At 36.8% G+C, this 57,671-nt stretch carries 51 protein-coding genes (1 of these 51 cut by a window edge); 41 read left to right on the top strand and 10 right to left on the bottom strand.

Features of this window, described 5'->3' with window-relative positions; translation table 11 throughout:
* From ACIP9G_RS18540 to ACIP9G_RS18590, 11 genes are all read left to right on the top strand, one after another.
* Positions 1-532 carry the 3' portion of a FecCD family ABC transporter permease gene (locus ACIP9G_RS18540; RefSeq protein ID WP_401021277.1) on the top strand. It extends 434 nt beyond the left edge of the window, so only the last 532 of its 966 coding nucleotides appear in the window; its start codon lies off the left edge, out of view; it ends in the stop codon at positions 530-532.
* Positions 533-537: 5 nt separating this feature from the next.
* A complete protein-coding gene (locus tag ACIP9G_RS18545) occupies positions 538-1,308 on the top strand; it encodes an ABC transporter ATP-binding protein (protein ID WP_340826215.1) in 771 nt (256 codons plus the stop codon).
* A 12-nt stretch (positions 1,309-1,320) separates the two neighbouring features.
* Positions 1,321-2,097, top strand: coding sequence for a class B sortase (gene srtB, locus ACIP9G_RS18550; RefSeq protein ID WP_401021279.1), 777 nt, complete (start codon positions 1,321-1,323; stop codon positions 2,095-2,097).
* Between the two features lie 415 nt (positions 2,098-2,512).
* Positions 2,513-3,040 carry a YceI family protein gene (locus ACIP9G_RS18555; RefSeq protein ID WP_401021281.1) on the top strand — a complete coding sequence of 176 codons (528 nt, stop codon included), beginning with the start codon at positions 2,513-2,515 and terminating at the stop codon, positions 3,038-3,040.
* A 282-nt stretch (positions 3,041-3,322) separates the two neighbouring features.
* Positions 3,323-4,249, top strand: coding sequence for an NAD-dependent epimerase/dehydratase family protein (locus tag ACIP9G_RS18560; RefSeq protein ID WP_401021283.1), 927 nt, complete (start codon positions 3,323-3,325; stop codon positions 4,247-4,249).
* A gap of 234 nt (positions 4,250-4,483) precedes the next feature.
* Positions 4,484-4,912 (top strand): MarR family winged helix-turn-helix transcriptional regulator, encoded by a 429-nt coding sequence (locus tag ACIP9G_RS18565; RefSeq protein WP_173478048.1) that lies wholly within the window; start codon positions 4,484-4,486, stop codon positions 4,910-4,912.
* 76 nt (positions 4,913-4,988) lie between these two features.
* A complete protein-coding gene (locus ACIP9G_RS18570) occupies positions 4,989-5,285 on the top strand; it encodes a putative quinol monooxygenase (protein ID WP_401021287.1) in 297 nt (98 codons plus the stop codon).
* Positions 5,286-5,512: 227 nt separating this feature from the next.
* Positions 5,513-6,088, top strand: coding sequence for an RloB family protein (locus ACIP9G_RS18575; RefSeq protein WP_173478046.1), 576 nt, complete (start codon positions 5,513-5,515; stop codon positions 6,086-6,088).
* A gap of 244 nt (positions 6,089-6,332) precedes the next feature.
* Positions 6,333-7,103 carry an ABC transporter ATP-binding protein gene (locus ACIP9G_RS18580; RefSeq protein WP_401021450.1) on the top strand — a complete coding sequence of 257 codons (771 nt, stop codon included), beginning with the start codon at positions 6,333-6,335 and terminating at the stop codon, positions 7,101-7,103.
* Between the two features lie 15 nt (positions 7,104-7,118).
* A complete protein-coding gene (locus ACIP9G_RS18585) occupies positions 7,119-8,072 on the top strand; it encodes an ABC transporter substrate-binding protein (RefSeq protein WP_401021290.1) in 954 nt (317 codons plus the stop codon).
* Positions 8,073-8,086: 14 nt separating this feature from the next.
* Positions 8,087-8,842, top strand: coding sequence for an ABC transporter permease (locus ACIP9G_RS18590; RefSeq protein WP_401021293.1), 756 nt, complete (start codon positions 8,087-8,089; stop codon positions 8,840-8,842).
* Positions 8,843-8,871: 29 nt separating this feature from the next.
* On the opposite strand, the gene ACIP9G_RS18595 is transcribed toward ACIP9G_RS18590, so the two are convergent.
* Positions 8,872-9,312, bottom strand: a complete 441-nt coding sequence (locus ACIP9G_RS18595; protein ID WP_401021296.1) for a winged helix-turn-helix transcriptional regulator — start codon at positions 9,310-9,312, stop codon at positions 8,872-8,874.
* 126 nt (positions 9,313-9,438) lie between these two features.
* Between ACIP9G_RS18595 and ACIP9G_RS18600 the strand changes: the two genes are divergently transcribed.
* The 6 genes from ACIP9G_RS18600 to ssuE all read left to right on the top strand — a co-directional run bounded on the left by ACIP9G_RS18600 (position 9,439) and on the right by ssuE (position 17,374).
* Entirely contained in the window at positions 9,439-9,957 is a 519-nt protein-coding gene (locus tag ACIP9G_RS18600; protein WP_340826199.1) for a DUF4242 domain-containing protein, read from the top strand.
* 18 nt (positions 9,958-9,975) lie between these two features.
* Positions 9,976-11,031 (top strand): acyl-CoA dehydrogenase family protein, encoded by a 1,056-nt coding sequence (locus tag ACIP9G_RS18605; RefSeq protein ID WP_401021299.1) that lies wholly within the window; start codon positions 9,976-9,978, stop codon positions 11,029-11,031.
* Between the two features lie 133 nt (positions 11,032-11,164).
* A complete protein-coding gene (locus ACIP9G_RS18610) occupies positions 11,165-13,231 on the top strand; it encodes a catalase (RefSeq protein ID WP_401021301.1) in 2,067 nt (688 codons plus the stop codon).
* Positions 13,232-13,456: 225 nt separating this feature from the next.
* Complete coding sequence (locus tag ACIP9G_RS18615; RefSeq protein ID WP_401021303.1) at positions 13,457-14,653, top strand: polysaccharide deacetylase family protein; 1,197 nt, start codon at positions 13,457-13,459, stop codon at positions 14,651-14,653.
* A gap of 491 nt (positions 14,654-15,144) precedes the next feature.
* Positions 15,145-16,482 carry a dihydrolipoyl dehydrogenase gene (gene lpdA, locus ACIP9G_RS18620; protein ID WP_401021305.1) on the top strand — a complete coding sequence of 446 codons (1,338 nt, stop codon included), beginning with the start codon at positions 15,145-15,147 and terminating at the stop codon, positions 16,480-16,482.
* Positions 16,483-16,840: 358 nt separating this feature from the next.
* Positions 16,841-17,374: an NADPH-dependent FMN reductase gene (gene ssuE / locus ACIP9G_RS18625; protein WP_401021308.1), complete on the top strand. Its 534-nt coding sequence runs from the start codon at positions 16,841-16,843 to the stop codon at positions 17,372-17,374.
* 46 nt (positions 17,375-17,420) lie between these two features.
* Here the strand turns inward: ssuE and ACIP9G_RS18630 are convergent, their stop codons facing one another.
* Complete coding sequence (locus ACIP9G_RS18630) at positions 17,421-17,585, bottom strand: hypothetical protein (protein ID WP_340826189.1); 165 nt, start codon at positions 17,583-17,585, stop codon at positions 17,421-17,423.
* A gap of 219 nt (positions 17,586-17,804) precedes the next feature.
* Between ACIP9G_RS18630 and ACIP9G_RS18635 the strand changes: the two genes are divergently transcribed.
* A complete protein-coding gene (locus tag ACIP9G_RS18635; RefSeq protein ID WP_401021311.1) occupies positions 17,805-19,193 on the top strand; it encodes an aldehyde dehydrogenase in 1,389 nt (462 codons plus the stop codon).
* Positions 19,194-19,217: 24 nt separating this feature from the next.
* On the opposite strand, the gene ACIP9G_RS18640 is transcribed toward ACIP9G_RS18635, so the two are convergent.
* The gene (locus tag ACIP9G_RS18640; RefSeq protein WP_401021312.1) at positions 19,218-20,822 is read right to left on the bottom strand and encodes a two-component system sensor histidine kinase NtrB; all 1,605 of its coding nucleotides are present in this window, start codon (positions 20,820-20,822) and stop codon (positions 19,218-19,220) included.
* Positions 20,823-21,093: 271 nt separating this feature from the next.
* Between ACIP9G_RS18640 and ACIP9G_RS18645 the strand changes: the two genes are divergently transcribed.
* The 7 genes from ACIP9G_RS18645 to ACIP9G_RS18675 all read left to right on the top strand — a co-directional run bounded on the left by ACIP9G_RS18645 (position 21,094) and on the right by ACIP9G_RS18675 (position 32,289).
* The gene (locus ACIP9G_RS18645) at positions 21,094-22,560 is read left to right on the top strand and encodes a UDP-N-acetylmuramoyl-L-alanyl-D-glutamate--2,6-diaminopimelate ligase (protein WP_401021315.1); all 1,467 of its coding nucleotides are present in this window, start codon (positions 21,094-21,096) and stop codon (positions 22,558-22,560) included.
* Positions 22,561-22,849: 289 nt separating this feature from the next.
* Positions 22,850-24,427: a peptide chain release factor 3 gene (locus ACIP9G_RS18650; RefSeq protein WP_340826184.1), complete on the top strand. Its 1,578-nt coding sequence runs from the start codon at positions 22,850-22,852 to the stop codon at positions 24,425-24,427.
* A 367-nt stretch (positions 24,428-24,794) separates the two neighbouring features.
* A complete protein-coding gene (locus ACIP9G_RS18655) occupies positions 24,795-27,848 on the top strand; it encodes an efflux RND transporter permease subunit (RefSeq protein ID WP_401021317.1) in 3,054 nt (1,017 codons plus the stop codon).
* 20 nt (positions 27,849-27,868) lie between these two features.
* A complete protein-coding gene (locus ACIP9G_RS18660; protein WP_401021319.1) occupies positions 27,869-28,954 on the top strand; it encodes an SDR family oxidoreductase in 1,086 nt (361 codons plus the stop codon).
* 333 nt (positions 28,955-29,287) lie between these two features.
* Positions 29,288-30,052 (top strand): TerC family protein, encoded by a 765-nt coding sequence (locus tag ACIP9G_RS18665; protein ID WP_401021322.1) that lies wholly within the window; start codon positions 29,288-29,290, stop codon positions 30,050-30,052.
* A gap of 270 nt (positions 30,053-30,322) precedes the next feature.
* On the top strand, positions 30,323-31,678 hold the full coding sequence (locus tag ACIP9G_RS18670; RefSeq protein ID WP_340826180.1) for a TrkH family potassium uptake protein: 1,356 nt from the start codon (positions 30,323-30,325) through the stop codon (positions 31,676-31,678).
* A gap of 452 nt (positions 31,679-32,130) precedes the next feature.
* On the top strand, positions 32,131-32,289 hold the full coding sequence (locus tag ACIP9G_RS18675) for a hypothetical protein (RefSeq protein WP_340826179.1): 159 nt from the start codon (positions 32,131-32,133) through the stop codon (positions 32,287-32,289).
* A 658-nt stretch (positions 32,290-32,947) separates the two neighbouring features.
* Here ACIP9G_RS18675 and ACIP9G_RS18680 read toward each other — a convergent pair.
* Positions 32,948-34,687: a B12-binding domain-containing radical SAM protein gene (locus tag ACIP9G_RS18680; RefSeq protein WP_340826178.1), complete on the bottom strand. Its 1,740-nt coding sequence runs from the start codon at positions 34,685-34,687 to the stop codon at positions 32,948-32,950.
* Positions 34,688-34,946: 259 nt separating this feature from the next.
* On the opposite strand from ACIP9G_RS18680, the gene ACIP9G_RS18685 reads away from it, so the two are divergent.
* On the top strand, positions 34,947-36,365 hold the full coding sequence (locus ACIP9G_RS18685) for a PAS domain-containing sensor histidine kinase (protein WP_401021327.1): 1,419 nt from the start codon (positions 34,947-34,949) through the stop codon (positions 36,363-36,365).
* A 109-nt stretch (positions 36,366-36,474) separates the two neighbouring features.
* Positions 36,475-36,924, top strand: a complete 450-nt coding sequence (locus ACIP9G_RS18690) for a MarR family winged helix-turn-helix transcriptional regulator (protein WP_340826176.1) — start codon at positions 36,475-36,477, stop codon at positions 36,922-36,924.
* A 224-nt stretch (positions 36,925-37,148) separates the two neighbouring features.
* On the opposite strand, the gene ACIP9G_RS18695 is transcribed toward ACIP9G_RS18690, so the two are convergent.
* The 3 genes from ACIP9G_RS18695 to ACIP9G_RS18705 form a co-directional block, all read right to left on the bottom strand.
* Complete coding sequence (locus ACIP9G_RS18695; protein WP_401021330.1) at positions 37,149-37,820, bottom strand: hypothetical protein; 672 nt, start codon at positions 37,818-37,820, stop codon at positions 37,149-37,151.
* A gap of 62 nt (positions 37,821-37,882) precedes the next feature.
* The gene (locus tag ACIP9G_RS18700; RefSeq protein ID WP_401021332.1) at positions 37,883-38,500 is read right to left on the bottom strand and encodes a CPBP family intramembrane glutamic endopeptidase; all 618 of its coding nucleotides are present in this window, start codon (positions 38,498-38,500) and stop codon (positions 37,883-37,885) included.
* A gap of 80 nt (positions 38,501-38,580) precedes the next feature.
* Complete coding sequence (locus ACIP9G_RS18705) at positions 38,581-38,769, bottom strand: YkvS family protein (RefSeq protein ID WP_024362262.1); 189 nt, start codon at positions 38,767-38,769, stop codon at positions 38,581-38,583.
* Between the two features lie 126 nt (positions 38,770-38,895).
* Between ACIP9G_RS18705 and ACIP9G_RS18710 the strand changes: the two genes are divergently transcribed.
* From ACIP9G_RS18710 to ACIP9G_RS18720, 3 genes are all read left to right on the top strand, one after another.
* A complete protein-coding gene (locus tag ACIP9G_RS18710) occupies positions 38,896-39,084 on the top strand; it encodes a hypothetical protein (protein ID WP_340826169.1) in 189 nt (62 codons plus the stop codon).
* 94 nt (positions 39,085-39,178) lie between these two features.
* Positions 39,179-39,373, top strand: coding sequence for a Spo0E family sporulation regulatory protein-aspartic acid phosphatase (locus tag ACIP9G_RS18715; protein ID WP_340826168.1), 195 nt, complete (start codon positions 39,179-39,181; stop codon positions 39,371-39,373).
* A 442-nt stretch (positions 39,374-39,815) separates the two neighbouring features.
* Positions 39,816-40,682, top strand: a complete 867-nt coding sequence (locus tag ACIP9G_RS18720) for an NAD(P)-dependent oxidoreductase (RefSeq protein WP_401021336.1) — start codon at positions 39,816-39,818, stop codon at positions 40,680-40,682.
* 56 nt (positions 40,683-40,738) lie between these two features.
* On the opposite strand, the gene ACIP9G_RS18725 is transcribed toward ACIP9G_RS18720, so the two are convergent.
* Positions 40,739-41,026 (bottom strand): hypothetical protein, encoded by a 288-nt coding sequence (locus ACIP9G_RS18725; protein ID WP_401021338.1) that lies wholly within the window; start codon positions 41,024-41,026, stop codon positions 40,739-40,741.
* A gap of 20 nt (positions 41,027-41,046) precedes the next feature.
* A complete protein-coding gene (locus ACIP9G_RS18730; protein WP_401021341.1) occupies positions 41,047-41,439 on the bottom strand; it encodes a DoxX family protein in 393 nt (130 codons plus the stop codon).
* A 153-nt stretch (positions 41,440-41,592) separates the two neighbouring features.
* On the opposite strand from ACIP9G_RS18730, the gene ACIP9G_RS18735 reads away from it, so the two are divergent.
* From ACIP9G_RS18735 to ACIP9G_RS18760, 6 genes are all read left to right on the top strand, one after another.
* Entirely contained in the window at positions 41,593-41,913 is a 321-nt protein-coding gene (locus ACIP9G_RS18735) for a winged helix-turn-helix transcriptional regulator (protein WP_340826163.1), read from the top strand.
* Between the two features lie 200 nt (positions 41,914-42,113).
* Positions 42,114-43,436: an MFS transporter gene (locus tag ACIP9G_RS18740; RefSeq protein WP_401021344.1), complete on the top strand. Its 1,323-nt coding sequence runs from the start codon at positions 42,114-42,116 to the stop codon at positions 43,434-43,436.
* Between the two features lie 69 nt (positions 43,437-43,505).
* The gene (locus ACIP9G_RS18745; RefSeq protein ID WP_340826160.1) at positions 43,506-44,408 is read left to right on the top strand and encodes a chemotaxis protein; all 903 of its coding nucleotides are present in this window, start codon (positions 43,506-43,508) and stop codon (positions 44,406-44,408) included.
* Positions 44,409-44,572: 164 nt separating this feature from the next.
* A complete protein-coding gene (locus ACIP9G_RS18750; RefSeq protein WP_401021347.1) occupies positions 44,573-46,150 on the top strand; it encodes a Ppx/GppA phosphatase family protein in 1,578 nt (525 codons plus the stop codon).
* Positions 46,116-48,272: an RNA degradosome polyphosphate kinase gene (locus ACIP9G_RS18755; protein WP_340826158.1), complete on the top strand. Its 2,157-nt coding sequence runs from the start codon at positions 46,116-46,118 to the stop codon at positions 48,270-48,272. Before ACIP9G_RS18750 ends, ACIP9G_RS18755 begins: the two co-directional genes overlap by 35 nt.
* A 54-nt stretch (positions 48,273-48,326) precedes the next feature.
* Positions 48,327-50,339 (top strand): EAL domain-containing protein, encoded by a 2,013-nt coding sequence (locus ACIP9G_RS18760; RefSeq protein WP_401021350.1) that lies wholly within the window; start codon positions 48,327-48,329, stop codon positions 50,337-50,339.
* 241 nt (positions 50,340-50,580) lie between these two features.
* Here the strand turns inward: ACIP9G_RS18760 and ACIP9G_RS18765 are convergent, their stop codons facing one another.
* Complete coding sequence (locus tag ACIP9G_RS18765) at positions 50,581-51,198, bottom strand: TetR/AcrR family transcriptional regulator (protein ID WP_401021353.1); 618 nt, start codon at positions 51,196-51,198, stop codon at positions 50,581-50,583.
* Between the two features lie 233 nt (positions 51,199-51,431).
* Between ACIP9G_RS18765 and ACIP9G_RS18770 the strand changes: the two genes are divergently transcribed.
* From ACIP9G_RS18770 to ACIP9G_RS18790, 5 genes are all read left to right on the top strand, one after another.
* Positions 51,432-52,325: an NAD(P)-dependent oxidoreductase gene (locus ACIP9G_RS18770; protein ID WP_401021355.1), complete on the top strand. Its 894-nt coding sequence runs from the start codon at positions 51,432-51,434 to the stop codon at positions 52,323-52,325.
* Positions 52,326-52,340: 15 nt separating this feature from the next.
* A complete protein-coding gene (locus ACIP9G_RS18775) occupies positions 52,341-53,861 on the top strand; it encodes a CoA-acylating methylmalonate-semialdehyde dehydrogenase (protein ID WP_401021357.1) in 1,521 nt (506 codons plus the stop codon).
* A 248-nt stretch (positions 53,862-54,109) separates the two neighbouring features.
* The gene (locus tag ACIP9G_RS18780; RefSeq protein WP_401021360.1) at positions 54,110-55,426 is read left to right on the top strand and encodes a GntP family permease; all 1,317 of its coding nucleotides are present in this window, start codon (positions 54,110-54,112) and stop codon (positions 55,424-55,426) included.
* Positions 55,427-55,441: 15 nt separating this feature from the next.
* Positions 55,442-56,203 carry a 3-hydroxybutyrate dehydrogenase gene (locus ACIP9G_RS18785; protein ID WP_340826532.1) on the top strand — a complete coding sequence of 254 codons (762 nt, stop codon included), beginning with the start codon at positions 55,442-55,444 and terminating at the stop codon, positions 56,201-56,203.
* A 17-nt stretch (positions 56,204-56,220) separates the two neighbouring features.
* The gene (locus tag ACIP9G_RS18790; RefSeq protein ID WP_401021361.1) at positions 56,221-57,405 is read left to right on the top strand and encodes an iron-containing alcohol dehydrogenase; all 1,185 of its coding nucleotides are present in this window, start codon (positions 56,221-56,223) and stop codon (positions 57,403-57,405) included.
* The last annotated feature ends 266 nt before the right edge of the window (positions 57,406-57,671 follow it).

Genomic DNA, 57,671 nt, shown 5'->3' on the forward strand with positions numbered 1-57,671 from the left:
AGGGATTGCGATTAATGCGATGTTTACTGGTCTAACGGAAGCATTTTTAAGTTTAGGTGGCTCATTAAATACAGCTGCTTCTAGTGTCGTCGGATCAAATTTAACGATGCGTACATGGAAAGATGTTTCGACCATTGCAACGTATGGAACGATAGGCTTGGTTGCAGCATTTGCGTTATATAGCTGGTGTAATCTTCTCGTTCTACAAGATAAAACGGCAAAGAGTCTCGGTTTTAACGTAGCACGTGCTCGTTTAATTATTGCAGCTGTAGCTGTATTATTATCAGCTGTGTCAGTTGTTGTAGCTGGCGTTATTTCATTTGTCGGCTTATTAGTCCCACATATTGCCCGACGTTTAGTTGGACACGATCATCGAGTACTAATACCGTTTACGGCATTAGCAGGAGCCTTATTAATTTTAGTGGCAGATACAATTGGTAGAACGGTCGTTTCACCAATTGAAATTCCTGCTTCAACTATTATGGCAATCATCGGTGGTCCGTTCTTAATATTCCTTTTACGAAAAGAGTGAAGAAAATGGAAATGCACGACATTATCGTCTCTCATGATAATACACGTAATCATTTAGATGGTGTCTCAACGAGAATACGAAAGGGCAAAATCACAACGATAATTGGACCAAATGGCTGTGGAAAATCGACATTACTAAGTGTGATGTCTCGAAATAATATGCCGAAATCAGGTAATGTTTCTTTGGAAAACAAAGACTTAGTTCATTATAAGCAAAAAGAGTTTGCTAAAAAGCTAGCAATTGTTTATCAACAAAATGAAGTGCCAAAAGATTTAACGATTGAAAAGTTAGTAAGTTTTGGACGTCTTCCGCATAATACAATGTTAAAACGTAATCATGAGGAAGATGAAAAAGCGATTGATTGGGCATTAGCATGTACAAACTTATTAGAAAAGCGAAAAAATGATTTAGAAGCGCTATCAGGCGGTGAACGACAACGAGTATGGATAGCGATGGCATTAGCACAGCAATCTGAGATTTTATGCTTAGACGAGCCGACTACGTACTTAGATATTTATTATCAAATGGAGTTATTGGAGCTTGTAAAATCTTTGAATGAAGAACATGGCTTAACAATTGTTATGGTACTCCATGATATTAACCAAGCCATTCGTTACAGTGATCATATTATTTTGATGAAAGAAGGACAAATAATAGCTGAGGGCGCGCCACGTGACGTCATCACAAAGGAAGTTATTAAAGAAGTATATGGTGTTGAAGCAATCTTCAACGAAGATGAACAGCTCGGTCTTTATATGGTGCCTCTTGGTATTTAAGTTGGTGAAACGATGAAAAAATGGAAAACTAATCTATTAACAGTTTTATATTTGGCTATATTTTTATATGCTGGCTTTGCACTTGTAAAGTACGTCTACACGTACTATGAGTCATCAAAATCATTAAAAGAAGTACAAACGATTTATGCTGAAACATTGGCAACGATTCAAAAAGAAGTAGTTGATGAAGAAATATCGGATGCTGAAATAAAATCAAAATATACGATAAGACCTCAATTTCATGATTTACTAGCTGTAAATGATCGCATTGTTGGTTGGATTTCTGTAGATAATACAAAGCTCAACAATCCAATTTTACACGCGGATAATAATGAATTTTATTTGAACCATAATTATAAAGATCGGGAAAGTCGTGCAGGCAGTGTTTTTATGGATTATCGTAATGACACGCTCGATATAAGTCGAAATACCATTTTGTACGGTCATGCCATGAAAGATGGGACGATGTTTGGTAGTTTGAAAAATTACTTGAATCAGGATTATGCCAATGCACATCCTACAATTTATTTGGATACATTATATGAAGGTTATGATGTTGAAGTATTTGCAGCTTATGAAACAACTATTGATTTTTATTATATTGAAACAGAATTTAAAACGGATGAGGAATTTATTCAGTTTATTGGAGAAGTTCAAAAGCGTTCTACAATTGATATGAATGTAGATGTCGGACCAGATGATAAAATTATTACACTTTCTACGTGCAAAGATTCCGTAATAAGTGATGACCATCGATTTGTTGTTCAAGGGAAATTAGTAAAGCGATAACAGATAGAAGCTCGTGAATCGCCGATAAGAGTCCGCCTATCGCCGATAAGAGTCCGCCTATCGCCGGTAAGACATGAGAAATCGCCGATAAGAGTCGATATATCGCCGGAAAACCTTTGGAAAACGTCCGCTGTAGCCTTGTCTATGGTGATAAATATTCATAGAAATTAGTAGGAGTTAAGTCGATAAATAATTTTAAATAAATTACTTGACGTAAATTAATTATTAATATATAGTAAGTTACATAAAGTAATTGATTACTTTTAGTAACGGAAAATTAAAAAAGAAGCTCTCGAAGTAACTACATATGTTTAGTCCATTTATTTTTGGGTAACATAATTAGTGTAGTTACTTCATATTTTAACATATATCTCGAATTCGAGATATAAAACAATTCAAATTGGAGGAATTTAAAATGGCAAAATGGAATATCGATTTAGGACACTCAGCAATTAACTTTCAAGTAAAACACATGATGGTATCAAAAGTAAAAGGTGTGTTTGATTCTTATTCAGCTGATATTGAAGCAGCAGATCTTGCAGATTTAACTACAGCAAACATTAGCATTACAATCGATGCAGCAAGCATTAATACACGTAGCGAAGATCGCGATAATCACTTAAAAGCAGGTGATTTCTTTGATGCAGAAAATTACCCAAATATTACTTTTAAATCAACTAGCATTACAAAAAAATCAGGCGATGAATATGCATTAACTGGTGATTTAACAATTAAAGATGTTACGAAATCAGTTACATTTAATACTGAATTTAACGGTAAAGGTACTAACCCATGGGGTCAGGAAGTATATGGCTTCGAGGCAGAAACGACAATTAACCGTGAAGACTTCGGTTTAACTTGGAATGCAGCTTTAGAAACTGGTGGAGTACTTGTAGGTAAAGATATTAAAATTTCAGTTGAACTAGAAGTAAACCCTGCTTAATATTGCTATCCAGTGTTGTAAAAAAATAAATAATAATTTGTTAAAATCCGCTCGTCTTTCGTGGCAACGTCTGAGTTGGGTCGCTAGTTACCGCTTGCGATTCACTCGTCCGCTTGCTTGAAAGTTTGAGTGGATTTTTATTATTATTTAATTAAAAATAGAATGTTTACTTCGATTTTACCTTTCGTTGATAGTCTGTTAAAATAATCCAATAATAAGTTCCTTGCATATTTTTAGCAATTAATGCATATAAAACATCATATTGTTTTTGGGGGCGATGGGATGAATGTATTAGTGACAGGTGGCTATGGATTTATTGGCAGTGCAGTGGCGAGGCGATTTTTCGAGGAAGGCGCCAATATTTATATAATTGATAATTTAAGTACAGGACATCTCCGAAATATTGATTTTGAGCATAAATCTTACTTATTAAATGTTGAAGATGAGGTTTGTGAGCATTTCTTTAATGAAGTGGCTTTTGATGTAGTAATTCATTGTGCAGCGCAAACGAGTGTTCAACTTTCGATACAGGAGCCAATGAAGGATATATTGACAAATATTGTAGGGCTAAGCCAAATGCTCTTTTATTCATCAAAATACAAGGTGAAACATTTTGTTTTCGCCTCTTCTGCTGCGGTGTATGGTAATAGCCACTATCCACCGCTTGAGGAAACAGATGTTAGTGAGCCTGTTTCGATGTATGGACTAAATAAAAGCATTGGTGAAACTTATTGTGAAAAGTGGCAACGTGATTATCATTTGCCGACGCTAATTTACCGTTTTGCGAATGTTTTCGGTCCGAGACAGCGTATGCAAGGGGAGGCAGCTGTCATCCCTAGTATGTTGAAAAGTAGTCTTGAAGGTAGACCTTTTACTATTTATGGCGACGGTGAACAGACGCGTGATTTCATCTACGTAGATGATATTGCAGATGCCATTTATGCTGGAGTAGAAGCTAGACTTCAAGGTATATACAATGTTTCAACAAATGAAGCATGGTCACTGCACCAAGTTATATTATTATTACAACATTTAAATCATCCACTAGAGATTCAATATGCCCCTGCAAGAGAAGGGGATATTGAGCATTCATTTTTAAATAATGAAAAGCTTGCCAATGCGATTGGATGGAAGCCGAAGAATTCTTTTGCAGAGGGCATCGAGCGAACTATTCAAGCGCTACAGAAAGAGAAGATTGTAGAAATTTAATAATGGTAAATACAGAAGAGCTGTTCTGAAAATGAAGTCTACTAATCGGTTTATTCGGTCTGCGTTCGATTTTTTCGAGCACAGACCTTTTTGATTCCTGATTTAGGTAAGTTGTCATTTGTTGCTGGATCGATAATTTTGTATTATATTAATTGACGGGTCAATGATTGAGCACTCAATGATTAGTTGACACTTCTATAAAGTTGACCACACAAATTATTAGGAGGGTTATTGATGCAATGTTCACTTTCAAATCATGAACAAATTTTACAGCTTCTTAAAGGGCTTAATAATCAAATTAGCCCTAAATTTGAACGATGTACAGGCATTAGCGCATCACGCTATGAATTGCTACACCAGCTTTATAAAACAGAAGAAATTAATCAATCTACCCTTCAAAAAGCAGTTAATATAGACAGTGGTGCCATTACTCGTCATTTAAAACAACTTGAGGCAAGCGGTATGGTGACAAGACGACGAAACCCCACCGATAATCGTGTAATATTTGTTCGACTGACTGATGAAGGTCGTAAACAAATTGTCGGTTACAAAAAAGAAAAGGTTCGTTTCGTTAACCAAATGCTTCATGATTTTAATCAAGAAGAATTAGAATCCTTATCTGTCATGCTAAATCGCATGCAAAACAACATTATCGATTATTGAATTTTTGACCAATATACTGATTTGAAAATGAAGCATTTAGTTCAATAAATGAATTTAATTAAAAGGATGGGTAACTATGATTATTATTCACGCACACTTACAAGTAAAACCGGAGCAAGAGCAAGCATTCTTGGAAGAAGCAAAGATCCTTCTTTCAGCAACAAGAGCTGAAGAGGGTAACATTAGCTACGATTTGATGAAGTCTACTGAACACGATTGCCATTATACAATGGTTGAAATTTGGAAAGACGTAGAAGCTACTGCAATCCATAATACGAGTGAGCATTTTAGTGCTTTTACTCAAAAAGCACTAACTTTTATGGCTGCACCAATGGATCTTAAAGTATTTAGTGGAGAACCTTTAAAAGCATAATTTGTAAAAAAAGCAAACACCTCAAGGAGTTATTCTTGGGGTGTTTGTTTATGTTCATTTTCATCAAATGGATTTTAAAGGCACGTACAAATGTTGTATTTAGCATGAGTCATAGTAGCTGCATACAATAAAAGAAAGGCGATTTTTTCTAGTGTACTCATTGCAATACCAGTTATAAATGAATACTTATCCAATCAATATTTACGTGGAGTGGAGGTATTTGACCAGTGAGCGTACATCAACATGGTAATCGGACAATACGTAAAACAATATTAATTTATTGTGAGGGAGAAACGGAGCGCATTTACTTTGAGCAATTGCGTATTTTAAAGCGCTCGAAAACAGTGAGCGTGAAAATAAAAAACGTTAAGCGCTCTGCGATCAAGCTAGCACAACACGCCTTCCGTGATTCCAGCTACCAATATTTTGATGAAGTATGGATTGTTTTTGATAAGGATGATTTAACAGATAAACAGCTAGACGAAGTAAATATGTTCTGTGAGGAAAAAAATATTCACATCGCTTATTCAAATGAGGCATTTGAATTGTGGCTATTACTACATTTTGAAGAAGTAGATGTATCTGAAAAATATCCACGTGCTGTTTTAAACAACAAGATGGAGGAGCATTTAGGGGTAACACGCTATTTTCGTCATAAGGCAGACGAGTCTATTATTGCTCCGATTGCACTACTACATGAGGTAGCCATTAAAAATTGCGCGGAAATGATGTCCCTACGAACGACAGAAAATCGTGATAATCCTTATTGCAATATACATGACATGATTCAATACATATTCTAAATCTGGTGGATGTCTTGTTCAGCTAACGTAAGAGAAAGGTGAAGCATTAATTAAGTACAGGCGATGAATAGTTTGCAGGTTTTTTATTTAAAAATAGAAAACCTGTTTTTTTATGCGAATTGTCGGAATACAAATATATTTCTTAAAATTAGGTTGAAATTTTAAACTGAGTATAATAAAATAACTTAAAACATATTAAACCTAGTAAAATTATAAGATTAAAGTGTGAGGTGACAATTGCATGATGACAGCACCGTTAATTTCTATACAACAAGTTAGTAAAACATTTGCTGAGCAGACAGTACTTCATGAAATTTCGTTGGATATTCAAAAGGGAGAGATTATTGCCATATTAGGAAAGAGTGGTTGTGGCAAAAGTACATTGTTAAATTTAGTTGGGGGTTTTGAGCAGCCATCTAGTGGACAAGTATTGTTAGAAAACCAAGTTGTTTCTAGAGCAAGTAAACGTTGTATTATGCTCATGCAAAATTATGGATTACTTCCTTGGCGTTCTGTGCAAAAAAATGTAGAGCTCGCATTAGAGGGAGAGACTTTAACGAAGAGTGAACGACAGCAACGTGCGCATTATTATTTGAAGCTTGTTGGCTTAGAAAATCGATTAAGCGCATTACCTAGTGAATTATCGGGCGGTATGCAACAGCGTGTTGCCATTGCACGCGCATTAGCGATTCGTCCAGAGGTAATTTTAATGGACGAACCATTTGCAGCACTTGATACCTTTACACGTTATTACTTACAGGACGAGCTACTTGCTATTCAAAAAAAGGAGCAAACAACTATTTTATTGGTGACCCATGATATAGACGAGGCTATTTATTTAGCTGACCGCATTTTTATTATGAGTCCAAATCCCGGACGCGTCCATCGTGAATTACATATTCGTAGTACGAAACCACGCGATCGTTCAGATTCGGAATTCCAGCATTTTCGTGAGATTATTTTCAATGAATTTCAGTTTGCGCATCCGCAAGATACGATTGAATACAACATTTAAAATGGGGGGAAAACGATGAACAAGAAGGTAGGCATATTTTTACTAGCGTTGATACTATTGCTGACACTTGCGGCATGTGGAACGGATGAAAAAGAGGCAGTATCCCAAACAGAAGGCAATAAAAAGGTAGTGAAAATTGGGTATTTACCAATTACGCATGCTGCACCACTTTACATGCAAACAGATAGAGAATACGAAGGTTATGCCATTGAGCTTGTGAAATTTGGTTCATGGCCCGAACTAATGGATGCTTTAAATACAGGAAAAATTGATGGTGCATCAGTGCTTATTCAATTAGCGATGAAGGCAAAAGAACAAGGAATTGACTTAAAGGCAGTAGCTTTAGGACATCGAGATGGCAATGTTTTAGTGGCAGCCCCTACGATAGAAAATGTGGAGGATTTGAAAGGGCAAAGCTTTGCGATTCCAAATAAATATTCTACACACAATATTTTGTTAAATCGGATGTTACAAAATGCGGGCTTAAATTATGAAGACGTAAATGTCGTAGAGCTACCACCAGCAGAAATGCCAGCTGCCCTTGCAGAAGATCGCATTGCAGGATATGTAGTAGCAGAACCTTTCGGTGCTATTTCTGTAGCACTTGAAAAGGGTAAAGTGTTATTCCAATCAGAGGAAATTTGGCCGGATTCAATTGACTGTGGACTAGTCCTTCGTCATGATTTTATCGAAAAAAATAAAAATATTGCAAAACAATTCGTCAAAGATTATGCCGCTGCTGGTGAGCTCATGAATGCAGAGGGAGACCATGCACATGATGTTGTTGCCAAATATATTAAAGTTGATAAGGATGTTTTAGATTTATCGTTAAATTGGATTTCGTATCATAACTTGAAAATTGAAGCGGATGCGTACGCCATTTTAAGAGATTCATTAATAGAGATGGGCTTGTCAGAGAACCCACCATCATATGAGGAATTTGTTGATACGACATTATTGGAAGAATAGTAGGGTGCATATGTATGAAAAAAATAGGACCAATTTTACTTGGATTTGTGTTATTAATAGGCGTTTGGCAAGTAGTAACGATTATTGGTGATCATGATGCAGCATTATTTCCTCCACCATTAGCTGTTTTTACGGCATTACTGGATACTATCAAAGATGGCTCCATATTCGAGCATATACAAATTAGTTTGTTTCGCTTTTTTAGCGGTTATTTATTAGCGGTTGTTGTCGCTGTAATTGTCGGATTAGTTGTCGGGAGATTGGTGAAAGTTTGGGCTGTGCTAGATCCGATTGTACAAATTTTACGTCCTGTATCACCGATTGCCTGGTCGCCTTTTATCGTACTATGGTTTGGCATTGGCAATATGCCAGCCATTGTCATAATATTTATTGCAGCCTTTTTCCCCGTGTTATTATCCACAGTGACTGCAGTGAAAAAAGTTGATGCTACTTATTTACGAATCGCAGCCAATTTTGAAATGTCGCAGTTTAACCTATTGCGTAAAATTGTTTTTCCAGCTGCTTTTCCTATGATTGCAAACGGGTTGCATATGGCATTAGGAAGTGCCTGGATATTCTTAGTTGCTGGAGAAATGGTGGGGGCGCAATCAGGATTAGGCTTTTTAATAGTCGATGCTAGAAATTCACTTAGTTTAGATTTAGTTATGGCGGCCATTATTGTTATTGGCGTACTCGGTTTGTTGCTCGACAAGGTCATTCGCTATTTTGAAGGCTGGGTTGCGAAAATTTGGGGCGGACAAGGAGCTTAGAGCGGGCAAAAAAGAGCTAGCCCAATAAATTATTGGTTAGCTCCGTTTTGAATGGCACGTATTTGAATCGTATTGCTACGCTCACCGGTGTTTTTTGAATAGTAACCAATTTCTACTCGGTCACCTGAATGCGCATCAACAATTTCTTTATAGCAAGGGTCCAAATATTCGCTGCCCCATAAAATCATTGCATTAAATACAGATTCTAATGCCTTTCCTGATTCAGTTAATGAATAGGCATAACGCGGTGGATGTGCAGAGTAAAGAGTGGAAGCAACTAAACCTGCTTCTTCTAAAGATTTTAAACGTGCAGACAATAAATTTGCTGAAAGACCTGGCAAATTTAATTTAATGTCATTAAAGTTCGATTGACCGATTAATAGTTCATGTAAGATGAGCAATGTCCAACGATCACCGATAATGTTCAATGTTTGTGCAATATTGCATGGTAAGTCATATCGTGTTTTCATAGTGTTCCCTCCATGCAGTAGTGTAGCACAAATCATAATTTTTAGTAAATTCAGTTGTTTTTATTAAGTAAGTATAATAAAATAACTCACATAAAGAAAAAAACAAACTATTCGGAGGTATTTACTATGAGTTTATTTTTGGTAGAATCAACAGTTAGTGAAGTAACGAACAAAGAGCAATTTGCAGCATTAGTAGAGCGTGTAGGACAAGAGCAGGATGTAACTGTTATCGAAGTACAAGTCGCAAAGGATTTTAGTCGTGCGTACTTTATCGTGGAGGCAAATGAAGAATCTCAAGTAACAACTGCACTAGCAGCTCAAAACATTCAAACAGATTTAGTAAAAGAAGTTCGCCTAGTTGGGAAAGAGCTGGATGAAGTTAAAACAAATCAAGAAGTTGTGAACTATTTAGTAGAGTGGGAAATTCCAGCAGAAATTACAATGGATCAATATTTAGCACGTAAAAAGAAAAACTCCGTTCACTATGAAGAAGTACCAGAAGTACATTTTTCTCGCACATATGTATGTGAAGATATGACAAAGTGCCTGTGCTTCTATGACGCACCAGACGAAGCAGCTGTAAAACGTGCTCGTGAGGCAGTGCAAACACCAATTACGTCTTTAACTGAATTAGCTGATAAGTAAAGGATAGGAGTGGAAACCATGGCAGTAGATGCAGTAGCTTTACAAACGTTAATTGAAGAAAAATTAAAACCGTTCGTAAAAAAGATTGATGAGGAAGCTTATTACGCGGAGGATTTTTTATTGGAGCTCGGCAAGGCTGGTTTTTTTGCTTCAACACAAAAAGATGAACAAACAACGCTATTAGATGAGCTAACGATTGTACAAGAGACAGCGAAAGTTTGTATGACAACTGCATTTTGCCTATGGTGCCACCTTGCCGCTTTAACTTACTTACGTAAAACGAATAATATGCAATTACGTGAAAATATTTTACCATTACTAGAACGTGGAGAAGTACTTGGTGCGACAGGTTTATCAAATCCGATGAAGTTTTATGCTGGACTAGAGAAGCTTCATTTATCAGCTGAGCGTGTGGACGGTGGCTATGTCGTAAATGGAGTGTTACCCGCTGTTTCAAACTTAGCAGCGAATCACTGGTTCGGGGCGATTGCCCATAACGGTGAGCAGGAAGTGATGGTATTCGTTAATACAGACAATGAGAACATTACACTAAAGGAAAAAATCCACTTTTTAGGTGTCAACGGCAGTGCGACCTATACATGTAAGTTTGACAACGTGTTTGTTGCTGATAACTATATCATTGCACAAGATGCAAGCACATTTGTAGATACTATTCGCCCGATATTTGTACTGTATCAAATCCCCCTAGGTTTTGGTGTTGTAGACTCAGCCATTGAAGGGATAGAAAAAGTTAAAGCTAAGCAAAATGGTTGTAATGAATATTTGCAAGTTCAAGCGGATGAACTAACAGAAAATCTACACTCATTACAAGAAACACTTCAAGCACTAATTCAATCTGGTGAAGTAAATTTACAAGCAATTTGTCAGCTTCGTTTACAAGTCGTTTATAATACATTGGCTGCAGTGCAGGCCAACATGCTCCATAATGGCTCAGCGGGTTATATTGCAGGAAGTACACCGTCACGTAAGCTACGCGAGGCCTACTTCTTTGCTAATTTAACACCGACAGTTAGACAGCTTGAGAAGATGACGGCAACATCGAAAGCGAGATAGAGAATGAAGAAACCTTGACTGGCGTTATTGAGTCAAGGTTCTTTTTTATGAATGGACTCATCCATTCATGTTTATTTCAGAAAAACATACAGTGTATATAGAGCGTAATTAGGACAAAAGGAAAGGGGATCGCGTGGATAAGTCTAAATCAAATCAGGGCAAGGATTTGACTGAGAATGCGAAGGATCAACAACTAGAGGCATTTCGCGTTAATAATGATGGGAAAAAGATGACGACCAATCAGGGGCTGAAGGTTTCCAATGATGAAGATTCATTGAAAGCTGGCGTTCGTGGACCAACCATTATGGAGGATTTTCATTTTCGGGAAAAAATGACGCATTTTGACCATGAGCGGATTCCTGAACGAGTTGTACATGCTAGAGGATTTGCCGCGCACGGAGAGTTTGAACTATATGAGTCGATGAAAGAGTATACGAGAGCAAATTTTTTACAGGAGCCTGGGAAAAAGACGCCTGTATTTGTTAGATTTTCTACAGTCGTAGGGAGCTTAGGCTCAATGGATACGGCTCGTGATGTACGTGGGTTTGCAACAAAATTTTACACTGAAGAGGGCAATTATGATTTAGTCGGCAACAATATCCCAGTGTTTTTTATTCAGGATGCTATTAAGTTTCCGGATTTAATTCATGCTGTAAAGCCTGAGCCTCATAATGATATGCCACAAGCGGCTTCTGCACACGATACGTTTTGGGATTTTGTTGCAAATAATCAGGAAATAGCACATATGATTATGTGGCATATGTCTGATCGAACGATTCCTAGAAGCTTTCGGATGATGGAAGGCTTCGGTGTGCATACGTTCCGTTTTGTAAATGAAAAAGGTAGATCCAGATTCGTGAAATTTCATTGGAAGCCAGTGTTAGGTGTTCACTCTCTAGTATGGGATGAAGCGCAAATTATTGGGGGCAAGGATTCCGATTTTCAACGGCGAGATTTATGGGAATCAATTGAAATTGGGGATTTTCCAGAGTATGAGCTTGGTGTCCAGATGATCGAGCCCGAGGAAGAATTTAGATTTGATTTTGATATTTTAGATGCAACAAAACTATGGCCAGAAGAGCTAGTACCTGTCAAAAGAATCGGAAAAATGACATTGAATCGCAATGTGGATAATGTTTTTGCTGAAACCGAGCAAGTCGCTTTTCACCCTGGAAATGTTGTGCCGGGCATTGATTTTACAAATGATCCGCTGCTACAAGGTCGCTTATTTTCTTATATCGATACACAACTTCTTCGTCTAGGCGGACCAAACTTTGCTGAGATTCCTATTAATAGGCCAGTTTGCCCGATTCATAATAACCAACGAAATGGATTCAGTCGACAAACGATTAATATGGGAAAGGTTAGCTATCATAAAAATTCGCTTGCAGGCAATACTCCTTCAACATCAACTGCAAAAGAAGGGGGATTTGTGCACTATGAAGAAAAGGTTGAGGGACGTATTACAAGGGCTCGAAGTAAGTCCTTTAATGACCATTTCTCACAAGCTCGCCTATTTTGGAATAGTATGTCGCCACCTGAAAAGCAGCATATCATTGACGCCTTTAGCTTCGAGGTAGGAAAGGTAAAAAGTAAATACGTTCGCCAGCAAGTCGTTGATATGTTTGTCCGTGTTGATAAAGAGATGGCTACAATAGTTGCTGATAATATTGGCGTTAATCGACCTACAGGTGAGCAATCAAACGTTACTATATCATCACCTGCACTAAGTCAGGCAAATACTGTGAAATTGCCACAGACACTTAAAGTGGGGGTATTAATAGGTGATGGATTTGATGCCAATGAGGTTGGAGAAGTACTGAAGTTTTTAACAAGGAACGGTGTTCGATATAGCATCATTTCTGACAGACTCGGTGTTGTGAAGGGCACTAATGGTGTACAGTTAACAGCGAGTGATACATTTATTACGACCGATGCGGTGCTATTTGATTCCTTATATGTTGTCGGAGTTCGAGCTGACAATCAAGCAAAGTTTAACACCTATATTGTCAATTATATTAATGAGGCGTACAGACATTTTAAACCAATTGGTATTGCTTCAACAGGAACAACATTTTTTAATATGTCGAATGCAAACGTAGGGCCAGGAATTATTTTAGCAACTGGAAATGCTGGGTTTGCCAAAAAATTTGTAGATGCCATTGCCCAGCAACGCTTTTGGCAGCGCAATATTTATTAAAGATTTCATTTCTATCGGCGCTATCGTTGAGTTTATCGGCGATAGAAGTGGGTTTACCGGCGCTAGGGAGTATCCTTTGGGCGATATGAGTAAGTTTATCGGCGATAGAGAGTATCCAATCCTCTATTAATAAAGAGACTGTTCTATACGAACAGTCTCTTTCAGTCTGTCATTATTTCGTATATACTTGTATGTGGACTATAGTTTGGGAAAGGGACCAATATTATGAAATATATAAGGAAAATACTATTATTTGTTGTACTTGTTTGCTTCTTTATCGCAATGTCAGATCAGGCAATGGCAGCAAAGGCAACAAAATTTTATGAATATAGTAATGCCAAAGGTGTTACGGTCATTAACTATCATTCATTTGGTGAGTATAAGGAAATAGCTAATATAAATATTACTGAAAAGCTATTTCGGGAACAGTTGAAGATGCTTAAGGACAATGGCTATTCAACACTTACGGAAGAGCAGCTAATCGCATATTTACAAGGGCACGGTCGCATTCCTGAGAAATCTGTATTTTTAACGATAGATGATGGCTATGAAAGTGTATATAAAATTGCTTACCCTATATTAAAAGAAATGGGCATGCAGGCGACATTGTTTGTTATCGTAAATGATGTGGAGACAGGTGCTAGAAAAAATGTACCAATGTTGAACTGGCAACAAATAAAGGAAATGTCCGATTCTGGTATTATGCATATCGGCAACCATACATATGATTTACATTGGCGAGGGAGCAATGATAAGTCAAAACACGAGGCAATGATACTTAATCAGAAGAAAAATGGAGAGCCCCTTACAAATGAGGAGCGACTTCAATACATTCAAGAGGATATTACAAAAGCACATCAATTAATTGAAAAATATACAGGGATAGCGCCTAAATCCTTTGCGTATCCATACGGTGTTTATGATCGAGTAGCCGAGCAAGCTATTAAAAAGGCGGGTTACACGATCGATTACTCTACACAGGGTGGCTATAATTTATTTGGACAAGGAACCGTTCATATTAAACGAATTGATTCTAGCAGTCGAGTGTCAGCCCATGATTTAAAAAAGATTTTAGAAAAAAACAATACACATGCGGAGCAACAATATCGACAACGGGATATTCAAGTAGAAGCACAAGTTACATCAAATAAAGTGATAGTAAAAGCTTGGTTGAAAAGTGATATGAATAAAGGACCACTGCAAGCTAAAGAGACGCGGTTTGAACTTTATAAAATGGTGAATGGAGAGCGTCAGCTACAACGTGAATTTGGCAGTTACCGAGTGGCAGCAAGTACGAATGCAAGAGTGATGTCAACAGAAGAAAATATTGCAAATTACGAAGCAGGAGGCTATTCCGTTAAAACGATTATTATTAAACAAGACGGAAGTAAAGAAGTTTTCTGGATTAATTTCAATAAATAATAAAAACCGCTATGCATCGCGGAAATATTGTGATGTACCGCGGAAATCCGGCTTCGTTTCGCGGGAATATAGTGATGTACCGCGGAAATCCCGCTTCGTTTTGGGGGAATATAGTGATGTACCGCGGAAATCCGGCTTCGTTTTGGGGGAATATAGTGATGTACCGCGGAAATCCGGCTTCATTTCGCGGGAATATTGTGATGTACCGCGGAAATCCGGCTTCGTTTCGCGGGAATATAGTGATGTACCGCGGAAATCCGGCTTCGTTTCGCGGAAATATAGTGATGTTCCGCGGAAATCTCGCTTCATCCCGCGGAATTACTTTGCTTCAAATAAATCTCGCTATACGCACATATCCACCTAGTACTACTAGAAGTCTCTCATGTGAGAGGCTTTTTTCATTAAGTGAATTTCAGCGTCGTATCTTAAGGAGGATATGTCATTGCATTGAAATTTTGTAAATGTTAAGGTGGTAAATGAGGTGAATAGACGTGGAACAATTTGATATCGCTATTATTGGCGCAGGTCCAGGAGGATATGTGTCAGCAATTCATGCAGCTAAAAGTGGTATGAAAGTAGCTTTGGTAGAACGTGATAAAGTGGGGGGAGCTTGCTATAATGTTGGCTGTATTCCTTCGAAAATTTTGTTAGAGCACAGTAAATTAGTGCAAGAAATACAACGTGGCAACGATTGGGGGATTGAAACGCCAGTCGTTAATGTAAACTTCCCTCGTTTAATGCAGCGTAAAAATACAATCGTTCAAGAGCTTTTAGAAAATATTGAACAGTACATTGCGAGCAATCATATTACATTTTACCGCGGAGAGGCGTCGGTAGCTGCCGATTTAACGGTAACGGTCGGTCAAGAAACTTTTGCAGCGAAAGATATTATTTTAGCAACTGGTAGTAAGCCATTTGTGCCGCCATTTAAAGGGCTAGAAAATTCATCATATTATACAACGGATACATTTTTTGATATGAAAGAACTTCCACAACAGCTAACGATTATTGGTGGAGGGGTCATTGCCGTAGAAATGGCATTTAGCTTAGCACCACTTGGAACAAAAGTTACGATGTTGAATCATAGTGAAGATATTTTACAAACGGAAGAACCAGATGCACGACCGATTATTCGGGAGAAAATGAGAAATATCGGTATCGAACTTGTGACAAACTTTCAATTTGAGCAATTTAATGGCAATGAAATTCATACATCTAAAGGAATCTATACATACGAAAACTTATTATTTGCAACGGGACGTCGTCCAAATACGGAAATTTCACAACAGCTAGAGCTTGATTTTGATGGTCGTTTAATAGCGGTAAATAAGCATTATGAAACGAGTCATCCACATATTTACGCAATAGGTGACTTAGTGGGAGGCTATCAGTTAGCACATGCTGCTAGTGCGGAAGGTATTTATGTTGTGGATTATATTTTGGGGGCTAAACGAGCGTTGGTTGACCAAGCACTTATTCCGCGTTGTGTTTACACCCATCCTGAAATTGCAACGTTTGGTTTGTTAGAGGATCAAGTTCATCAAGCGTATACGGTGACAAAAATGCCAATTAACACAAATCCAAAGGCGTTGATGGAAGGAAATGTGGAAGGTTTTGTAAAGCTTGTTGTAACGCAGGAGGAAGGGCATATTTTAGGGGCATGTGTTGTTGCTGATGGTGCTACAGAAATACTCAATGCTATTTTAGCGACGAAAAATGCCGGTGGTACTGCAAATGAATTAGCAAATATGATTTTTCCTCACCCTACAGTATCAGAGCATATTGGAGATGCTGCAAAAGCGGTATTCGGTAAAGCGATTCATCAATAAAATAAATGGAGAGAAGGTTGTTCACATATTGTTGTGGCAACCTTTTTGTATTCAAATATAAATTCCATTAAAGCTTATTGACTTTATCTAATATTATGGTAAATTAAGTTTATAAGATTACTTGGTATTAGACGATATACGCTGACTAGACATCTAGAGGCTTCTATTATTCACAACGGCTTAGTTGTTGACTGTAAATATAGAAGCCTCTTTTTGTGTCAACGGGAGAAATTAACGCCAGTAATAAATGACCACTTTGGTAATGATGACAAAATAAATATTTCTTAATTTATCGGGAATGCCTACTACTTCGAGATGGGGTAGTAAATTATTTAATAAAATAAAGGGAGTGAGCGAGATGACAAAAGTAGTGATTATTAATGGCAGTAATACGAGGTATTCGCGTGTGACGGCGATTCAGGAGAAGGTCGAGTGTTTTTTCTCAGCTCAAAGTACAACAATACACACAATTCACGTACATGAACTGCCAGCTGCTGCGTTAATAACTGCAAACTTTGCAAGTGAAGACATTAAAGCAGAAAATCAAAAGGTGGAGGAAGCAGATATTGTTGTCATTTTAACACCTATATATAAAGCATCTTACTCAGGAATATTAAAAACCTACTTAGATTTATTGCCACAAAAAGCGTTAGCAGGTAAAAAGATTTTACCTATAGCAGTGGGTGGCTCTATTGGGCATTTACTTGCGTTAGAATATGCTCTAAAACCAGTATTGGCTGTATTAGGGGCAACAGATATTGCCCATTCCGTTTATATTATCGACAAGCAAATTATACGTTTAGAGGACGGCAGCTTTGCTATTGAGGAGGAAGCTATTAATCGTCTAGAGGTGGAACTTAAAAAAATACAGCACACTGTAGCTGTGAACTAACATAAAAGCGCATCATAGGAAATAGCCACCTATGATGCGCTTTTTATTAATTTACTTCAGGTTCCTCCAATAAAGTGTCTTTCTCCGACTGCATTGTAGAAAGATATAAAAAAGCCTCATCTTGCAATAACGATAATTTTTCTTCACATATCCCGTGCGATAATGCTCCTGAAAAAATGGATTCCCACCAAGTTCCTGTTGTCGTTGTCATTCTCTACGCCCCCGTTTCGATTCGATATGTAATTGTATATTTCCCTAGTTTCTCAAAAAAAAACATGGCATCATTAGTTACTATTTCTGTTTTTTTACATCATCCCCTATTTCAGAAGGAGGATTTTTATCCTTCAATGTTGTATCGTATAGACAAAGATAGTTTGTTTCAAAAAAGACAAAACTATGTATCGCAATTTTAAAAAAGGGGTGTTTATTTATGAATTTTACGCCACAAGATGTTGAAAATATGATTACAGAGCAGCGACAATTTTATTTTTCTCGCGCTACAAAAGATGTAAAGTTTCGAAAAAATCAATTATTGAACTTAAAGAAAAGTATTTTAAAGTATGAAAAGGATATTATAAAGGCATTGTTTTTAGACTTAAGAAAAAGTGAGTTCGAAGCATATGCAACAGAAATTGGCATTGTCCTTGATAGTATTTCTTATATGGTGAAAAATTTAGAGGAATGGGTGAAGCCTGAAACGGCTAAAACGCCAATTCACCTTCAAATGGGGAAAAGCTTTATTGTTCGAGAGCCGTATGGTGTGACGTTAATTATAGGGCCATTTAATTACCCATTTCAGCTTGTGATGGAGCCTTTAATTGGTGCAATTATTGGTGGGAATACAGCGATTGTAAAGCCATCTGAAACTTCTGTGCATACAGCAAATATTGTGAAAAAAATTATTGAAGAGACATTCGATCCTTCCTATATACGTGTTGTAGAAGGTGAAAAAGAAGAAGTAACCGCACTTATTCATGCTTCGTTTGATTATATATTTTTTACAGGAAGTGTAGCGGTCGGTAAAATAGTGGCGAAAGCGGCAGCTGAACGGTTAACTCCGATAGCACTCGAACTTGGTGGTAAAAGCCCAGCAATAGTCGACCAAACGGCTAATTTAGAAGTTGCTGCAAAACGAATCGCTTGGGGAAAATTCACAAATACTGGTCAAACGTGTGTAGCTCCAGACTATTTACTTGTCCATAAAGACGTTTATGATCGATTTATGAAATTGTTAAAGGACACTGTCCGTTCTTTCTACGGGAAAAATGCGATAAAAAGCCCGGATTACGGTCGTATTGTAAATGTAAGACAGTTTGATCGTCTGCAAAAAATTTTAGTGGAGGAGCGGGACACAATTACATATGGAGGGCGAACAGATCGTGATGATTTATATATTGAGCCTACCATAATTGAATATGTGAAGTGGTCAAGTCCTTCAATGCAAGATGAGCTATTTGGACCGATTTTACCAGTAATGGTATATGATGATTTACGACTTGCCATACATCAAATTCGTCAATTGCCTAAACCTTTAGCTGCTTATTTTTTCTCTGAACATGAAAAAGCCATTCAATACTTTTTAGAGGAGCTACCATTTGGTGGTGGATGTATAAATGATACGGTAACACATGTAGGTAATCAGCATTTGCCATTCGGTGGGGTTGGTCCTTCAGGGATTAATGCCTATCATGGAAAGGCAAGCTTTGATAATTTTACACATCCAAAATCGATATTAAAAAAATCTTCAAAGCTCGAAACAAATATTCTTTTCCCGCCATATAAACAAAAGGTTAAACTTATTCGTACTATTATGAAGTAATGCTGAGGGAGGTGTCTTGTACGTTTAGACACCTCCAACCTCATTGTTTTCTGCTGGCGGTAGTTTTATTTTTATAGTTGAACCACAGTTTAACTTGCTTTCAATAGCAATTGTGCCGCCATGTTCCTGAATAATCTTGTTTGTTATAAGCATACCAAGGCCTGTTCCTGTTGACTTGGTCGTATAAAAAGGTTCAAAAATACGCTTAATTAGTGCCTCGGACATTCCTACACCATTATCTGTAATTGTCACCATAATTAATCCTTCCGCATCTTTAGCAATGAAAATAATAATTTCTCCTTCAGTTGTACGTGCTTCAATTGCTTCAATGGCATTTTTAATAATATTAATGAATACCTGTTTTAACTGATTTTCATTAGCTAAAATTTGGTTATCTTCGCTGACGATATGTAGTGAAAAGGTAATGTTATGTTTTTGAAATTCGAGATGAAATAGTTGACTAATACTGTTAATCACGTCGTCAATCGATACGACTTTTAATTGTTCAACATGAGGCTTGGACAGCACTAAAAATTCACCAATAATTAAGTTAATTCGTTCGATTTCAGATTGAATTATTTCGGTATATGCATAGCAGGTTGAATCTTTTTCCGTACTCATCATTTGAACAAAACCGGATATAACGGCCATAGGATTACGGATTTCATGTGCTACCCCAGCTGCTATTTCGCCTGCCATTTTTAGCTTTTCTGATTGTAGTAAAAGTAGTTCATTTTCCTTTTTATAAGAAATATCGCGTGAAATAGCAGAAATAGCTATCATTTTGTTTGTGCGATCATAGATAGGTGAGAGTGAAATTTCGACATCGAAAACAGTACCATCTTTACGCATATCTTGTGTTTCTAACAGTTTAAAGCTTTTTCCTTCTAATAAACTTGCATAGCGCTGTTCAGCTTCCAAAACATTTTCTGGAGGGACAAGAGGGATGCTCTTGCCAACAATTTCTGCACTTGTCCAACCATATACTTCCTCAAAAGCTGGATTTACATCAATGACGCGATTATCTAAACTAAAAACCGCAATACAATCATTTGCATGTTGGAAAAACAAATGCAAATAGGCTTCTTGCGAAAGCAACTCTTGTTTTTTCTGTAAGTTCATCTCATTTAGTCGATACCAAAAATGTTGTAAATGGCGAGATTGAATCCAACCTACAATAGTAAGTAACAGTACAACAAAAATAAATGTTTCGAAGTAGCGTGGATGGACAATAAATTCACTGGAAATGCGGTGAAAATAAGAAAGAGCTATAATTTCCAGCAAAGAAACAATACTAATTAAAGTATTCAATTTTATCGATTGGTAAATAGTTATTAATAATATATAGAAAATAAAGCAAATAAAACTAGTTAAGGAAATGCTGAGAATATTAAGATAAACAATGGCAATATTGCCTGAAATAATTATTACCCATTGCATTGCAATTGGTTTAATTTTAAAAATTTTTCCAGCTAGTAGAGGTAGAAATATTATTAACAACACACCGATCAGTACTTCGAGGTTACTATAGAGATCTAGCATAATGAGCACTCCATAGGCAAAAATAGCTGTCACATAAAATAGCAAGATAATCTCATTGCGCATACGTAATAATTCCAATTGTTGCATATTTAGCACCTCAATTTTTAATCGATATTCCCATCATACATGATTCATTGTTGTCGATAAATGCCGATTTTTGATAAGATAGGAAAAATCCAACTAAATTTTTAAAATGGTAGCGTTTTCATTTAAAAAACGTTTCGTGAGGCATTTCATTTCTAGGCGAATAAGTAGTAAAATAAATTCATTAGGTAAGTGGGGGTATTCAGATTGTCTTTTTTTGTCGAAAAACAAGAAATGATGAAATGAATGTTGAGATTGATTGGAGGACTATGAAATGTATGCAGAGGAATTGTTAAGTGCATTACCTTTGAAAAAAATAATTGGCGTGTTACCGGATCAAGTGACGGATATCGTTATCGATTCTCGAAGTGTGCAACCGAACAGCATGTTTGTATGTATTAAAGGTTACACAGTGGATGGCCATGATTATGCGCAAAGAGCTGTTGAAGGTGGTGCAACTATTGTTGTCACAGAACGAGAACTACCATTAGCAGATGCGATTGCACAAGTTGTTGTGAAGGATACAGATCGTGCAGTTGGTTTGTTAGCTGCTAAGTTTTTTGATTACCCTTCAAAAGATATGACAATGATTGGTGTAACAGGGACGAATGGTAAAACATCTGTAACAGGTATTATTCAAAATATCATGCACGGTATGGGCGAGAAATCTGCATTAACAGGAACGATTGGTTTTAATTTAAATGGTATTTTATATGAATCGGCAAATACTACAAGTGATGCATTATCGACGCAACAAATGATTTTCCGTGCAAAAATGGAAGGCTGCCGTTTAATGACAATGGAGGTTTCTTCACATGGATTAGCACTTGGTCGTTTAGCTGGTGTTGATTATGATGTTGCAATTTTTACGAATCTTACTCATGATCATCTTGATTTCCATGGTACGATGGAGGAATATGGGAATGCAAAAGGCTTATTATTCTCTCAACTTGGACAAGACTTAGAAAAAAATAAACTAGTTGTGCTCAATGCAGATGATGCTTGGTCAGAACGCTATGCAGCAATGACACCGTTCCCAGTATGGACTTATGGATTAAACGATGAGACAGCTGATTTCCGTGCCATTAATTGTGAGTACCATGATTACATGACTTCATTTGATGTAGTTATGCCTGAAGGAATATTTCCTGTGAAAATGCATTTGCTTGGTGAGTTCAATATTTATAATGTTCTTGCTGCAATGGTTGCATTTTATGGCAGAGGCTATTCAATGGACGCAATTATTGAACAGATAGAGCAATTACCACCAGTAAAAGGACGTATGGAAAAAGTTTGCTCAGATTTGCCAGTGCAAATTTTTGTCGATTATGCGCATACACCAGATGCTATTGAAAAGGCGATTGCCGCAGCTACGCCATATAAAAAAGGTAAGCTTATTTTCTTAGTTGGTACAGGTGGTAATCGTGATAAATCTAAGCGCCCTGCAATGGCTGAAAAAGCATCTGCAGCTGATTATGTAATTTTAACGACAGATGACCCGCGATATGAAGATTACGATAGTATTACAGGTGATCTTGCTAAAGGTATGCTGCATAAAAACTATGCCTGTATTGGAGACCGTGCAGAAGCAGTCCGTCATGCAATAGAGATAGCTGAACCAGGCGATATGATTATTTTTGCTGGTAAAGGACATGAAGATTATCAAATTATTGAAAATACGAAATATCCACATAGTGATGCGGAAATTGCTATAGAGGCAGGACACTTAAAATTTGTCTAAATTAATTTGTGTCACAACCTTCTATGCGATGAAGGGGAACAGCTAGTGCAAGAAGATATTTCTTCCGACAAGCCCTTCCTTGCAAGTCAGCGTAGTGGAGGCTTCTACGCTCGCACAGAATGTAAACGTATTGTATATGTTTTAATGAATAAAATATTACTTATTGACAGTCTGAACCCTTTTAGTAGTGACTAAAGGGTTTTCTTTTTGGTGAATTCATGTAAAAAGGTTGTACGAAGGGCTAGACTTCTTTTATTATTAGTAGGTATGAAAAAAGGAGAATGAAGAGATGACTTCAAATTTAGAAAAAGATATATTAGCACGACGTACGTTCGCTATTATCAGCCACCCGGATGCTGGGAAAACGACGATTACGGAAAAGCTTTTACTTTTTGGCGGAGCGATTCGTGACGCAGGTACAGTAAAAGGTAAAAAATCAGGGAAATTTGCAACATCGGACTGGATGGAAATTGAAAAACAACGTGGTATTTCGGTAACATCTTCTGTTATGCAGTTTGATTATAGTGGTTCGCGCGTTAATATTTTAGATACACCAGGACACCAAGATTTCTCTGAGGATACGTATCGTACATTAATGGCAGTAGATAGTGCTGTCATGGTTGTAGATGCTGCTAAAGGGATTGAGGCACAAACATTAAAACTATTTAAAGTTTGTAAAATGCGCGGTATTCCGATTTTTACATTTATCAATAAATTAGACCGTCAAGGGAAAGAGCCACTTGAACTAATCGAAGAGCTTGAAGAAGTGCTTGGTATTCAAGCCTACCCAATGAACTGGCCAATCGGTATGGGGAAAGAATTCCTTGGTATTTATGACCGTTATAACAAACGTATTGAGCAATTCCGTACTGATGAGGGCGAACGTTTCCTACCAATCGATGAGAACGGTGAGTTAGCAGTTGACAATCCAATGAAAGTCACTTCATATTACTCACAAGCGATGGATGACATAATGCTACTTAATGAAGCAGGAAATGCCTATTCAGAAGAAAAAATTCGCCGCGGTGAATTAACACCTGTGTTCTTCGGTTCTGCTTTAACAAACTTTGGGGTACAAACATTCCTTGAAACGTATTTAAAATTTGCTCCAACACCTCAACCTCGTATTACAGAAGATGAGCAGTTCATTGACCCTGTTGAGCATCCAGAGTTTTCGGGCTTTATTTTCAAAATTCAAGCCAATATGAATCCTGCACACCGTGACCGTATTGCCTTTGTACGTATCGTATCTGGTAAATTCGAGCGCGGTATGAATATGACGCTATCTCGTACAGGTAAATCTTTTAAAGTGACACAGTCTACACAGTTTTTAGCTGACGACCGTGAAACAGTTGATGTAGCGGTGGCTGGAGATATTATTGGATTATATGATACAGGCACATATCAAATTGGTGACACTGTCGTAGGTGGCAAGAAAACGTTCCAATTTGAAAAATTACCGCAGTTCACACCAGAGCTATTTGTTCGTGTGACAGCGAAAAACGTAATGAAATCGAAGCAATTCCATAAAGGGATTTTACAATTGGTGCAAGAGGGTGCCATTCAATATTACAAAACACTTCATACAGAAGAAGTTATTTTAGGTGCAGTTGGTCAATTACAATTTGAAGTATTTGAGCACCGCATGAAAAATGAATACAATGTTGAAGTAAGAATGGAACCAATTGGTTCAAAAATGGCACGTTGGATTGAAAATGAAGAAGATGTAAAAGAATCGATGTCTTCAAGTCGTTCAATGCTTGTAAAAGACCGCTTTGACAATCTTGTTTTCCTATTTGAAAATGAATTTGCTATGCGTTGGTTCTCAGATAAAAACGAAAACATCAAATTATATAGCCTTCTATAAAAAGAAACACGAATCGACATTTCATCGATTCGTGTTTTTTTACAAGGAAAATAAGCGATTGGTGTAGAATGTATACAATATAAGGAAATGTTTAATCATTATGAGTACTGGCATCATTGCGCTACAGGCGGACGCTTTCCGCGGGCAAGCACCGAGCCGCTTCCCTCGCTACGCTCAGTCCAGGGTCTCGGTTTGCTTGCTTTTCCCGCAGGAGTCGCCGCCTTCCGCTCCATTGAAATTTTATTTCTCAAAAAAACAATGATGAAAATGCGAATTATGAAATTGTTTCAATATAATGTATTAATTTATAAAAAATCCCCCTTTTCGGCTATCATAGGAAAGAAGAGAAAGAAAAGGAGTATATACAATGAACATTAGTAACTTTTCGATTAAAAGGCCTGTTTTTACACTTGTTTCGATGCTACTAATAATTATTTTAGGTGGCGTCTCATTGTTAAAAATTCCAATCACTTTAATTCCCGAATTAAATCCACCAATTGGTGTCGTTGTTACCTCCTATCCTGGTGCGAGCTCAACGGAAGTAAATGAAAAGGTAACGAAACCTTTAGAGGCGACATTGGCCACCTTGCCAGGCATTAAAAAACTTCAATCTACCTCTCAGGAAGGTTCAAATTTAATTGTGCTAGAGTTTAATTGGACAACGGATATTGACGAGGTTCAACTCGATATTTTACAGCGAATCGATATGACACCGCTACCGAATGATGCACAAAAGCCAAGTTTTTTAAAATTTGACCCGTCACAATTTCCAATCATTCAGCTTTCTTTACGTGCAGAAAATGATCAGGTGGACGTGCGTATATTAGCGGAATCATTAGAAAAAGAGCTTCGTCGTACTAATGGAGTAGCGAGTGTAAATGTATCCGGCAAGCTGGTAGAAGAAGTACAAGTAACATTGGATGAATCAAAATTAATTGCAAAAGGCTTAACACAAGCTGATATTATTCAAATTATTCAAACGAATAATGTGTCACTGCCTGGAGAACCTGTATTAACTGCTGATGGCAAAATGTTGACGACACGTATTGTTAGTACGTTAACAACACCAGAAGATATTGCGGATTTAATTGTCTCCGTCAATCCGATAGACGGTAAAACACTAACGGTAGGAGATGTAGCGACCGTCGAGCGCGCGGAGCAAAAATCTTTAACAGAAACGCGTGCTAATGACCATCCAGCTGTATTAATGTCTGTTTTGCAAGAGTCTGGGGCAAATACTGCTGAAGTATCAAAAGCGTTCCAACAATCTTTACATGACTTACTAGCACAGGAACAATATAAAGGTGTAGTAGCAGACATATTAGTAGATCAAGGTAATTACGTGAATTTAGCGATAAGTAACATAGGTTCTTCATTACTATTAGGTGGCTTATTTGCAATGCTTGTGCTATTTATGTTTTTACGAGGTGTGAAAAGCCCAATTATCATTGGTATTGCTATACCATATTCAGTCATCGTCACATTTGTATTAATGTATTTTGCTCATTTCACTCTCAATATTATGACATTAGGCGCGCTAGCATTAGGCATTGGGATGCTCGTTGATAATGCGATTGTAGTAATTGAAAATGTGGAACGGCATTTAGGGCTTGGTAAGAACCCAATAGAAGCAGCAATGCAAGGCACTAAGGAAGTGGCGCTAGCAATAACAGCATCTACATTGACAACAATTGCTGTGTTCATTCCAGTAATGTTTATCGAAGGTTTAATTGGGCAAATCTTTACGGAATTTGCACTTACGATTTCATTCAGCTTAATTGCCTCGCTATTAGTAGCATTAACAGTTGTACCAATGTTGGCAAGTCGTCTGTTAAAAATGAAAGACAAAAATATAAATGAAATTCGAAAAGCATCGTCCTTTTATAAGCACTATAATGCATCTGTTGTTTGGGTATTAAAGCATCGTTTATTGGTCATTTTTTCGGCTGTTATCCTCTTTAGTTTATCGGTGTTTGGCTTATCGAGAATTGGTACGGAATTTTTACCAGCAACAGATGAAGGTTTTGCTTCTATTAGTGTAGATCTTGATAGAGGGGCTGCAGTCACTAAAACGGAACAGGTTGTCGCAGCAATAGAGGAGCGTTTGAAAGAAGAGCAAGATGTTGACGTCTATGTTAGCCTAATTGGCGGTACGCAGCAGTCGCAATCACGTGGACAAACAACTGCAAATCGAGCGGAAATTTATGTGAAGCTAGTACCACTTGCAGATCGTAAGCGCTCAATTTTTGAATTTGTAGAAGAGGTAGAAAAGGATTTAAACAATGAGCTAGGCGAGCAAGCTGAAATTACATTTAACGTTTCTACATCGTCAGGTTCATCTCCAAATACATTGACATTCCGATTAACCGATTCAAATGAACAACGTTTACAAGAGTCAGTTGAAAAAGTACAGCAAGAGCTCAAGCGCATTAACGTTGTCACAAATGTAATGACAGATTTAGATAATACAGTGCAAGAAATTCAAATTGAAGTAGACCGTGAAAAAGCTAAGGATTACGGCTTTTTACCGGCACAAATAGCCCAAACGGTTAATCAAATGACAAAGGGACAGCTGACAACTCAAATGATTGCTGATGATGGAGCTGTGTTATCGGTGTATACAGGCTTTGGACAAGCATTTAATGAAAGTGTCGAGTCCTTAAAGGCAATGGAGATTCGTTCTCCTGCAGGTCTATTTGTTACGCTTGATGAAATTGCAAACGTATCTATACAAGAAGGGCCAGTATCCATTAGACGTTCTGATCAGGCTGCCGCAGTTGCATTTTTCATTGATTATACAGCGAAGGAGTCACTAGGTGGTATTTCAAAGGAGGTCGATAAGGCTCTTGAAAAAGCTAATTTACCTTCTGAAACGCAAGTTGTTTTTAGTGGCGATCGAGAGCTTTATGATAGTGCAATTGATGACATGCTTTTAGCCGTTGCTTTAGCTGTAGTGCTTGTTTATATTGTAATGGCAGCGCAGTTTGAGTCATTTAAATATCCTTTCGTTATTATGTTTACGGTACCACTTATGATTATTGGTGTTACGATTGCAATGTTTGCAACAAAGACACTACTTGGTGTGACATCTGTTATTGGTATTTTGGTTCTCGTGGGCATTGTTGTAAATAACGGTATTGTACTTGTCGATTATATAAATCAGCAAAAGATGCATGGCATGAAGTCATATGATGCGATTTTACTTGCTACACAAGATCGACTGCGTCCAATATTAATGACAGCATTAACGACAATATTAGGTTTGCTACCATTAGCACTTAGTATTGGTGAAGGTACTGAGATGAACCAGCCTATGGGCATTGTTGTAATTGGAGGGCTTATTACTTCGACTTTGCTGACATTATATATAGTGCCAGCTGTTTATAGCTTAATGGATAAAGAAACTAGAAAATTGCCTTAAGTACAAGGGGGAAATGAGATATGGGTGTTCATTTTTTTACGGGTTTTCCAGGATTCATTTCAAGTCAATTAATACGAGAGCTATTTCAAAAAAATAAAACGCAAAAGGTTATCGCAATAGTGCTAGCAGGGGAATTACCAAAAGCAACTGTTGAAAAAGGCAAGATAGAAGTAGACTATCCTCATTGTACGATACAGATTGTCGAAGGGGACATTACACTACCTAATTTAGGGATGACAAATCAAGTAGTACAGGAATTACTGCCACAAATTGAAGTGTTTTGGCATTTAGCAGCTATTTATGATTTAGCGGTTCCTAGAGATATCGCATGGAAGGTCAACGTACATGGAACAGCGATGGTAAATGATTTTGTACGTACACTTCCAAATTTAAAGCGGTATATGTATTTTAGTACAGCATATGTTGCTGGGCTGCGTGAAGGGATTTTACGTGAAAATGAATTAGTCCGACCGCCTGCTTTTAAAAACTATTATGAGGAAACAAAATATGAGGCAGAGCATCGTGTAGAAGATTTAAAGTCGGAGATACCTATAACGATTATTAGACCAGGAATTGTGCGTGGACATTCAGAGACTGGGGAAACGATTAAATTTGATGGACCATATTTCTTTTTAAATATGGTGGATAAATTAAAACGTTTACCGTTTATACCTTATATAGGGCTGTCGAGCTCAGCCATCAATGTTGTGCCGGTTGATTATATTATAAATGCCGCAACTTATATAGTGGATGAGAAAAGCGCAGAAGGCAAAACGCTACATTTAACAGATCCGAACCCACATCCTGTACAAGAGGTATATCGCACAATGGTAAAGTTATTAACGGATCATTATCCTAAAGGACGTTTTCCTTTGTCGTTAGCAAAAAAATCGTTAAAAATACCTTTCATTCGAAAGTTGCTAGGTGTCGAGCAAGAATCTTTAGATTATTTAACTTGGAATGCTGTCTTTGATACAGCAGAAGCGGTTGCTATTTTACAAAAAGGAAATATTACATGTCCTGATTTTATACAAACAATGCCGAAGATGGTGGATTTTTATCTAGCACATAAAGACGATAAAAACTATCATATTCAAATTAAATAATGATGGATTTCTTTGTCAGCTTTAAATGATAGTGCTATAATAAACGAACAAAAGAAATATCCTTAGACATTTTGTTAAAGGGGAGTAGCTAGCAGATGCGAGCGATGCATCTGATTTCACATTCGTCAAGACATGGTATTTACCATCGGGTGTGATAGCAAATGTTGTTGCTTTGAAAAAGGTGCAATGCCGATACCTGTAATGAAAGAAGTGACAAATACAAATTTGCTTAGCAAGACCTTTGCCTTCTTTCAGGCAGGGGTCTTTTCTTTTGCATTTGACTAGTAAATGATCGCAATTTTGGGTATACAGAGTTTAAAGGAGGAACAGAGGATGGAAGCAATATTATTACAATATGGCTGGGTACTGATTGTACTAGTTGTATTAGAAGGATTACTAGCAGCAGACAACGCAGTTGTAATGGCTGTTATGGTGAAACACTTACCGCATGACCTACAAAAAAAGGCACTTTTTTACGGATTATTTGGAGCATTAATATTCCGATTCTCTGCGCTCTTTGTTATTACAATATTAGTTAATTACTGGCAAATTCAGGCGGTTGGAGCAGCCTACCTATTGTTTATGTCAGCGAAAAATATTTATGACTTGAGAAAAAGTAAAGATGAGGAAGAAGAAAATGATGAGGCAGCTGTGAAAAAGGGATCTGGCTTTTGGATGACTGTCTTAAAAGTTGAGGTTGCCGATATAGCATTTGCGATTGATTCAATGCTTGCTGCGGTTGCTATTGCTGTGACGCTTCCACACTTAGGTAATTTTGATATTGGTGGCATTAATGGTGGACAATTTATTATTATGCTATTAGGTGGCTTTATCGGTGTTATAATGATGCGTTTTGCCGCGCAATGGTTTGTGAAAGTTTTAAACGACTATCCTTCACTTGAAACTGCTGCATTTTTAATTGTTGGCTGGGTTGGGGTAAAACTTGTTGTTTTAACATTAGCTCATGAAAAAGTGGGTATATTACCTAAAGAATTCCCTCATTCAACAGGCTGGGAATTAACATTCTGGATTGTGTTAATTGGTATCGCATTTGTCGGTTATTTAGTAGGAGTACGTAATAAAAAACAAACAAAATAACTGCTTGTAATTTTTTGTGAATATATAATGAAATTATTTTTAAATCCGCGTTGCTTTCTGCGGGCAAGGCACGAGCGTATCGCTCGCAACACTAACTGAGTCATGTGCGCTTGCTTTTCCCAGCGAAAGTGTATGCGGATTTTTGCTTTATATCGAATAAATAGCTCGAGGTGATAGTTTTATCCTGTTTAAAACAGCCTCTTTCTTTTTTTATAGATTTTTTCTATACTAATATCTATCTTGGCATCATGAGTGGAAGGAGTTGATGAGGTGCCTTGGAAAAAATCATCTAATAAATTAATCACACCGTTTCAGGCACTAGTGTCTTATTATTTCATAGCAATAGCAATTTCCTTCCTATTGTTACGACTTCCCGGCGTTCATCAAGCGGGAGTAAAAGTGTCATTATTAGATAGCTTATTTACTGCAGTAAGTGCTGTAAGTGTAACCGGCTTAACAACGTTTAATATTTCAGAGACGTATACAACATTTGGGCTCGTCATGGTACTTGTTATTTTACAGCTCGGCGCGATTGGTATTATGTCACTGGGTACTTTTGTTTGGTTGCTTGTAGGGAAAAAAATTGGGATGCGTGAACGTCAGCTAATTATGATCGATCATAATCAGTATAATTTATCTGGCGTTGTCCAATTAATTCGAGAAATATTGAAAATTTTAATCGGCATAGAATTAGCAGGAGCTATTATTTTAACTGCGCATTTTACGAATTATTTCGATACATTTGAACAAGCGCTTATTCATGGTGTCTTTGCTTCTATATCAGCTACTACTAACGGTGGTTTTGATATTACTGGGATGAGTTTACTGCCATTTCATAATGATTATTTTGTTCAATTAATAACAATGGTGTTGATTGTGCTAGGAGCAATTGGCTTCCCAGTGCTAGTTGAGATAAAAACATTTTTACTTAATCGGCATGCTAATTTCCGTTTTAGCTTATTTACAAAAATAACAACAACTACTTATGCAATTTTATTTGTTGTAGGAGCGCTCGTTATTTTACTGCTTGAGTCTTTCCATTCATTTAAAGGGATGCCTTGGCATGAAGCGATCTTTTCCGCAATGTTCCATTCCATATCTACACGTTCAGCAGGACTTACAACATATGATGTAACATCCTTCAGTGAGGCGACAGATATTTTTATGAGCTTTTTAATGTTCATTGGTTCTTCTCCAAGCTCAGTTGGGGGCGGGATACGGACGACGACCTTCGCTATTGCGATATTATTTTTAATTACGTTTGCAAGGGGTAGAGAAGATATCCAAATTTTCGGACGTGAAATCCATTTAATCGATGTCTTCCGTGCGTTTGTCGTTATTTTAGTAGCTTGTTTTATGGTGCTAATGGCTACAATCATTTTACTAATTACAGAGCCACATGCGACTCTTATACAAATCATTTTTGAAATTACATCTGCGTTCGGAACATGTGGAATGTCTTTAGGGATTACCTCAGATTTATCAGTCGTAGGTAAAATCATCATTATTATATTAATGTTCATAGGGCGAGTTGGTTTAATTTCCTTCCTGTATTCACTTGGTGGAGGCGGAAGAGGTAAAAAATCTAAATTCCATTACCCTAAAGAACGAGTTATTATTGGCTAAACATTTAGAAGCATAGATATAGAGGGTTTTAAGGGGGCAAATTATTCATTTGCCCCCTTTAAAATTGGAGTCAAATAATTTTATTTGCATAGGCATGGTGAGTCTTGTCCTAATATTCCATGTACATGTAGATTTGCGTTACGGGTCGTACGGGAGCTTAAACCAACATTGGAGCGGAAAGCACCACCTGTAGTGGAAGTCAACAGTAGTGATCTAATGCTATAAACTGGTCGACAGTCTGAGGCAAACCTACGCTAATGGAAGAAAATACAATAGCAACATTTCTAAAAAAAGTTTAGCTGCGTAAGTGTGCGGGTACATCTTATTAAGAGTGGAGAAAGAAAAATTACCATCTTGTACTAGAACTGAGGGACATCTAATACAGCTTTTTGAAAAGGATAGAAGCGGCGGTGAACCCAGTTACGAAAAAGAATCAAAAGGAGAACTTAACAATGACACTTACAAGCACAGCTAAACAAGAATTAAAGGACTTATTAAAAGAGACACATAAACGAGGTATTATGAAAATAGATCATAGTGATCGAGTAAGCAGTATGACAGATGGTGAAGCATTAGGTTTGCTCATTTCGGTAGTAAAACGTACTTTGTAATATTAAACAGAGCAAAATAGCTCCATGACACCTTGGCTTCTTTGATCATTGTATTTAAGTTGCTATATTCAATTAGGAGAGGGAGTACTTTCACTGCAATATTATTTTTTAATTAGACAATAAAAGTGATTCTCCTTTATGACTTTCTTCTATTATATTGTATTTAATATTTTATATATAAGAAGATGCTGGCAATTTTTCAGATAGAAGACCATGAAGTATGTTCATTTGCTTAACGAAAAATATAAAGAATACGAAACGATATTAGCTAAGAAATGATAGTTTTTTTGTGCAATTTAAAAGAATAAATATAGATTTAGAAATCATTTAGAATAAGCATTTATTAGTCATACAGCAAATATGTTGAAGAAATATCTAAAAATTTAGAAAATTTAACAAAATATTTCCTGATTAAAAATGTTGCTTATTGGGTAATAAGTTTTGGTTGCTCATAACTATATTTTAAGTAATTTGAACTAATAGTTTTAATGTGATTGTGAATCCATTACTAGCATTAAAAGTTAGTGGCAGTCGATAGAATTTGTAATTGCTTCGTAATACGAAGAATAGGGGATTAGTTAAAAAATCGGATTATTTTAGTTTCAAAAATAAAAAAACGCTATTCCTTGAATAATTTCAAGTGAATAGCGCTTTTTTATTAAACGGAATGGATTGTTGCAAAATACGGTTCTTGGCCGTGTCGGAAGTAGGTTAAAAGATAGCCGTTTTTTTGTACAATTTTGCCATTTGAGAAATTTTGATAATCCAAGTTATGTGGGATGATAAGTGTATGCTTGAACAGTTCCTTTTCAGTTAAATTCAAGTTGGCAAATTCATCTCCTGCAAGGTTAGGATTTTCACGTAGAGCTGTGTAAAGTGCTTTTTGTTGAACTTCAGTTGGGCGATCTTTCCACCATAATTTACGTGGTTGGAATTGCTGTGCCTTTAAATAATCAAGCTGCATTAAGCTTTGGATAATTTGTAAATTAGCACCTTCCACAGTTTCTAAAAACTCAAGTAAACGGCGGAACAAATCTTCTAGCTGATGACCAATACGAGACCAGCCCTTAGTCTCCCAGTAAGTTCCAAAGTTTTGGAAGAAATCAAATGGTGTCTCAAATACTTCTGTTACTAAATATTCGATTGTATGGTCCATACGGTGAGCATTCCAATATTTCTCAAGTACATCTTCTGCATGTTTAATACGGACAATATCATCGAAGGTTAATACATTATTCGAAAAGATTTCATAAGGAGATAAATCTACATAGGTATAGCCAAACTTTTCAGCCTCCAAACGAAGACCTGTACCACGCAATAGCTTTAAGAAGCCTAGCTGTAATTCCTCAGGGCGCATAGCAAAAACATCATTAAATGTTTGTCGGAAGCTACTATAATCCTCTTCTGGTAGACCAGCAATTAAATCTAAATGTTGATCTATTTTTCCACCATTTTTGACCATTGTTACTGTACGCGTTAATTTTTCAAAGTTTTGACGACGTTGTACAAGTGTGTTTGTTAAATCGTTTGTAGATTGAACACCAATTTCAAAACGGAAAAGTCCTTTTGGGGCATTATCATTTAAAAATTGAATGACCTCGGGACGCATTATATCAGCAGTAATTTCAAACTGGAAGACTACGCCTGGCTTATGCTCATCTATTAAAAATTGGAACATTTCCATCGCATAGCTACGGCTAATATTAAATGTACGATCGACAAATTTAATAGTTCGCGCACCATTATTCATTAGATAACGAATATCTTCCTTTATACTTTCTCTATTGAAATAGCGTACGCCTACTTCAATAGAAGATAAGCAAAATTGACAGCTAAAAGGACAGCCTCGGCTTGTCTCAATATATTGAATTCGCTTGCTTAGATGTGGAAGGTCTTCTTCAAAACGGAAAGGGCTCGGTAATTCTCGTAAGTCAATTTTAGGTGCTTGCGCGTGAATTCGAACTTTACCGTCCTCTAAGTAACAAATGCCTGGAACATCTTCTAAAGGTATTTCTCCATGCAAATGGCGTAGTAACTGCTTAAATGAAGTTTCCCCTTCACCCATGACAATGAAATCAACTTCTTCAATTCGCCGTAACCAATGATGGACATCGTATGATACTTCAGGTCCTCCCAGCAAAATTTTAACATTTGGACAAACTGTTTTTAACATTTTAATAACGTGTATTGTTTCTTCAATATTCCAAATATAGCAACTGAATCCTACGATATCGGGGTTTTTTTGAAATAAATCTGATACAATATTAAATGCAGGGTCTTTAATTGTGTATTCTGCAATTACTGGATTGTATTCAGGTAAAGCAGCACATTTTAAATAACGCAATGCTAAATTTGTGTGGATATACTTTGCGTTTAAAGTAGTTAAAATAGTATTCATGCATTAATCTTCCTTTCAACTTCTAATTGTAACAGTCAAGTAGCTGACAAACAATATAATCCTTTAGACCTATTTATTTTGTGAACGGTTCGTGAAATAATTTTAAATACTTAAATTTACTAAATTTTGTAATAATAGAATCGTACAGTCATAAAGTATAGTAAAGGCTCAAAATTCGAATGAGAGGTTTTTTACTCTTTTGAAAGGTTCGGTGAGAAAGTTGAAGCAAAATGATATAAATCAATGTTTTGGAAATCTTATGAAAAGTACTTCGTCACCAACACTTATTCTTAATAAATCAGGGAAAATTTTGAATTGTAATGAGGCAGCTATTAAACTTTTTAATCTTAATTCATCATTTAAAGGTTATATAACAATGGACGAGCCATCCAATATTAAGTGGGCTAAGTTCGTTAAGGAACTACAATGTGAGTTAAGATCAGAAGAAATATTTAATATTCGTAAAAATAACAATGATCTAGAAATGATGTCCTTTAAATGTTTCTATGATCCAAACACAGAAGAAATAGTCGCACAGCTATCCACTATCAATAATGACAGAGCAATTGAATTGTATGTTAGTAAGGAACAGGAACGTTCACAATCCTTCAGCGCATATGATCATTTACCCTATGCTGTTATTGTGAGTGACGCGAGTGGGATTATTCTTGGTTTAAATAAATATGCAGAAATGTATTTGAAAATAGAAAAATCGCAGCTTCTTCATAAAGCGCATCAACATATATTTGATTCATTTACAATGAAGAATGGACAAATCACAACATATTTATCCAAATTGATGGGCGAAAAACATGCCATTATTCATGTTGTAGATGAAACACAAGTAAGTAGAACGTGCTATTACGAAATTTCAAGTGTTTTCGACGAATATAATAATATTATCGTCACTGTTATTAATGATGAAACTGAGAAAAAGCAGTTGCAGCATAAAGTAGAGCATCAGGAAGCATTGAATGTAGTTGGTCAAATGGCGGCAAGTATTGCACACGAGATTCGTAATCCATTAACTTCTTTAAAAGGCTTTACAGAGCTTTTAAAGCTGAATGCGGATGAGGAATCACGCATGTATTTATCTGTTATCGATAGTGAGTTACAACGGATGGAGCAAATTTTGTCTGAATTATTAGTATTGTCCAAGCCAACAAGTATGAAGGTAGAATTAATCGAATTAGATCATATTGTAAAACAAGTGATCGAATTTATGTTACCTGATGCCTTGATGAAAAAAATTATGATTCAATATATACCTTCAGCTACGGGAGTGTTTATTGGTGGCAATGAAAATCGTTTAAAGCAAGTATTTATGAACCTTATTAAAAATGCGATGGAAGCTATGCATAATGGTGGCACAATTACGGTTGAAATGAATGTGATTGATTGTACGATTGTAGAGTTAATGATTAAAGATGAAGGCAGTGGAATGGATAGTAAAACAATCCAAAACCTATTCCAACCTTTTTATACGACGAAATCAACAGGGACAGGACTAGGCCTTGCTTTCGTGAAAAAGGTAATCGAAGAGCATGAAGGTGTAATAGGTGTTCAAAGTGAAGTGCAGAAGGGGACATGCTTCCATATGCAGTTTCCAGTTTACACATTCAATCAGTTGGACCCGTTAGATGTTTCGGCGAAGGATTCTGCTTATTTAGTAACCTAAATACAGTGAAAATTATTTCAATAGTGCGCTATTATTGAATGCTTTTGACAATGCTTTTCAAAAGTCGCTATAATGACATGTATAAAGAGCGAATTGAGAGGACTAGGCTATGACGTCAGAAGAAGATTTAAAGCAAACTTTAAAATTATATATAGTATTATCCCGTGCCCATAAAGCAATAAATGAGATGACCAACCATTTTTTTCAAGAGAATGGTGTGAATCCTACTGAATTTGCAGTTTTAGAACTCCTTTATCATAAAGGGAGACAACCATTACAGCAAATCGGCAATAAAATATTACTTGCCAGTGGGTCTATTACGTATGTAATTGATAAGCTTGAAAAAAGAGGCTATCTTTTACGGGTTTCCTGTCCATCAGACCGTCGCGTTACCTATGCAGAAATTACCGCGGAAGGTGAAGCGTTTATGGGCGAATTATTTCCAAAGCATGAACAACATTTACATGAATTGATGAGTGCATTATCAGTCGAGGAAAAAGATCAAACGATAGGCTTATTAAAAAAATTAGGGCTATCAATTAAAGATTTGTCTTATTAAAAAGAGTTGTCTCAAATGGATTTTGAGGCGATTCTTTTTTCTATGCCTAAATATAGGATTTTAAAAAGGAACTTAACGTTGTTTTTTGTAAGGAATCGAATATAATAGCTATTTTTGCCTTTTAGGAAGCTTATTTAAGGGATTAACAATGCCACCCTATGTTTTTTGTTGGTGATTAAAAAAAGGCCTTAGAATGAATTCTAAGGCCTTTCAAACAATTGGTATTATTTTTTAGAAATAGTAGCTGCCATTGCAAGCATTGCAGCAGTTAAATCTTGTTCATCATTATCATGAATTGTTAATTTTGTAATGAGTCCATCTTTTTCAAATACTACGCCAATTACTTTTTCAGTATCAAAGTCTACAACATAGCCCTCAATATTTTTAATATCCTTAAATGCAGAAAGTTCTTCAGCCGATAATGCTACTGGTCCTCCAACTGCATTCATGTAGTCTTGCATAGATGTTTTAACTGCATCATAGCTTGTTTCAGAAGCATTTGTTGTTTCAATACGCATAAATACTTCATCATCAGCATTTGATACTAACATGTCTTTTCCTGGTTCTTCTTGAGAAAGAGTGAATTCAGGTAGTTGTTGGAATTTATAGCCCTGATCAACACTATCAGATTCAGTTGCTGTTTCCTTTTTGTCGACGCCTTTTTGAACGTATTTCACTTCTTGTTCTGGTTTAGCTTGTGTGTCTGTAGTTGCATCATTTGATGTAGGCGTTTCTTGCTTGTCATCGCCTGCAGTTTCATTCTCAGATGGTTGTTGTGAGTTCGCTGGTTCATTTTGTTCAACATCTGATTGTTCTGTCTTATCCGAGGTATTACACCCCACGACAATAACAGCTGTTAGTAATAATGCAAGCATTGAAAATAATTTTTTTTGCATGAAAAGCCCTCCTTTTCTATATTAAACGCTAATAAAAGATAAAATGTTTCCAATTTTTTTTGTTATGATGTTAAAGGTAACACTAAAAACAATAGTAGAACAAAAACAACATGGGCCACAATAACTAAAGGCATACTCTTGCGCCATTCATAAATAAAGCCCCAAATTAGGCTTGTTACAAGAGCTGCGATTATACCTAGCTTAAAACCACTAAATGCAATCGAGATGGCACATAAAATTGCTGTTACAACAACTGCTAAGACAGGGCGCATAAAACGCTTCAATTGCTGTTGTACGTAGCCACGCCAAAATAGCTCTTCGCCAATGGCGACAATAAACACAAGTAAAATATAGTGCCAAATATTTTGTGGACCGTAAACAGTTAAAAACTTTTTCACTGTTACTACTAGCCGATCATTTATATATGGAGCGAGCCAATAACCAAAACGTATAATGCCATATGTGATTGTACCGTATCCTATGCCGAAAATTAGAAATTTCCAAGTAGGTAATTGATCTTCAATTGTACCTGAAAGAATAGCAATAGCTATACATACGAGCAGTGTAAATGCATATAGGTACCAAAATACAGCTGGATTAGCAAATGTAAAAGCAAGCATGCCATAAACGAATAATAAAGAAAGGAGAAGTATTATTGTTTGTTTCGAATTTGTTTGCATAATTCGACCTCCATACTTTAATTTTACCAAAAAAATAGTCCCTTATCATCTATTAAGATAAAAAGGGACTATTCAGAATATTAAGCTTCACTTGCATATAAGATTTTGTAACGTTTATGGTTGACGACCGTTTTCTCTTCAATTTCAAGGGAATCAAAATTCTCCATATATGTTAGATCAACGATCACCGAATTTTCATTTACTTTTTCAACAATACCTTGCAAACCATTTTTAAACTCGATAATATTTCCAACTTCAGCTATTTTCACAGACAGTCAGCTCCTTCATCGACTAATAATATACAGTTTGCATGAAAAAAAGGAAAACGTAAAGCTTTTTTTGAATAATTCATAATTTAATACACAAAATAAGGAAAGAGAAGGGAATAGAAAAAAATGGATCAATATGAAAATATGCTTAAACAATTACAGGAAGGAGAAATACAAAGTATCGAAATTACTAAAGATCAATTTTATGAGTTTCGTGAAGTATTAGTGAAACACCCCTTATTTAAACATTTTAGAGGTGAAGCAAAGCAAAATGGGATTATAATATACACTTATTTGGAAATTCCTAGAAGTTAATTTTGTCGAACATTGTCGTAACTTAATGCTGTAAGAAATGAAATATAAATGTATAATAATGGTATGATTATTTGTATGTTGGAGGGTTGTATGAATGGTCAATCTACTCTTGAAACAAATGGAACAAACTCGTGAGATGATGATTCGCTCTGGTGTTGAAAACGGGTTACAGAATGCAAAAACCATTCAACTGAGTCGCAGATTAGATCAGTTAATGAATACTTATTATAGACAGACAACATTAGAAGAAGAAGAAGATCAAGATGATTTGTTTCAGTATTCAGAGTAAAACTTTTTAGATTAGATGTTTAAAAATGCATTTACTGGGGAATAGTTAATATGAACACAGCAACATTCTCATTTCCCCCTTTAGAGCAGTGATTCCCATCACCTGCTCTCTTTTTTTTTGCTTATTCGGTATATATGCCATACATAATAAAGTTAGTACAAGTATTAAGAAGAATTTGAATTATTGAACTGATTCATCTACACTAAAAACACATCATAAGCTAAGCAAAAATTCTTTAAAGCTCAACTAATCTAAATGAGCGTAAGGAATAAATTGATTAGTTTTACTAAGTGAGTTAGTTTCATTCAATCGTGCGGAAGGCGGCTATTCCAACAAGAAGAGAAGCTTAGCGTGGGAAGTGGCTCGGTACTTGCCCGAAAAAGCGTCCGTCTATAGTGTAATGATGCGAATAAAATTGATTCAAGTAAAGGAGTTATTACATATGGGAAAAGAGCGTATTGCATTTATCGGTACAGGTGTTATGGGTGCTAGCATTATCAAACACTTATTGGAAAATGGCCATGAGGTGACAGTTTATACTCGCACAAAAGAAAAAGCAGAGCCGTTAATGGCATTAGGGGCTAGTTGGGCTAGTTCTCCAGCTGAAGCTTTTAAAGATAAGGATATAGCGCTAACGATGGTTGGTTATCCAACTGATGTTGAGGAAGTTTATTTTGGTGAACATGGTCTATTCAAAACTGCCCAGGCTGGTAATATTGTTATCGATATGACTACATCTGAGCCAACTTTAGCGAAGAAGATTTATACACATGCTCAAACACTAGGAGTGGAAGCATTGGATGCCCCTGTTTCTGGTGGAGATGTTGGTGCTCAGAATGGCACATTGTCGATTATGGTTGGTGGGAACGAACATGCATTTAATCAAGTTGCACCAGTATTACAACAATTTGGTGCAAATATAGTTTACCAAGGTGGAGCAGGTGCAGGACAGCATGCAAAAATGTGTAATCAAATCGTTATTGCATCTGGGATGATTGGTGTATGTGAGTCGCTAGCATATGGCTTAAAGGCGGGGCTAGATTTAGCTACTGTTTTAAAATCTATTTCTTCAGGTGCTGCTGGTTCGTGGTCTTTAAGTAATTTAGCACCACGTATGATGAAGGAAGATTTTGCCCCAGGTTTTTATATTAAACATTTCGTAAAGGATATGAAAATTGCTTTAGATGAATCACAAAAAATGGGAATTTCTCTACCAGGGCTATCATTAGCTTATGAAATGTATGAAAAGCTGATTGCAGAAGGCTACGGTGACAACGGTACACAGGCTCTTCTAAAGTATTATCAATAGACAATTATAATTGAATTCATAGAAGCAAAAGAAGAAAAGTGTTAGATTGACTGCCATCAATCTAACACTTTTTTGCATGCCGTTTTGTTTGAGTGCCTGGCACTACCCTCCGACAATAAACTTAGTGAAATCGCCAGTAAAGATCCGAGAATCGCCCGTAAAGCAGGAGAAATCGCCAGTAAAGGTCTGAGAATCGCCCGCAAAGCAGGAGAAATCGCCAGTAAAGGTCCGAGAATCGCCCGAAAGGCAGGAGAAATCGCCAGTAAAGGTCCGAGAATCGCCCGTAAGGCAGGAGAAATCGCCACAAAAGATCCGTAAATCGCCCGTAAACGTTTGAAAAGCATCCTCCATCGCAGACGATTCTCTACTCTTTACTAAAAAGTTGAGAATCTAAGGAGAAGCTAGATGCCCCTGCAAGAGCAAAGTAGAGTGCTATAGCACCTAATGCTAGGTCAAGCTCATAACCAGCCAGTCCATCCGCTCCGATAAAACCAATACTAAGCTTTGCTGTAAAGATAGCAACAATCATTGTAATTGTCAGTAAAGCACCAAAAATTCTTGTTGCTAAGCCTAAAATAAGAGCAGCTCCGCCAACTAATTCAATTACCGCAACGATATATGCCATAAAACCTGGTATACCTAGACTATCAAAGAAGTCAGCAGTGTAGCTGATTCCGCCTTGGAATTTTTGGAAACCGTGCACCGTAAAAATAATGCCGAGAACGACACGTAAAATAGTTGAACCAATGTTTTGCATAATGTAATTACTCCTTTTCTTTAACTTACATTTCGTAACTTAGTTTATTTTTAAAAACAACTTTTGTCAAGTAACTAAGTTGATTTTAAGAACTGATTTTTAAAAAGTGATATAATCTTTTAATAAGAACTAGTAATAATGGAGGGGAGTAAATTGAATCAAAAAAATATTTGTCCACGATTTGAAAAGGCACTTATGCTATTGAATCATCGTTGGAATACTTTGCTTATTTATCAGCTACTTGACGGTCCACAACGATTTTCAACCATTAAAAATCAGTTGAATATTAGTAGTCGTGTGTTAACAGAGCGACTAAAGGAGTTAGAGATCGAAGAAATTGTTTTACGTACCGTGATTCCTTCTACACCAGTTGTTATTGAATATGAGCTTACAGAAAAAGGATATGCAATCACACCCGTGCTAAAAGCAATAGAACAATGGTCTAATAAATGGGTAACTATTACTGAGGAATAATAAAAAGATATTCAAGCGAGGGGCTTGAATATCTTTTTTTATTCTTTGTAAAATGGTTGGTAACGGATTAACCAATTTATGGCCATTTAGCAGTTGTATTTGTTATATTGTAAATAATATTAATTTTTATTAAACAAAAGGTATTTTTTAATACAGATAGGAATTAATTTAATATTATAAGAAGGAAAAGGAGGGATTTAATGAATCAGAGGCAAGCAGGAGAAGCTCAGCATCGCAGTCAGCTGGCACTCTATTTATCATTGCCGATACTATCATGGGCGTTTTACGATTTTGCTAATACGATATTTTCTTCAAATATTAATACAGTTTTTTTCCCATTTTATATGGACGAAGTTTTAGGTACGAATGAAGTCATGCAACAAGTAGCTAGTACATTTATTTCGTATGCCAATGCATTAGCAAGCTTTTTTCTAGTAGTTTTTTCACCGCTTTTTGGGGTATGGATAGATCAAACAGGCTATAAAAAACGATTCATTGTCTGGTTTGCATCGATTTCGATTATATTTACCTTTATGATGGGTGTTTTTGCAAATTTAGAGACAACAACAAATTATTCAGGTGTACCTCTCAGTTTATTTTTAGTCGTTGCAAGCTTTGTCATTGCGAAATTTTTCTTTAATTCGAGTCTCGTATTCTATGATTCGATGATGGGTGATCTTGGGACAAAAGAAGAAATGCCCCTTATTTCTGGTTATGGTGTAGCGATTGGTTACTTAGGTACTATTTTGGGGCTTCTTGTTTATTTATATGTAGGAAACAGTGATTTCCACCGTGCATTTATACCAACAGCGATTTTGTATTTATTATTTTCATTGCCATTATTTTTTATTAATAAAGATACGCCGATACCAAAAGAACAGCGTAAAACGACGAAGTTTTTTGAAGGTTACAAGGAAATTATTAGTACATTTAAAGATATGAAGCAATATAAAGCGATTTTTACTTTTATGATTGCGTATTTCTTTTTAAATGATGCAATTGCCACAACAATTGCAATGATGGCTGTTTACGCAACTACTATTGTAGGATTTTCCTCAGGTCAATTTATTATTCTATATTTAGTTTCCACCGTATCAACAATTATTGGCTCACTCGCATTCGGCTATATTACGAAAGCCATTGGTGCTAAGCGGGCTATTACTATTGTAGCGGTGTTAATGATTATCGCCTTAACCTTTGCTGTTTTTGCGACAGAACAGTGGATGTTTTGGATTGCTGGCAGTATGTTTGGTATTTCACTAGGCTCTATGTGGGTTACATCAAGAACATATATTATTGAGCTATCACCAGATGATAAGCGAGGGCAGTTTTTCGGACTATTTGCTTTTTCTGGTAAAGTTTCATCGATAATCGGACCAGCTGTATATGGAACGGTTACATTATGGATGAAAGATTACGGTACATTAGCAAGTCGCGTAGCATTATCAACATTAATTTTGATGACGGTTATTGGTCTATTGGTTCATCTAAAAGTTAATGATAAAAATGGAAATACCAGATAGGAGAATTGTATCGCCTATGATACAATTGAATTATTATTTGATGTTGAAATAGAAAGGAGCGGGGTTGCTTTGGAACATAAAGGCATATTATTAGAAAGTGGCACAAATGAGCTAGAAATCGTTGAATTTGAAGTAGCTAACAATAAATTCGGTATTAATGTTATTAAAGTAAAAGAAATTATTCAACCGATTCCAGTAACATTTATTCCACACGCGCACCCGCATGTTGAGGGAATTATTCAATTAAGAGGCGAGGTACTCCCAGTAGTAGATATGCTACGAGTACTAGGGATACAAAGTGCAGAACGTAATCCACAACAAAAATATATTGTTGCTGAGTTTAATAAACAACGAGTTGTTTTTCATGTAGATAACGTAACACAAATCCACCGTATTTCATGGAATCAAATCGAAAAACCTTCAGATATGTATCAGGGGGGTACTTCGCAAGTTATCGGTGTTATTAAGCAAAATGAACAAATGATTTTATTACTAGATTTCGAGAAAATTATGGTTGATATTAACCCTGATTCGGGTATTAGTGTAGAGTCAGTAAAAAAACTTGGTAAACGTGAACGCTCTGAAAAACGCATTTTAATTGCTGAGGATTCACCATTATTACGTAAGTTATTATTTGATACGATGAAGGAAGCCGGTTATGAGAATGTTGAGTTCTTTGAAAATGGCCGTGACGCTTATGAATACTTAGAAGCATTGGCGAAAAGTGGCAGTAATGTAACAGAGCACATTCAATTAGTAGTTACTGATATTGAGATGCCACAAATGGATGGTCACCATCTTACACGCAAAATTAAAGAGCATCCTGATTTACAAAAGCTACCGGTCATTATTTTCTCTAGTTTAATTACAGATGATCTTCGCCATAAAGGCGATCAAGTAGGGGCAGAGGACCAAATTAGTAAACCCGAAATTGCAGAGCTTATTTTACGCGTCGATCAACTTATTCTATAAAACTAGCGAAAAGGAACTTCACAATTATAATAATTGGTATCCTGAAATGTTAATAAAAAATGAAAGTCGGATACCTTTTAGGTTCCGACTTTTTTTGTATAAATGACGGTGCTATTAACACAAAATAATTAGACTACCGATTGTTCTATAAAGGAAGTGATTATTTGGATGAATTGAAAACAGCTATCATTGATATTGGTTCGAATACGATTCGTTTAGTGCTGTATCAGTATGATAATGAAGAGGGGCTTAGAGAGCTAGGTAATATTAAAACGGTTGCACGGTTACGTACATATTTGCAACCCTCAGGTGACATGTCAGAAGAAGGTATTCAAGTACTAACGGAAACATTATTAACATTTAAAGCAATGCTTGATGATTTTGAAATTGTAGATGTGAAAGCTGCTGCAACAGCTGCAATTCGTCAAGCAACGAATCAAGAACAAATTATAGCTTTAATGAAAGAGAGAACCGGCATACAAATAGAGCTTTTGTCTGAGGAGGAAGAGGCGTATTTCGGTTATGTTGCTGTAGCGCATTCAATTGGAACACTTTCTGCCGTGACCATCGATATTGGTGGGGGAAGTACAGAAATAACGCTATTTAAAAATAAAGAACTGATTGAATCCTTTAGCTTTCCTTTTGGAACGGTGTCGTTAAAGCAACGATTCGTAAAAGGTGACATTATGAATAGTAGTGAGAAGAAAGAATTGATTGCCTTTGTGAAAGAGCAGTTTAAATCACTTCCTTGGATTCAACAAGTAGGATTACCAATTATTGCGATTGGAGGCAGTGCAAGGAATATTGCGCAAGTTCATCAGCAACGGCATCAATATCCTATTGCGAGTGTGCATGGCTACGAAATATGTAAAGAGGATTTGGATCAGCTCAGTTTGTTTTTAGGTAACTTAAGCTTCCAAGAATTAAAACATTTAGATGGTTTATCGACAGACCGCGCTGATATTATTGTACCTGCTTTAGAGGTGTTTCGCGTGCTTATGGACATTGTCGGTAGTGAAGTGTTCCAGCTAACGAAAAAAGGATTACGAGAAGGGCTTATTATCCACCGTATTTTGCAAAAAGATGCAAATGCCTTTGATAAATATAATGTTTTTGAGGGAAACGCTAGAAGGTTAGCTAGGCAGTATGGACGCTCTGAGGCAGAAGTTGATTATTTAATGCACCTAGCAGATCAATTATACCGTGAGTGTTGTCATTTGAAATTTTTACAATTTGACGAGACCGATTTGCAATTGTTGAGGAAGGCAGCAAAGATATTTAATATCGGGGAATATATTGAGTTAAGCTCCGCCAGCCAACATACCTTTTATTTAGTTGCCAATCAATCAATTGATGGCTTAAACCATAAGGAAAGACTAAAACTTGCACTTTTAGCATCGTATAAAAATAAAGATTATTTTTACCGATTTGCTGCTCCTTTTATAGAATGGATGAGTCGTGAAGAACATCGTAAAATACGTGATTTTGGTGCATTATTAAAATTTGTCTATGCGTTAAATGTATCGAAAAGAAATATTGTACATGCTATTGAAATGCAACCTAAGGATAATTTTGTCCAGCTAAACATTTACGTTAAAAAAAATGCGGCTGCCGAAAAATATCAAGCTAATCGGCATAAAAAACATCTAGAACGTGCTCTAAAGACACCAATTAAAGTAAATTTTATTGAAGAAGGGTGGAACCAAGATGACAACGGAAGTAACGAACAATCGCTTACATGAAGAAGATTTTTCAGAAGCACATAGCCGTTTGCTCGAAGAAATTGCAAAGCCTCAATATTATAATAATCGTGAATTAAGCTGGTTGGCATTTAATGAGCGTGTTTTAGAAGAAGCAGAGGATGTCAATAATCCTCTGCTAGAACGTTTGAAGTTTTTAGCGATATTTAGCTCCAATTTAGATGAATTTTTTATGGTGCGCGTAGCAGGGCTTCAGGACCAAGTACGTGCTGGTTTTCATAAAGCTGAAAATAAATCAGGCTTAACACCAAAAGAGCAATTGGCAAAAATTGCTGAGCGTACGCAAGCTTTAGTACGTCGACAAACGGAAGTATATAGACATTTAATTTATGATTTATTGCCCCAGCATAATGTACATATTGCGGACATGAAGGATTTAAATAGTACGCAAAAAGCATTTATAAATGAAATGTTTGCTGAGACAATTTTCCCTGTACTAACACCTGTGGCAGTAGATGCTTATCGACCATTTCCAACATTGCTAGGGAAAACTTTAAATTTACTTGTACTATTAGAACAAGATGAAACAGATTTTGAAAGCCGTGAAAGGGTTGCGATAGTGCAGGTGCCATCTGTTTTGGATCGTTATATTAAAGTCCCTTGTGCTGAGGGCGAAACGGTCATCGTACTACTCGAGGATGTGATTGTTGCTCATATTGAAAAGCTTTTCTATGGGTACAGTGTTAAATCTGCACAGGCTTTCCGTCTAACACGTAATGCGGATTTAACGATTCACGAAGAAGGCGCACGCGATTTACTCGTTGAAATTGAAAAAGAACTAAAAAAACGCAAATGGGGAGTCGGTAGTCGACTCGAAGTACGTGTCGGAGAAATGAATGAAGAAGTCCTAGCTTATTTACTAGATGAATTTGAAATCGAGGAGACCGATGTTTTTCATATTGATGGCCCATTAGATTTAACATTTATGTTTTCATTTGTGAAAGGTATTTCTGTAGGACGAGAACATTTAGAGTATGAAAGCTTTATCCCACAGCCACCTTTAGATTTACAATCAGATGAAAATATTTTTGAAAAAGCGTTACTACAGGACATTTTTTTCCATCATCCATATGAGTCATTTGCACCGATAGTAGACTTTATTTCAGAGGCTGCTGTAAATCCAAATGTATTAGCAATAAAGCAAACATTGTATCGAGTTAGTGGCAATTCCCCAATTATACAAGCATTAAAACTTGCGGCTGAAAATGGCAAGCAAGTGACTGTTTTAGTAGAGCTCAAAGCCCGTTTTGATGAAGAAAATAATGTGCATTGGGCGAAGCAACTGGAACAAGCAGGTTGTCTTGTTATATACGGTATGAATAATTTAAAAACTCACTCTAAAATAACGTTAGTCGTGAGTCGTCGAAATGGGAAAATTGAACGTTTTGTACATCTCGGAACAGGAAATTATAATGATGCAACGGCTAAAATTTATACGGACATGGGCATCATAACATCTGATAAGGAATTTGGTATTGATGCAACAAACTTCTTTAATTATTTAAGTGGCTATACGGAAAAACCTACTTTTAATCATTTAGTCGTTGCACCATTTGATATTCGTGATGAATTTATCCGTTTAATGGATGAAGAAATTAGTTGTCATAAGAAATACGGTAATGGGTTTATTCGAGCTAAAATGAATTCATTAACGGATAAGGATTTAATGATGAAGCTTTACGAAGCCTCTATTGCTGGTGTAAAAGTAGAGCTTATTATTCGCGGTATTTGCTGCATACGGCCAGGCATACCAGGTATTAGTGACAATATCACCGTCACAAGTATTGTTGGTCGATTCCTTGAACATTCACGTATTTATTGGTTCCATCATAATGGTGAAAACAAAGTTTACTTATCATCCGCAGATATGATGACAAGAAATATGATAAAACGAGTTGAAATTCTTTTCCCTGTCTATTCAATTGAAGCAAAAGCCCGTATTATGGATATTATGAACAAACAACTTGAGGATACTGCAAAGGCTCGTATTCAAGATTCCAATGGAAAATATCATTATAAAGAGTTTGATCGAAGCGAAGACCCTATTAATAGTCAGGAAATTTTCTTAAAGGATGCTCTAAAGCCTACGCTAGATGAAGAATAAATAACGAGCGTACTAGACGACTTAGAGTAAACACGCTACCTAGAGAGGGATATAATGAAAAAATATAGAGGAAATGTAGCGCAATTCGCAAACTATCGACAGATGGCACTGCTTAATCCGTTTGATGCAGTTATATGCTTGAAAAAAGCTGATAATGGGGAATTTGAAATTGTTCACTATAACGATAAACTCCCATTAGCTATAGTGTTGCACGATGTGAAAGCAACGAAAGCAGACCGATTCTTTACTAAGCAATGTTGGCAGCAATTATTGAAAATTGTACAACAAGAATTTAACATTGCACGGAAGATTGAGCTTTATTCAGAGACTGAGCAAATGCAAAAATCGTTTGCTGTAAGTGTACAGCAATTGGAAGCATCACTTATAGCTGTTATTTTACGTGAGGAACAGAATGATACGAAGCCTTATTTGCAATTCGTTGAACAACATGTGTGTCCTGTGCTAACGACTGATTTACAAGGTCGTATTATTCATCAAAACGTTGCTGCTACGTCTGTATTGTCGAGGGAACATCACAGTCTTATAGGACTTGATATTTTTTCATTATTGGAGTGCAACTATGTAAACGAAGTACAATTATTATTTGCTAAAACGATTGAAGGCGCTACATTGGATATGGCTAAATGTTTATTTAAGGGCAATTTACTAAGTAGCGAACCATTTTATTTGCGTATACATCCAACTTATTTTAATGGAGAAATAATAGGGGTACATTTTTTTGTAAAAGACCCGAAATCGTTTAAGAGTGATCACAATGCCTTTTATTATTTAGCCTTAAAGGACGAATTGACAGGTGTTTGGAATCGTAGAGCGTTTAAAGAGCATTGGCAACAGCATTTGAGCGATAAACAAAGTGAAAATCAGCAGGCAACAATTATTTTAGTAGATATAGATCGCTTTAAAAAATTTAATGAGTCCCTTGGTGAAAGTAAGGGTGATGAACTAATGCGGATGTTTAGTCATAGACTTCGTGAACTTTGTTACTCAACATGCTCACTTTATCGTTATAATAGCGACGAATTTATTTTTCTTTTAAAGGATGCAACAATCGATAAAATAGAGCAATTAGCTAATTCAATATTAGACTCGTTGAAACAGCCCTTTATGATTGATGAGCAGGAGTATTTTATCAGTGTTTCAATTGGTATTTCCTTAAGTCCCGCTGACGGTAAGGATATAGAAACTCTTGTGAGAAAGGCCGATCAAGCTTTATTTTCAGCGAAGGAGCACGGACGTTCACATTACCGCTATTATCGGGATGATATGACTAATGTGTTTCCAAATGAGGCATTGATGGAGGCCCATTTACGTCGTGCCATTGAGTTTAATGAGCTAAGTATACATCTACAGCCACAAATGAATTTAAATGATAATAGCATTAATAGCTTTGAAGCGTTATTGCGGTGGAATAATCGTAAATTTGGTTTTGTATCCCCAGCGCAATTTATACCTATTGCCGAGGCGACAGGCTTAATTGTTGAAATTGGTGATTGGATTATTAATGAGGTTTGTCGCTATCAAAAGGAATGGAATGTGAAGGGCTATCGACCAGTTAGAATCGCTATCAACATATCTCCAAAACAATTTAGAAAAGAAAACTTCGCGCGGAAGATTAAAGCAACATTGAAAAAATATAATGTCGCACCACAATTAATTGAAGTAGAAATTACAGAAAGCTCAATGACCAATGTCCATGAAACATATTCAATTTTAACGGAACTGAAGCAGCTAGGGGTTTATGTTTCGGTCGATGATTTTGGCACTGGCTATTCATCACTTAGCTACTTGAAACGCTATCCAATCGATATTATAAAAATCGACCAATCGTTTATTGCTGATATTGAAAAGGATGATAAAAATGAGGCGATTATTAAAGCCATTATTTCGATGTCCCATAATTTAGGACTTGAAGTAATTGCAGAAGGCATTGAAGAGCCATCACAAGTAGCATTCTTGAAACGTCATCGTTGTCAAAAAGGGCAGGGCTATTTATACAATAAACCTTTACCCGTTGAAACGATTGTTGCACAATATTTTGTCGGGTAATTGATATCACATTGCCGTTGATTTCCGCTATGGGCGGGCGCTTTCCGCGGGCACGACGTAAGCCACACCCCTCGCTAATGCGCGGTTTGTTGCGATTTACGTTTTGTGCTGTTCCCGCAGCAGTCGCTCACTCTTCGCTCCAATCAACTAATTAAAAAATAGTGAGCAAGAACTTCCATATACCTTCTGTCAACACTCTGAGCACCTCGACAATATCGAGGTGCTCTTATTGTAATTTTTGCTATTTTGTAGGATGAACCTTCATGCCATTTAGAACAACTGCTGTAAAGTGTGCCATTTCTGAAACCAAATCAAATTCCTCGTTATGAATTAACCAATCATAAACATTCGCGCGCATGCAGCGCTGAATAATTTGTTGCATTTGTTTCGATTGTAAACCGTTAACAAATTCTCCTTGCTGAACGCCCTCTTCAATATAAGTATTGATAATTTGGAAGATTTTACGTTGAGGGCTAATTAAATAATGGTTTTGTTCAACTTGATTGGTCATTGCTGCAGAATATACTGTTCGCAATAAATCTTTTCCAACAACATTTGTTAAATACAGCATTTGCTCCTTATAAAGCGCGAGAATTTTGTCACTTGCCGATAATGTTTGATCAATATTTTTTTCGACTGTACTATAAAAACTATCAAGCTCCTCGAATTTTTCCAAAATAACATCATATTTGGATGGGAAATGTGTATAGAAAGTCCCCTTTGATACGTTACATGCTTTCGTAATTTGTTCAACAGACACATGCTCATATCCATGTTTATTAAATAAATCTAATGAAGTTTTGAGTAGTTTTTCCCGAGTTTCTAATGCCTTTTTTTGGCGAGTAGTTAACGAATTCATGCCCTTCTGCCTCCGTAATTAAAATATCCTATAATAATGACCATAAAATTTATTCAGAAAATATAAAATTTTTTGATTGACGTGCTATATTAAGTTTGTTTATGATTTAAGTGACCGAAGTCAGTGACTGCGGTCATCAAGAGTATCTCGTTATTAATGTTACGATAAAAACGTAAAGTTTGCTAGTGTATCAGCGCTTATTAACGCAATTCACAGGAAATGGGGGGACTCGAATGAAAGAGAAATTAGGTTTTATCGGCCTAGGCAATATGGGTTTACCAATGTCGATTAACTTACTTCGCGCAGGTTATGAAGTGTACGGTTTTGACACAAATACAAAAGCAATGGAGCAATTTATTGCAGAAGGTGGTATGGGTGTAACAACTGCACAAGAACTTGTAAAGCAAAGTGATGTCATTATGACAAGCTTACCAACACCGCAAATAGTTGAACATGTCTTTACATCAGAAGAAGGGATTTTACAAAATGCTAAGCAAGATAGCTTGCTGATAGATTTTAGTACAGTAAATCCTGAGCTAAATGATGTGCTACATAAGAAGGCGCAATCATTGGGCTTACGTTATCTAGGAGCTCCTGTAAGTGGTGGGGTTATTGGTGCAATCAATGCAACTCTAACAATTATGGTAGGTGGAGAAGAAAAAGATTATCAAAGTGGAGCTAAAATTTTCGGAATAGTTGGAAAAAACGTCTATCATCTTGGTGCACCACCTAGTATCGGTACACGTATTAAATTACTCAACAATTTAATGATAGGTTTTTATACACAGGCGGTAGCTGAAACGATTGTCCTTGGAGAAAATATGGGGATACCAGCTAATACACTATACGAAGTATTAAGTAATAGCTATGGACAAAGTCGTATTTACGAACGCAATTACTTAGAATATATGAAAAATGAAAATTATGAGCCTGGTTTTTCTACAAATCTATTACTAAAAGATTTAAGGCTAGCTAAAAATATGGCTGATGAAGCAGGTGTGCCTCTTCGGATAGGGGAACAGCTAGTGAATCTTTACAATGATATATCAGCAGAGGGCTATGGTGAAAACGATATGTCGGCAGCTTATTTAAGTCTGAAGGAAAAATGCATTATTAAACAACATTAAAGGAGGAAAATAGTTATGACAACAGCGCAAGAAGTGAAAACTTTAACACATTTTATCGGTGGAGAAATGATTGAGGGGCAAAGTGGTCGGTACGGTTCGGTTTATAATCCTACAACAGGTGACATCATCGCAAAAGTTCCACTAGCAACAGTAGAAGAGACACGGGAGGCAATTGCTAAAGCACAGGCAGCATTTCCTAAATGGCGTGATACATCAGTATCTAAACGTGCGGAGGTCGTATTAAAATTCCGTAATTTAGTGACAGATAATATGGAAGAATTATTACAAATTATTTGTACGGAAAGTGGTAAAACGATTGAAGATGCAAGAGGTGAAATTACACGAGGGCTAGAGTCGGTTGATTTAGCAATTGGTGCTCCCCATCTAGTAAAAGGAGAGTACTCTGTAAACGTTGGCGGTCAAATTAATGCCTATTCGGCTAAGTATCCTTTAGGTGTTGTAGCGGCAATCTCTCCATTTAATTTTCCAATTATGGTGCCGTTAGCACAAACGAGTATGGCTATTGCTGTAGGGAACTCCGTTGTATTAAAAGCATCGGAGAGAGTACCAATGACAGCGTTATATGTGAGTGAGCTATGGAAAAAGGCTGGGTTGCCAGATGGTATTTGGACAGTAGTGAATGGCGATAAAGATGCAGTAAATGAACTTTTAGAAAACCCAATTGTGCAAGCGATTTCATTTGTTGGTTCAACACCGGTTGCTAAATACATTTATGAAACAGGTTCAAAATATGGTAAACGTGTCACTGCTTTAGGCGGAGGAAAAAATAATATGGTCGTAATGCCTGATGCAGACCTTGAGCAAGTTGCAAATGCATTTATCGGTGCAGCATATGGAGCAGCATCACAACGTTGTATGGCAATTTCTACAATAATGCCTGTTGGTAAAGAAACAGCAGATCGTCTAGTAGCAATATTAAAAGAAAAAATTACAGCATTAAAAGTAGGCGCTTATACAGATAAGGATACAGACTTTGGTCCAGTTATTTCACAGCAATCTAAAGAAGCAATTCTTGCTGCAATTGATAAAGGGGAATCAGAAGGGGCAACTGTTGTTTGTGATGGTCGTGAGCTAGCTATTGTAAACGAATCAAAAGGATTTTTTGTAGGTCCTACATTATTAGATCATGTAAAACCAGGTATGGAAATATATGAGCAAGAAGTATTTGGACCTGCCCGCAATGTCGTACGCGTGGATTCATTAGAAGAGGCAATCGAGCTTATTAACGAGCATGAGCTTGGCAATGGAGTTACGATCTTTACAAATGATGGGCTTGCAGCTCGGAAATTTACAACAGAGATTGATGTAGGAATGGTAGGTGTGAATGTACCAATTCCAATTCCTGTTGGTTACCATAACTTTGCTGGATTTAAAGGCTCACGTTTTGGTGAGGGGCATATGTTTGGACCGGATCAGGCACGTTTCTTTACAAAGACTAAAACAATTTCTGAACGCTGGATGACAAGTAATGCTTCATCGGCATCTACATTTGCATTCCCAAGTAATAACGATTAATGCAATGGATAGAGCTGTATCACTTGAGTTAATTTCATAAATAGTATTAAAAGGAAAATAACGAATTTCAATGGAACAAAAGGTGGTGACTCCAGCGGGAAGAACAAGCGAACGAACAACTCGAGACTAAAGCGTAGTGAGGGAATCTGTTCAATGCTTGCCCGCGGAAAGCTCCACCTATTGCGTAAAAATACGAATAATATTGGATGTAACATAGCACTTTCTATAAAAAGATAGGTGGGATGTGGATGTTAGCGTATATTGGACTTTTTGGAAGTTTAGCACTTTTAGTCTATTTAACAATGAGAGGTGTCAATTTACTTATTTCAGCACCATTAACAGCTTTAATAGCGGCTGTAACGAATGGTCTAGCTTTCTTCCCACAAACTGCAAATGACAATCAAGCTAATTTCTTAACGAGTTATATGAATGGATTTACTGGCTTCGTTGGTTCTTGGTATTTAATGTTCATGGCAGGTGCAATCTTTGGAAAGGTAATGGAAGATACAGGTGCGGCAGATAGTGTTTCCAAATGGATTGTTGAAAAAATTGGCGTGAAATATGCTACTTTTGCTGTGGTGGCTGCAGCAGCAGTTTTAACGTATGGTGGTGTCTCGGTATTTATTGTAGCTTTCTCTGTTTATCCGATGGCTATTAGTTTATTTAAGCAAGCGAATTTCCCGCGTCGTTTTATTCCTGCGGCACTTGGTTTGGGATCTGTGACTTTTACGATGACATCAGCAGGTTCACCAGAGATTCAGAACTGGATTCCGATTGAATACTTACATACGACACCATATGCAGGATGGGAAGTTAGTATTGTGGTCGCAGTATTTATGGCGGTGGGTGGTGCACTATGGTTGAACTGGATGATTAAACGTGCAGTGAAAAAGGGTGAAGTGTTTATTGAACGTTCAACGGATCCAGTAGTTGACGAAACACGTAAGCTACCTAGCCCTATTTTAAGCTTAGTGCCATTATTAGTAGTTTTACTGATTTCGTTCATTTTCCATGACTCACTTGGCACATCGGCTTTAATCGTTGCGCTAACGAGCGGTTGTATTATGGCATATTTAGTAAGTTATAAGTATTCAAAATCTGTTAGTGCGACACTCGCAGCAGGTGCGATGGGTGCTGTTGTAGCTATTGCAAATACGGCTGCAGTAGTAGGCTTTGGAGGTGTTGTAAAAGCTACACCATCATTCGTTGCAACTGTAGATTTAATGACCAATATTCCTGGAAATCCATTAATTGGCGGTGCTATTGCTATCGCTGTTATTGCAGGTTTAACAGGGTCAGCATCAGGTGGGCAAACGATTGCGATGCCATTACTTGCTCCTCATTATATTGACATGGGAGTAAATACGGAAGCATTACACCGAACAATCGCGATTGCTTCTGGCTCGCTTGATTCATTGCCACATGGCGGCTATGTTGTGACGACGATAAATTCTGTATGTAATGAGAAACATAAGGATGCCTATTTGCCTTTCGGGGCATTGACAGTCATTATACCAATTATCGGTACAATTATTGCGATTATATTATTCTCAATTGGAATGTAGGAGGGAAACGAAGTGATAGATGGCAAAACAGTATTTATTACTGGCGCTGCACGTGGAATCGGTCTGTCAATTGCTCAAGCTTTTGCTGAGCAAGGGGCGAATGTTGTTATTTCGGATATGAATGAGCAACGCTTAGCTGAAGCGGTAGAACAAAATCCACTATTAACAGCTTATACATGTGATGTTACAGATGAACAAGCAATTGGCGATGCGATTGCCTTCACCGTTGAGAAATTTAACACAATTGATATTTTAATCAATAATGCAGGATTCCAACATGTTTCTTACATCGAGGATTTTCCGACTGAAATATTTGAACAAATGCAAAAAGTAATGCTTGTTGCACCATTTGTCACAATGAAATACGCATTACCTCATATGAAGAAAAATAAATTTGGACGCATTATTAATATGGCATCAATAAACGGTGTTATTGGTTTTGCTGGTAAAGCAGGATACAATGCTGCAAAACATGGGCTAATCGGATTAACCAAAGTAGCAGCACTTGAAGTGGCCAATGATGGTATTACTGTTAATGCTATATGTCCAGGATATGTGGATACGGAATTAGTCCGTAATCAGTTTACAGATTTAGCAAAGACACGGGGTATACAAGTAGAAGAAGTACTGGAGCAGGTGTTATACCCTCTTGTCCCTCAAAAGCGCTTGTTAGACGTTTCAGAGATTACAGGACTTGCACTCTATTTAGCTAGTGATGTAGCAAAAGGCTTAACAGGTCAGGCGATTGTATTAGATGGCGGTTATACTGCTCAATAATGGAGGAGAGATGCGTTATGATTCAAACAAAAACAACCTTCACTGTAAATTCTCCAGGGACGATTATTTATGGAAGAGATGCTTTCGAAGAGGTTGGTCTATATGCTAAAAAACTAGGTACGAAGGCACTAATCGTTAGCGATCCAATAATGGATAGCTTAGGGTTTGTCAATCAGTGTAAGTCATTATTGACAGTCAATGGTTTGGAAGCGGTTTCGTATTTAGGGGTAACAACTGAGCCAGTGGATACGTATGTAGCAGAAGGTCTTGAAATTTTGCTATCTGCGCAATGTGATGTCATCATTTCTGTCGGTGGCGGAAGTTGCATTGATACAGCTAAAGCGATTGCTGTTGTAGCAACAAACGGTGGATACATTGGTGATTACATGAAAATGGCTAAAATCGCTGAGCAAGCGCCTATTCCACATATAGCAGTCCCGACTACAGCAGGCACAGGCTCAGAAGCTACAGATGCTACCGTTATTACCAACACGACTAATGATGTAAAAATGATGATAAAACAGCAAGCTTTTATGCCACCAGTTGCAATTGTCGACCCAATGTTAACGATAACTTCTCCACCAGCCATCACAGCGGCGACTGGCATTGATGCATTAAGCCATGCTATTGAAAGCTATTTATCACGTTTAGCACATCCATATTCAAATGTATTAGCATTATCGGCGATGGATTTAATTATTAATAATTTGTTAAAAGTTTATGAGCATGGTGATGACATCGATGCGCGAGAGGCGATGTCTCTAGGCTCCATGCAAGCAGGACTATCGTTTTCCAATGCGTCAGTAGCTTTAGTGCATGGTATGTCACGTCCTATAGGTGCACTCTTCCATGTGCCTCATGGAATTTCAAATGCGATGCTGCTACCAGCGGTATTAGACTTTACTAAGGATGCATGTGTGGATCGCTTAGCAGACATAGGACAATTTTTTAATAAGGATGGAAAAAATGGAACACAAGAAGAGCTAGCAAATTTAGCAATTGAATCAATAAAAAAACTGTGTAAAAAGATGAACATTGGCAATTTACAGCAATGGGGAATTGAGGAGGATGCATTTTTTGCGGCAATTCCAAAAATGGCAACCGATGCAATTGCAAGTGGTAGCCCAGGAAATAACCCTAAAGTGCCAACGCACGACGAGTTAATGGAGCTTTACAAAATTGCTTATTATTATGAGTTTTAAACAATTAAGTCTGAGTGTCTTCCTTTATGTAATAGAGGAAGGCACTTTTCAATTAGCCGTAATTATCTGCTTGCGTGTGGGTTGTTGCGCCTTACATACACGAGTCGCTACGCAGTAGTCATCTAATAATTGCTACTTCTTGACGTCTTTTTTCGCTACTCTGAATCATGCACCTCTATAAAAAAAGAGTTTTATAGAATTAATATGACATTTTCGAGAAAATATAGTAAAATAAAATGAATGAGTATTCATTTTTGAGAAACGAA

The sequence above is a fragment of the Lysinibacillus sp. NPDC093197 genome (genome assembly GCF_044754025.1).
GTDB lineage: Bacteria > Bacillota > Bacilli > Bacillales_A > Planococcaceae > Lysinibacillus.

What these genes read in the sequence shown, in the direction of transcription:
- ACIP9G_RS18630 (WP_340826189.1), bottom strand. Translation starts at nt 17,585, where the DNA reads ATGACAACGACAACAGGAACTTGGTGGGAATCCATTTTTTCAGGAGCA.
- ACIP9G_RS18555 (WP_401021281.1), top strand. Translation starts at nt 2,513, where the DNA reads ATGGCAAAATGGAATATCGATTTAGGACACTCAGCAATTAACTTTCAA.
- ACIP9G_RS18590 (WP_401021293.1), top strand. Translation starts at nt 8,087, where the DNA reads ATGAAAAAAATAGGACCAATTTTACTTGGATTTGTGTTATTAATAGGC.
- ACIP9G_RS18650 (WP_340826184.1), top strand. Translation starts at nt 22,850, where the DNA reads ATGACTTCAAATTTAGAAAAAGATATATTAGCACGACGTACGTTCGCT.
- ACIP9G_RS18645 (WP_401021315.1), top strand. Translation starts at nt 21,094, where the DNA reads ATGTATGCAGAGGAATTGTTAAGTGCATTACCTTTGAAAAAAATAATT.
- ACIP9G_RS18675 (WP_340826179.1), top strand. Translation starts at nt 32,131, where the DNA reads ATGACACTTACAAGCACAGCTAAACAAGAATTAAAGGACTTATTAAAA.
- ACIP9G_RS18660 (WP_401021319.1), top strand. Translation starts at nt 27,869, where the DNA reads ATGGGTGTTCATTTTTTTACGGGTTTTCCAGGATTCATTTCAAGTCAA.
- ACIP9G_RS18635 (WP_401021311.1), top strand. Translation starts at nt 17,805, where the DNA reads ATGAATTTTACGCCACAAGATGTTGAAAATATGATTACAGAGCAGCGA.
- ACIP9G_RS18725 (WP_401021338.1), bottom strand. Translation starts at nt 41,026, where the DNA reads ATGCTTTTCAAACGTTTACGGGCGATTTACGGATCTTTTGTGGCGATT.
- ACIP9G_RS18740 (WP_401021344.1), top strand. Translation starts at nt 42,114, where the DNA reads ATGAATCAGAGGCAAGCAGGAGAAGCTCAGCATCGCAGTCAGCTGGCA.
- ACIP9G_RS18565 (WP_173478048.1), top strand. Translation starts at nt 4,484, where the DNA reads ATGCAATGTTCACTTTCAAATCATGAACAAATTTTACAGCTTCTTAAA.
- ACIP9G_RS18730 (WP_401021341.1), bottom strand. Translation starts at nt 41,439, where the DNA reads ATGCAAAACATTGGTTCAACTATTTTACGTGTCGTTCTCGGCATTATT.
- ACIP9G_RS18600 (WP_340826199.1), top strand. Translation starts at nt 9,439, where the DNA reads ATGAGTTTATTTTTGGTAGAATCAACAGTTAGTGAAGTAACGAACAAA.
- ACIP9G_RS18690 (WP_340826176.1), top strand. Translation starts at nt 36,475, where the DNA reads ATGACGTCAGAAGAAGATTTAAAGCAAACTTTAAAATTATATATAGTA.
- ACIP9G_RS18640 (WP_401021312.1), bottom strand. Translation starts at nt 20,822, where the DNA reads ATGCAACAATTGGAATTATTACGTATGCGCAATGAGATTATCTTGCTA.
- ACIP9G_RS18700 (WP_401021332.1), bottom strand. Translation starts at nt 38,500, where the DNA reads ATGCAAACAAATTCGAAACAAACAATAATACTTCTCCTTTCTTTATTA.
- ACIP9G_RS18585 (WP_401021290.1), top strand. Translation starts at nt 7,119, where the DNA reads ATGAACAAGAAGGTAGGCATATTTTTACTAGCGTTGATACTATTGCTG.
- ACIP9G_RS18710 (WP_340826169.1), top strand. Translation starts at nt 38,896, where the DNA reads ATGGATCAATATGAAAATATGCTTAAACAATTACAGGAAGGAGAAATA.
- ACIP9G_RS18790 (WP_401021361.1), top strand. Translation starts at nt 56,221, where the DNA reads ATGATTCAAACAAAAACAACCTTCACTGTAAATTCTCCAGGGACGATT.
- ACIP9G_RS18765 (WP_401021353.1), bottom strand. Translation starts at nt 51,198, where the DNA reads ATGAATTCGTTAACTACTCGCCAAAAAAAGGCATTAGAAACTCGGGAA.
- ACIP9G_RS18615 (WP_401021303.1), top strand. Translation starts at nt 13,457, where the DNA reads ATGAAATATATAAGGAAAATACTATTATTTGTTGTACTTGTTTGCTTC.
- ACIP9G_RS18570 (WP_401021287.1), top strand. Translation starts at nt 4,989, where the DNA reads ATGATTATTATTCACGCACACTTACAAGTAAAACCGGAGCAAGAGCAA.
- ACIP9G_RS18655 (WP_401021317.1), top strand. Translation starts at nt 24,795, where the DNA reads ATGAACATTAGTAACTTTTCGATTAAAAGGCCTGTTTTTACACTTGTT.
- ssuE (WP_401021308.1), top strand. Translation starts at nt 16,841, where the DNA reads ATGACAAAAGTAGTGATTATTAATGGCAGTAATACGAGGTATTCGCGT.
- ACIP9G_RS18760 (WP_401021350.1), top strand. Translation starts at nt 48,327, where the DNA reads ATGAAAAAATATAGAGGAAATGTAGCGCAATTCGCAAACTATCGACAG.
- ACIP9G_RS18780 (WP_401021360.1), top strand. Translation starts at nt 54,110, where the DNA reads ATGTTAGCGTATATTGGACTTTTTGGAAGTTTAGCACTTTTAGTCTAT.
- ACIP9G_RS18770 (WP_401021355.1), top strand. Translation starts at nt 51,432, where the DNA reads ATGAAAGAGAAATTAGGTTTTATCGGCCTAGGCAATATGGGTTTACCA.
- ACIP9G_RS18665 (WP_401021322.1), top strand. Translation starts at nt 29,288, where the DNA reads ATGGAAGCAATATTATTACAATATGGCTGGGTACTGATTGTACTAGTT.
- ACIP9G_RS18685 (WP_401021327.1), top strand. Translation starts at nt 34,947, where the DNA reads ATGAAAAGTACTTCGTCACCAACACTTATTCTTAATAAATCAGGGAAA.
- ACIP9G_RS18545 (WP_340826215.1), top strand. Translation starts at nt 538, where the DNA reads ATGGAAATGCACGACATTATCGTCTCTCATGATAATACACGTAATCAT.
- ACIP9G_RS18695 (WP_401021330.1), bottom strand. Translation starts at nt 37,820, where the DNA reads ATGCAAAAAAAATTATTTTCAATGCTTGCATTATTACTAACAGCTGTT.
- ACIP9G_RS18775 (WP_401021357.1), top strand. Translation starts at nt 52,341, where the DNA reads ATGACAACAGCGCAAGAAGTGAAAACTTTAACACATTTTATCGGTGGA.
- ACIP9G_RS18715 (WP_340826168.1), top strand. Translation starts at nt 39,179, where the DNA reads ATGGTCAATCTACTCTTGAAACAAATGGAACAAACTCGTGAGATGATG.
- ACIP9G_RS18605 (WP_401021299.1), top strand. Translation starts at nt 9,976, where the DNA reads ATGGCAGTAGATGCAGTAGCTTTACAAACGTTAATTGAAGAAAAATTA.
- srtB (WP_401021279.1), top strand. Translation starts at nt 1,321, where the DNA reads ATGAAAAAATGGAAAACTAATCTATTAACAGTTTTATATTTGGCTATA.
- ACIP9G_RS18580 (WP_401021450.1), top strand. Translation starts at nt 6,333, where the DNA reads ATGACAGCACCGTTAATTTCTATACAACAAGTTAGTAAAACATTTGCT.
- ACIP9G_RS18680 (WP_340826178.1), bottom strand. Translation starts at nt 34,687, where the DNA reads ATGAATACTATTTTAACTACTTTAAACGCAAAGTATATCCACACAAAT.
- ACIP9G_RS18720 (WP_401021336.1), top strand. Translation starts at nt 39,816, where the DNA reads ATGGGAAAAGAGCGTATTGCATTTATCGGTACAGGTGTTATGGGTGCT.
- ACIP9G_RS18560 (WP_401021283.1), top strand. Translation starts at nt 3,323, where the DNA reads ATGAATGTATTAGTGACAGGTGGCTATGGATTTATTGGCAGTGCAGTG.
- ACIP9G_RS18595 (WP_401021296.1), bottom strand. Translation starts at nt 9,312, where the DNA reads ATGAAAACACGATATGACTTACCATGCAATATTGCACAAACATTGAAC.
- ACIP9G_RS18755 (WP_340826158.1), top strand. Translation starts at nt 46,116, where the DNA reads ATGACAACGGAAGTAACGAACAATCGCTTACATGAAGAAGATTTTTCA.